Source organism: Ochrobactrum sp. RH2CCR150 (genome assembly GCA_014138095.1).
Classification (GTDB): Bacteria; Pseudomonadota; Alphaproteobacteria; order Rhizobiales; family Rhizobiaceae; genus Brucella; species Brucella gambitense.
In genome coordinates, this window is record JACGXE010000001.1 from 748214 (window position 1) to 803986 (window position 55773).

The following is a 55773-nucleotide window of genomic DNA, read 5'->3' on the forward strand; positions in this document are numbered from 1 at the left end:
TCAATCGCGGTGACGCCCGCAAGGCCATTGATGATGCGCCGCGCAAGGTGAAGGGCCGCATGATGGTTGGCGGTCAGGACCATTTCTATCTGGAAGGGCAGGCTTCGCTGGCTGTTCCCGGCGAGGATGAAGACGTCACCATCTATTGCTCCACGCAGGGGCCGAGCGAAACGCAGCATCTGGTCGCCCATGCGCTGGGTGTGCCGAGCCATTCGGTCACGGTTGAAGTGCGCCGTATGGGCGGCGGCTTCGGGGGCAAGGAAACGCAGGCCAATCAATGGGCCGCCATTGCGGCTATCGCCGCCAAGAAGCACAGGCGCGCGGTGAAAATCCGCCTTGACCGCGACGAGGACATGACCGCCACCGGCAAACGTCATGACTTCATGATTGATTACGAGGTCGGCTTCGACGACGAAGGCAATATTCTGGGCGTCGATTATATGTTCGCGCTCAATGCCGGTTTCTCGGCGGACCTTTCGGGGCCGGTCGGCGATCGTGCGCTGTTCCATTGCGACAATGCCTATTTCTTCCCGGCAGTGCATGCGCAATCCGCGCCGCTTTACACCAACACCGTGTCCAACACGGCGTTCCGCGGTTTTGGCGGCCCGCAGGGCATGGTCGGTGCGGAGCGCGTCATCGAGGAAGTGGCCTTTGCGGTCGGCAAAGACCCGCTCGATATCCGCAAGCTCAATTTTTACGACGCGATGGGGACCGAAGGCGCAACGCGCAATATCACGCCCTATCACCAGAAGGTGGAAGACTGCATCATCCAGCGCATCGTCGCGGAACTGGAAGAGAGCGCCGATTACGCCGCGCGGCGTGAAGCTATTCGCGCATTCAACGCCAAAAGCCGCACTGTGAAGCGCGGCATGGCGTTGACGCCGGTAAAATTCGGCATTTCCTTCACCAAGACCGAGTCCAATCAGGCTGGTGCGCTGGTGCATGTCTATAATGACGGCTCGGTGCATATGAACCACGGCGGTACTGAAATGGGGCAGGGGCTCCATCTCAAAGTGGCGCAGGTCGTGGCGGAAGAATTCCAGATCGACCTCGACCGGGTGAAGATCACCGCAACGACAACCGCCAAAGTGCCGAACACCGCGCCGACGGCTGCTTCGTCCGGTGCTGATCTCAACGGCATGGCGGCGCAGGATGCCGCGCGTCAGATCAAAAAGCGGCTGATCCGTTTTGCTGCCGAGCAGCATCAGGTGCCGGAAGATCAGGTTGTCTTCCTGCCCAACCGCATTCGCGTCGGCAATCAGGAAATCAGCTTCAACGAATTGGTGAAGCAGGCCTATATCGGACGCGTGCAGCTTTCCGCCGCCGGGCACTACAAGACGCCGAAAATCCACTGGGATCGCGCCAAGGGCAAAGGCCATGCCTTCTATTACTACGCTTATGGCGCTGCCTGTTCGGAAGTCTCGGTCGATACGCTGACCGGCGAATATGTGGTGGAACGCACGGATATCCTTCACGATACCGGACGGTCGCTCAACCGTGTCATCGATATCGGCCAGATCGAAGGCGGCTTCGTGCAGGGCATGGGCTGGCTCACAACAGAGGAACTTGTCTGGGACACCAAGGGGCGGCTGCGCACCCACGCGCCATCCACCTACAAGATCCCGCTGGCATCCGACCGGCCCAAGATTTTCAATGTGGCGCTGACCGACTGGTCGGAAGCCTATGAGCCGACCATCCATCGCTCGAAGGCGGTGGGTGAGCCGCCGCTGCCGCACGGCATGTCGGTGCTTTATGCACTGTCGGATGCGGTGGCGAGCGTTGCCGACCACAAGATCAGCCCGCGTCTCGATGCGCCAGCCACACCTGAGCGTGTGCTGATGGCTATCGAGCGGCTACGCGCGCAAAAGGGGTAGCACCATGAGCAGCGGCACGCTGGGCAGGCGGGACGATATCCGGGCTTTCCTGAACCGTCGCCACGACACGGTGCTGGTGGAGGTCGCGGATGTGAAGGGTTCTGCGCCTCGCGATGCCGGGGCGTGGATGCTCGTCGCCCGCGATATGATCTTCCGCACCATCGGCGGCGGACAGCTCGAATATATGGCTATCGACCACGCCCGGAAAATACTCGCTGGCGGTCGCGATTCCCCGATGGATGTGCCTCTGGGACCGGAGATCGGCCAATGCTGCGGCGGGCGCGTTGCCTTGAATTTCAAGCGCGTCAATCGCGGCCTTGCGGATGAACTGGTCATCAAGGTCGATGCGGAAATCGCCACCCGTCCGCATGTCTATGTCTTCGGTGCGGGCCACGTCGGTGATGCACTGGCCTATGCGCTTTCGCTCACGCCGGTGCGGGTGGTGCTGGTGGATACGCGCGAGGCGGAGCTGATGGCTGTCGACGCGCCGGGCGTTGAAACCTGCCTCGCGGCCATGCCCGAACAGGTGGTGCGCTCCGCACCGCCGGGCAGTGCGTTCATCATCCTGACGCATGATCACGCGCTTGATTTTCTGATCGCCGCCGAGGCGCTGCAACGCCGCGATGCGATCTATGTCGGCATGATCGGCTCGAAGACGAAGAAGGCGACTTTCAAAAATTGGTTGAAACGCGAGTTCGGCAGCGATGATCTGTTTGAAGATCTGATCTGCCCGGTCGGCGGCGCGGTCGTGAAGGATAAACGCCCCGAAGTCATCGCAGCCCTTGCGGCGGCCGAAGTGCTGACCGCCGTTTTGACCACAAGCAAGGTCTCGCAGCCCGCCTGATTTGGCAGGCCGCTTTTTTAAGCCAGCGCTTCCCGTATGAGCCGCTGGCAGCGCTCCGTCATGAAATCGATGATCAGACGCACCTTCGGGTCCTGAAAACGCTTGTGCGGATAGATCGCCGCAAGCTGGATCGGTGCCGGTGGTGTGCTTTCGAGCAGGGGTATCAGCCGACCGTCGCGGAGATATTCCTTCACCTCGAACAGCGGCTTGTTGATGATGCCGCGCCCGCCCAGCGCCCATTGCGTCAATACGTCGCCATCATCGGAATCATAAGGGCCGGTCACTTCGAATTTACGAAGACCTTCCGGTGTTTGAAGCGACCAGTAATATTCCTTCGACCCAGGAAAACGCAGCAGCAAACAGTCATGGGTGTTGCCCAGCAGCTCTTCCGGCGATTGCGGAACCCCATGTTTTTCAAGATATTGCGGCGCAGCGCAGATCACGCGCTCGCAATTCAGGATGCCGCGCATGCGCAAGTTGGAGTTTTCCAGAACCCCGAGTTTGAAGGCGACATCCACGCTTTCGCTCATAATGTCGATCTCGTGGTCAGATAGTCGCAGGCGCACTTCAATGTCCGGATATTTGTCGTGAAACTCCGGAATGCCCGATGCGATGAGCCTGCGGCCAAGCCCCAAAGGCGCGGTGATGCGAATCGATCCCTTGGGATTTTTCGCAAGTTCCGCGACGGCTGCTTCCGCCTCATCGACTGCTTCGAGGATTTTCAACGCGCCATCATAGAATATGCGGCCATGCTCGGTTGGCGTCAGCTTGCGCGTGGTACGGTTGAAGAGCCGGACGCCAAGATGCTTCTCCAACTCCTTGATTCGATTGCTCGCAACCGCCGGAGAGGCGCGCTGGTCGCGCCCGGCGGCAGAAAGATTTCCCAATTCGACAACGCGCACGAAAACGCGCAGATTATCAAGATAAGACATGCGTCCCCTCCACGATTGTCTAGTTTTTTTTGAAAGTGATGGTCGTGTTGTGACGTTCCCTCGGACGCAAAGCTTTGGCACATAATAGGATAACGAACAATGGGGCGAACAATGGGAGTGCCTGATGTATGATTTTGCCGTAGCCTGGGACTGGCTGGGCTTCGCAGCGCGGTGGCTGCATGTCATTACCGCGATTGCGTGGATCGGCTCGTCGTTCTACTTCATCGCGCTTGATCTTGGTCTGCGCCAGCGTCCCGGCTTGCCGGTCGGCGCGCATGGCGAGGAATGGCAGGTCCATGGCGGCGGTTTCTATCACATCCAGAAATATCTGGTTGCGCCCGCCGAAATGCCGGAACACCTCACCTGGTTCAAATGGGAATCCTACGCCACCTGGCTGTCGGGCTTCACGCTGCTTTGCATCGTTTATTACACGGGCGCTGATCTTTACCTGATCGATCCGAATGTGCTCGATGTGTCTGTTCCGGTTGCTATCGCGATTTCCATCGGCTCGCTGGCGTTTGGCTGGGTCGCCTATAACACCATCTGCAAGCTGATGCTGGGCAAGAGCGATACGCTTTTGATGGTCATGCTCTATGTCGTGCTGGTGTTCGTGGCCTGGGGCTATACGCATCTGTTCACGAGCCGCGCAGCCTTCCTGCATCTGGGCGCTTTCACGGCGACGATCATGTCGGCCAACGTGTTCATGATCATCATCCCGAACCAGAAAATCGTGGTGGCCGATCTCATCGCCGGTCGCAAGCCCGATCCGAAATACGGCAAGATCGCCAAGCAGCGCTCGACGCATAACAACTATCTGACGCTGCCGGTTCTGTTCCTGATGCTGTCGAACCACAATCCGCTGGCTTTCGGCACGCAGTATAACTGGATCATCGCATCGCTGGTGTTCCTGATGGGCGTGACCATCCGCCATTGGTTCAACACCCAGCATGCCCGTAAAGGCAAGCCGACCTGGACCTGGCTGGTGACGGTCATCCTGTTCATCGTCATCATGTGGCTTTCCACCGCGCCGAAGATTTTGACCGGCCAGCCGGAAGAACAGAAGGTTTCCGCTTTACAGCAAACTTTCATTTCGGACCCGCACTTTGGCAAAGTGCGGGATACCGTTTTAGGACGCTGCGCCATGTGTCACGCGGCGCAGCCGGGCTGGGAAGGCATGATCACGCCGCCAAAAGGCGTGACGCTTGAAACGGATCGGGAAATCGCCGCCCATGCGCGCGAAATCTATTTGCAGGCCGGTCGCTCCCATGCGATGCCGCCTGCCAACGTCACCGGGGTAACGGATCAGGAGCGCCAGCTTCTCGCCTCCTGGTATGAATCCGCTACTGCTGGAGCAAAGTAACAATGACCAGACTTCTCATCCGTGGCCGCGTGCTGACCTTTCGCGATGAGCCGCAAAGTCTCGATGACAGCGCTTCCTATCGCTATATCGAAGATGGCGCCATTTTGGTCGAAGACGGACGCATTGCGCGCCTTGGCGATTATGCTGAGCTGAGCGCGGAAGCGGGCAGCGATGTGAAACTGGCCGATCATCGTCCGCATCTGATCCTGCCGGGCTTCATCGATACGCATATCCATTATCCGCAGACCCAGGTGGTCGCGTCCTATGCCGCCAATCTTCTGGAATGGCTCAACACCTATACATTCGTGGCCGAACAGAAATTCGCCGATGAGCAGCACGCGGAATTCATCGCCGAGCGCTTTCTGGACGAGCTGATCCGCCATGGCACCACCACCGCTGTCGCCTATTGCTCGGTGCATCCGCAGAGCGTCGACGCCTATTTCCGCGCTTCGCAGCATCGCAACATGCGCATGCTGGGCGGCAAGGTGATGATGGACCGCAACGCGCCGCCCGCTTTGTGCGACACGGCACAATCCGGTTACGACGACAGCAAGGGACTGATCGCACGCTGGCATGGCAAGGACCGCCTCGACTATGTGATCACGCCACGCTTTGCCATTACCTCGACCCCGGAACAGCTCGAAGCCAGTCAGGCGCTTGCCCGTGAACATCCCGAATGTTTCATCCAGACGCACCTGTCGGAGAATCACGACGAAATCGCCTTCACCAAGTCGCTCTATCCGGATGCGCCAGACTATCTTGGCATTTACGAGCATTACGGCCTTTTGGGAAACAAGACGCTGCTTGGCCATTCCATACATCTGGAAGAGCGCGAAGTGGGCGTGATGGCGGAAACCGGCTCGGTGGCCGTGTTCTGCCCGACCTCGAACCTGTTTCTCGGTTCCGGCCTGTTCGACCGTGATCGTCTGAAGGCGTCGGGCGTGCGCATGGCTGTGGCGACCGATGTCGGCGGCGGCACAAGCTTCTCCATGCTGCGCACCATGGACGAGGGCTACAAGATTTTGCAGTTGCGCGAACAGCGTCTGAACCCGTTCCAGTCCTTCTACATGATGACGCTTGGCAATGCCCGGGCGCTGTCGATGGAAGACAAGATCGGCACGCTGGACGAAGGCACGGAAGCCGATATCGTGGTGTTGGATTCAGCCGCCACATCGCCGATGCGCTTGCGCATGGCGGCGGGGGCGACGCTGGAACAGGAGCTGTTTCTGCTGCAAACGGTCGGTGACGACCGCGCCATTGTTGAAACCTATGTGGCGGGCAAGCCGCTCAAGGCGGAACTTTAAAAATTGCGCCCGTCGATTTTTAGCTGATCTATCGCTTCGTTTCCCCCTCATCCTGAGGTGCGGAGCGAAGCGAAGCCTCGAAGGACGAGGGCGGGCGCTGATCGTTTTCCCTCAGCCCTTCGAGACGCTTTCCTTCGACAAGCTCAGGGAAGCTCCTCAGGGTGAGGGAAAAGAGCGGCATTCATGCTTTAACCGCGAAGTTTCGTACTCAGAGCTCTTCCGGCCGCTTGCCGCCAATGGCGCGGGTCAGTTGATCGGCGGTCGAGCGGATGAGCGGCCCCAGCTCTTCAAGCTTCTTTTTCGGCAGGCGCACAGCGGGGCCGGAAACGGAAATGCCCGCAATGCCCTCACCATATTCGTTGAAAATCGGAGCGGCGATGCAGCACATGCCGAGCGTGTGTTCCTCGTCATCGATGGACCAGCCGCGCATGCGCGTTGCCTGAATGTCTTTCAAAAGTGCGGGCAGGCCATCGAGCGTGCGTTGAGTGAAATGCTCCAGCATTTTTCCCGAAAGCGCGCGGGCGATTTCCCCATCCGACCACGTTGACAGAATTGCCTTGCCGATGCCCGATGCGTGGATCGGTCCACGCCGCCCGGGACGAAAGAAGGCGCGCATCGGCGCGTGACTTTCGATCTGCGAAATGAACACGACGTCACCGTCATCCTCGACGCCGATATTCGCGGTCTCGCCGCTGGTTTCCATGAGCTGCTTTAAATAGGGGCGCGCCAGCGTGCCCAGCTTGCGGAAACGGCGAAAGGCATTGCCAATCTCGAAAGCCTTGACGCCAATGGTCCAGTCGCCGGTTTCCGCATCGTGGGAAACCATGCCGTGATTGGCGAGCGAGGATAACAGACGGTGCACCGTGGAAGGGGCCATGCCGCTCGCGTCGGCAAGGTCCGTCAGGGTCGAGCCGTCATTATCGGCGATGAGTGCCAGAAGTTTGAGGCTGCGGTCCAGAACCTGCACGGATGAGGGCGCGGCATTCTCCGCCGCCTTGCGGCCCCGCTTTGCTTTGGCCTGTTCCATCACCCGTCTCCGAATCCCGCCTGAACTTCAGAGTTACCACTATCGCATCCATTGTCCGTCGGAAAGGCGCAGAGGGTATAGCCGATTATCTCCATTCCGTTGAAAATCTTTATTTCCATATAATGGTATGCATTTCCATTTTTAGATTATAGCTTTTGTAAATGGAGAATGTTTCCATAGGAGGATTGGCCATGGCCAGAATGCGTGCAGTCGATGCAGCCGTGCTTGTGCTGGAGAGGGAAGGGATCAATTGCGCTTTCGGCGTGCCGGGCGCGGCTATCAATCCATTTTATTCGGCGATGAAAGCGCGGGGTTCGATCCGCCATGTCCTGGCGCGTCACGTTGAGGGCGCTTCGCATATGGCCGAAGGCTATACGCGGGCAAAGCATGGCAATATCGGCCTGTGCATCGGCACCTCCGGCCCGGCGGGCACGGATATGATCACCGGCCTTTATTCGGCATCCGCCGATTCCATTCCGATCCTTTGCGTCACGGGGCAGGCGCCACGCGCGCGTCTCGACAAGGAAGATTTTCAGGCGGTGGATATCGCCAAGATTGCGGCGCCTGTCACCAAATGGGCGGTCACGGTCATGGAGCCGGCGCTGGTGCCTTTTGTTTTCCAGAAGGCGTTTCATATCATGAAGTCGGGCCGTCCCGGTCCGGTGCTGATCGATCTGCCGATTGATGTTCAGATGGCGGAAATAGAGTTCGACATCGACACCTATCAGCCGATGGAAGCCTATAAGCCAGCCGCCACGCGGGCGCAGGCCGAAAAGGCGATTGCCATGCTGAACGCAGCGGAACGTCCGTTGATTGTCGCAGGCGGCGGCATCATCAATGCCGATGCGTCGGATCTTCTGGTCGAATTCGCCGAGATCACCGGCATTCCGGTCATCCCGACCCTGATGGGCTGGGGTGTTATCCCGGACGATCACCGTCTGATGGCCGGTATGTGCGGTCTCCAGACCTCGCACCGTTATGGCAATGCCAATCTGCTGGCGTCCGATGCAGTCATCGGCATCGGCAATCGCTGGGCCAACCGGCATACCGGCAATGTCGATACCTATCGCAAGGATCGCACTTTCATCCATGTCGATATCGAACCGACGCAGATCGGGCGCGTCTTTGCGCCGGATTTCGGCATCGTGTCCGATGCGGGCAAGGCGTTGAAGCAGTTGCTCGACGTCGCAACCGAATGGAAGGCGGCGGGCAAGTTGCGCGACTGGTCCGGCTGGGCGAAGGAATGCGAGGGCCGCAAGCGCACCATGCTGCGCAAGACGCATTTCGACCAGACGCCGCTGAAACCCCAGCGGGTTTATGAGGAGATGAACAAGGCTTTCGGTCGTGACACCTGCTATGTCACCACCATCGGCCTCAGCCAGATTGCGGGTGCGCAGTTCCTGCATGTCTATCGCCCGCGCAACTGGATCAATTGCGGACAGGCTGGCCCGCTTGGCTGGACCCTGCCGGCGGCTCTGGGTGTCCGCGCCGCCGATCCGGATCGACCCATCGTGGCGCTGTCGGGTGACTATGACTTCCAGTTCATGATCGAGGAACTGGCGGTCGGCGCGCAGCACAAACTGCCTTACATCCATGTCGTCGTGAACAATTCCTATCTTGGCCTGATCCGTCAGGCGCAACGCGGCTTCAACATGGATTTCGAGGTTAGCCTTGCCTTCGACAACATCAATGCGTCCGGCGATGCGGAGAAGGGCTATGGCGTCGACCATGTGGCGGTTGCCGAAGGTCTCGGCTGCAAGGCGATCCGGGTGCGCAGCCCCAACCACTTTGTAGAAAGTTTCGAGCAGGCCAAGGCGTTGATGCAGGAGCATCAGGTGCCGGTCGTGATGGAATTCATTCTGGAACGCGTCACCAATATTTCCATGGGAACCGACATTGATCAGGTGGTCGAGTTCGAGGAACTGGCCGAGCGCGGCGAAGATGCGCCGACTGCGATAGCGGCATTGCTGGATTAGAATTGGAGAAGTTGAACATGCCAAGATTTGCAGCCAATCTCACCATGCTTTTCACCGAAGCGCCGTTCATGGATCGCTTCGCGCTGGCCGCCAAGGCGGGGTTCACCGGGGTGGAATATCTGTTCCCCTACGAGTTCAACCGGCATGAGCTGAAGGCCGCCCTTACCCGTCACAATCTGGCGCAGGTGCTGCACAATTTGCCTGCGGGCAATTGGGCGGGCGGTGAGCGCGGCATCGCAGTGCTGCCGGATCGTGTGGACGAATTCCGTCGTGGGGTGGCCGACGCCATCGATTATGCCACGACGCTCAACTGTTCGCAGGTCAACTGCCTTGCCGGTATCGCGCCGCAGGGCATCGACCCGGATGCGATGAGGGCGACCTTTGTCAGCAATCTGCGGCTGGCGGCGAAGGAACTGGGAAAGCACGGCATCCGCCTGCTGATTGAGCCGATCAATCATTACGACATTCCCGGCTTCTATCTGAACACGGTGGAGCAGGCGGTTTCGATTATCGACGAGGTGGGCAGCAACAACCTGTTCATCCAGTATGACCTTTATCACCAGCAGCGCACGCGCGGCGAACTCGTCGCCACCTACGAGCGCTACAAGCCGCTGATCGCGCATGTGCAGCTTGCCGACAATCCGGGGCGAAACGAGCCCGGCACCGGCGAGATCCATTATCCGAACGTCTTCGAAGCGCTGAAGAACGCCGGATATAAGGGCTGGATCGGCTGTGAATACAAGCCGAAGACCACCACCGAGGAAGGTCTGGGTTGGTTCAAACAGTACGAAGCTGAACGGCTGAGCGCGTAAATTGCATAGGGAGGTATAGAATGGCCAAGATCGGCTTTATCGGACTGGGTATCATGGGCAAGCCGATGGCGCAGCATTTGCAAAATGCAGGCCACCAGCTTTTCACCTCGAAACATAGCCAGCCGCCGCACAAAGACCTGGTTGATGCGGGTCTGACGGTTCTCGATACGCCCAAGGTGGTGGCCGCGGAATGTGAAACGACCATCCTCATGCTGCCGGATACGCCGCAGGTGGCCGAAGTCCTTTTCGGCGAAAACGGCGCGGTTGAAGGTCTGGGCAAGGGCAAGACGCTCATCGACATGAGTTCGATTTCGCCCATCGAAACGAAGAAATTTGCGAAAAAAGTCCGCGCTGCCGGGGCTGAATATATCGACGCGCCGGTATCCGGCGGTGAGGTCGGCGCGAAAAATGCCAGCCTCTCCATCATGGCGGGCGGCGCACAGGCAAGCTTTGATGCGGCGCTGCCGCTTCTCAAGCTGATGGGCAAGAATATCACGCTGGTCGGTGATTGTGGCGATGGCCAGACCACCAAGGTCGCCAATCAGATTATCGTGGCGCTCAACATCCAAGCGGTTGCCGAAGCGCTGGTTTTTGCCTCAAAGGCGGGTGCTGATCCGTCCAAGGTGCGTGAAGCGCTGATGGGCGGTTTTGCTTCATCGCGCATTCTCGAAGTGCATGGCGAGCGCATGATCAAGCGGACATTCGATCCGGGTTTCCGCATTTCCCTGCACCAGAAAGACCTCAATCTGGCGCTTCAGGGCGCGAAGGCTCTGGGTGTCTCGCTGCCCAACACGGCCACGGCGCAGGAACTGTTCAATTCCTGCGCGGCGCATGGTGAGGACGGGCTCGACCATTCCGGTCTGGTGCGCGCGCTGGAGCGTATGGCCAATCACGATGTTGCCTGAGTCGCAGGCCTGATCGGTTCTCTGGAGGGGAGAGCGTGGAGCTGGCTATCTGGAGGGAGATGGCCGGCTCCATTGATTTTATGTGCCGCGCGGGGAATAGTGCCGCCGTTGATTTGTGAAGCCGGGATTCTCATGACTGCCACAAGCGCCATCGCCGATCCGAAGAAATTCCTGACCAGCCTTTTCGATGCCGCCGTGGCGGCTGCCGATCCCGAACTGGTTATCCGCGCCAATCTGCCTGCCAAGCCAAAGGGGCGCACGATCGTCATCGGCGCTGGCAAAGGCTCTGCACAGATGGCGGCTGCTTTTGAAAGGGCGTGGGATGGCCCGATTGAGGGCCTCGTGGTGACACGCTATGGCTATGGCACGCCTTGCGAACGCATCGAGATTATCGAGGCGGCACATCCCGTTCCGGATGAAGCCGGGCTTGTGGCCTCCAGGCGTCTGTTCGATGCCGTGTCAGGCCTTACGGAAGACGATCTCGTGGTGGCGCTGATATCCGGCGGCGGCTCGGCGCTGCTGCCCTCGCCTCCGGAAGGGCTGACGCTGCAAGACGAAATTGCCGTCAACAAGGCCTTGCTGGCGTCGGGCGCGCCGATCTCGGCCATGAATGCCGTGCGCAAGCATCTCTCGACCATCAAGGGCGGACGCCTTGCCGCTGCCGCTCATCCGGCGCGGGTTTTCTCGCTGGTCGTCTCGGATATTCCGGGCGACAATCCGGCATTCGTGGCCTCCGGCCCGACGGTGCCGGACCAAACCAGCCGCGATGACGCGCTCAAGATCATCGAACGCTACCGGCTGGAATTGCCGGAGGCCGCACTTGCCCATATTCGCGGTGACGGAGCGCATGCGCCAAAGCCGGATGATGCGGTTTTCGCGCAAAACGAAGTGCGGGTGATAGCATCTGCCGCTGTATCGCTGGAAGCGGCAGCGAAAGAGGCTGCCCGGCATGGTGTTGAAGCGGTGATCCTGTCGGACGCCATGGAAGGGGAATCGCGCGAAGTGGCGCATGTCCATGCGGCAATCGCGCGGGAAGTGGTCGAACGCGACCGCCCGTTCAAAAAGCCGATTGTCATTCTGTCCGGCGGCGAAACCACAGTCACCATTCGCGGCAAGGGTGGCAAAGGCGGACGCAACAGCGAATTTCTGCTGTCTTTTGCGCTTGATATCGATGGCTATGCCAATATTCATGCGCTTGCCGCCGATACGGACGGGATCGACGGTTCGGAAGACAATGCCGGTGCCTTTGCCGATGGCGGCACGGTTTCGCGTCTGCAAAAGGCGGGCGAGGATGGTGCGGCGCGCCTCAACAACAACGATGCATGGACGGCCTTTGACGCCATCGGCGATCTGTTCATCCCGGGTCCGACCGGCACCAATGTCAACGATCTGCGCGCGATTTTGATAACGGCGTAGTGTCGTCGTCGAGCAGGATTCTGTTCGCTGCGCCATCTAGGTCTTCATACTGGCCGTTTTTCAGCGACCACAGGAAGGCTGCCAGCCCCACCGCGCCCATCAAAAGAGCGACGGGGATGAGAAAGAGAAGCCCGCTCATTTGTGCGCTTCCTTGACCACGGCGACCGGGGCGGCACGCTGCTGTTGCGCCTGCTGCTTCTGCTTCCCGGCTTTCAGCCGCAATGCATTGCTGACAACCACGATGGACGACAGCGACATGGAAAGTGCTGCCACCAGCGGCGTGACATAGCCGAAGATCGCAATCGGCACGGCGATGATATTATAGCCGATGGACAGCGCGAAATTCTGGCTGATCAGCCGACCTGCCTCCTTCGAGACGGCAAAGGCCAGTGGCACGGCGGCGAGGCTCTCGCGCAGAAACACGAAGTCGGCGGCATTGCGCCCGATATCGGCAGCGGTTGCCGGAGCCATGGAAACATGGGCTGCGACGAGGGCGGGCGCATCGTTGAGACCGTCGCCTACCATCAGCACCTTGCGGCCTTCGCCGGAAAGTTCCTGCACGAGCTGCGACTTATCGGCAGGCAGCACCGCGCCGCGATAATCATCGACACCCAGATAATCCGCGAGTTGTCTGACGGCGGGCAATCGGTCGCCGGAGATGATGCCAAGCTTTAGTCCATCTTTTTTCAGGGCAGCGATAGCGGCGGCTGCGTCTTCGCGCGGGCTGTCCTCGAAGTGGAAGGTTTCGACCAGCATGCCGTCGATGGAAAGACAGGTTACCGGTCCGTTTGCGGCGGTAGCATCGGCCATGCCGCCAGCCCATTCGGATTTGCCGAGGCGATAAAGTTTGCCGTCGATTTCCGCCTCGATACCCGATCCCGGAATTTCCTCAATCCGTGTGAAGGCGCTCATCGGGCCCTGACCGGAAAACTGCGCCAGCGCCCGCGACAGCGGATGGCGGGAATAGAGTGACAGTTCGGCGGCGATTTCGAGATAGTGCGCATTGACGCTTTCAAGGCCGATCAGGCGCGGCTGGCCGAGCGTCAGCGTGCCGGTCTTGTCGAAGATCGCGGTGTCGATCTCGGCCATGCGTTCCATGGCGGAGCCGTCCTTGATCATGATTCCGTTCTCGAACAGACGGCGCGCCGCAACCACCTGCACAATCGGCACGGCTAGCGCTAGCGCGCAAGGGCAGGTGATGATCAGCGTGCAAATGGCGATATAGATCGAGCGGTACCAGTCGCCGCCGGTGTAGACCATCCAGCCTGTGAAGGCGAGGAAGGCAATCGTGTGCACCATCGGCACATAGAGTTCGGAAGCGCGGTCGGCGAGGCGGCGATAATAGGCGCGGCCACCTTCAGCCACATCCATCAGGCGCACCATTTCGGCAAGGAAGGAATCCTTGGCTTCCGCCGTCGCCCGGATGACGAGCGGCGTGGAGAGGTTCAGCGTGCCGGCGCGAATATCCGAACCGGGGCCGACCGGCACCGCATCGCTTTCGCCGGATGCGATAGCGCAATCGAGTTCGGAGCGGCCTTCCTCAATTCTCGCATCCACCGGCACGCGCTCGCCAGCCGCGAGAATGATGCTCATACCGGGGCGGATTTCATTGACCGGCAGATAGTTCCGCTCGCCATTGTCGGCGATCACCACCGCGCCACGACTGCCAAGCTGTGCCAGTCCACGCACGGCGGAACGGGCGCGGGCGCGCATCATATAGTCCAGCGTGCGGCCGATCAGCAGGAAGAACAAAAGCGTCACCGAGGCATCGAAATAGGCATGATGACCATGGTTCATGGTCTCATAAATGCTCATCGCAAAGGCAAGCGAGATGGCGAGCGCAATCGGCACATCCATGTTCACACGCCTTGCGCGCAGCGCGTTCCATGCGGAAACATAGAAGATGCGACCTGAGAAGATCAGCGTCGGCAGGGCGATCAGGCCGGAAACCCAGTGAAACAGATCGCGGGTTGCCGCATCCGCACCCGACCAGACAGCGACGGAAAGCAACATGACATTGCTGGAGGCGAAAGCCGCAACGCCAAGGGCGATCAGCAGACGCGTGAAGGCGGGATCTTTCTCTTGCCCCATGTCGAAAATATGCGCTTCATAGCCGAGGCGACGCAGCGGATCGACGACATTGGGCGGCGTTTCGCCGTCCTTCCAGCGGATTGCAACGCGCCGCGCAGTCAGGTTGACGCGCACATAGGCAACGCCAGCGATCTGCGCCAGCGCTTCTTCAATCGTCTTGATGCACAATCCACAGTGAACGCCCGGCACCGACAGGTCGAGCTGGCGCAATCCGTCGCCAAGCGCACGGCTGGCGAGCTGCATTTCATCCGGGGAAACGGTCTGGATGACCGTCGCGATCTGTGCATTCTCGACGCAGCAGCTCATAACAGCTTCCCGTTCTTGATCAGAACGCGGACGATATGGCGATAGGGATCTTCCAGACCCGCATCGGCGTTGATTTCCATGACCCATGCGCCATCGGCGAGGTCGATGCTGGCGCCAAGCACGCCGGCTTCCCGGGTGGCAAGTGCTGCCCTGGTATCGTTCACATCGCCAACGGGACGCTTGAACTCCACTGTTCCGCCCGTCACGGTAACTGGCTTGCCATCGCGGTCGGTGAGCCGCCAGGTAAAGACACCCCCGGCATAGGCGGGCGTCGACTGCCAGTTGAGGGCTGCCTGTTCCTTGCCGGTCTGGGCCTTTTCGTTGAATTCCTGGCTCGCAACATAGGAATTGGCGACGACCAGCCCGCTCCAGCTGTGAATGGCGAAATAGGCCATCGTCACATTGACGGCGATGATCACCCCGAAGAACGTCACCATGATGCCCAGCATATGCCAGCCGGTGAATGTGCCTGCCGAATTCGCGGATGCAGTCTTGGTTTCTGCCGACATTATCGTCCCTCCGGAGCCATGAAGGTTGCCTTGTAGCGGGCGTGTTCAGCGCCGTCCGCGTCGCGCACTTCGATTTCGTAATCCTTGCGGTGGTCCGAGATGGCGCTATGCGGCAAGGTCACAAAAACACGCAATGTCTTCAGCCGGTCGGGTTCGACGGGCACGGCATAATTGCCGTCTGTGTCTGCCGTTTCGTCCTGCACGGTCAGGGTCGCGCCGGGCAATCCTTCGATGGACAAGCGGAAGGTGCGCGGCGTCGGGATCATGTTGAGAAGCTTGACCGTATAACCGTTGCGGATCGAGCCATCCGACAGAAGCACATATTGCGGGTTGCGGTCGTGCAGAACATTGATGCCAATGCGCTGGCGCATCGACAGCGAAATGACCAGCGTAAGGCCGATCAGCACCCAGACGATGAAGTAGAACAGGCTGCGCGGACGCAGCACCTTGCCCCATGACAGGTTCTGCACCTTGTCGGAAAGCACATTGGGCGCATCGTAAACCCGGGCAGGGGTGATGGGCATCGTCCCGTTGTTGGTGGCAAGCGCCATATTGGCGTCGTAGTCGGCCAGCGTCGCATAGGAGATGAGACCGCGCGCCTTGCCGATCTTGTCCATCACCGAATTGCAGGCATCGATGCACAGCGCACAGGTGATGCATTCCAGCTGCTGGCCGTCGCGAATGTCGATACCCATCGGGCAGGCGGCCACACAGGCATTGCAATCCACGCAATCGCCGACGGATTCGCCGGTGGCGATAGCCTTCTTGGCATGGCGCGAACGCGGTTCGCCGCGCCAGTCATTATAGGTCACGGTCAGCGAATTCTCGTCGAGCATCGCGGCCTGAATGCGCGGCCACGGGCACATATAGGTGCAGACCTGCTCGCGCATCAGCCCGCCCAGCGTATAGGTGGTGGCGGTGAGAATGGCGACGGTGAAATAGGCGACGGGCGCTGCCTGTCCGGTTAGGAAATCGAGCAGCAGGCTTGGCGCATCGGCGAAGTAGAAAATCCACGCGCCGCCGGTCAGAATGCCGATCAGGAGCCAGACCGAATGTTTCGTCACGCGCCTCCAGATCTTGTCGAAGGTCCATGGACCCTTGTCGAGTTTCATGCGGGCGTTGCGGTCGCCTTCGATGGCGCGTTCCACCACGAGATAGAGATCGACCCAGACCGTCTGCGGGCAGGTATAGCCGCACCATGCGCGGCCCGCGACGGAGGTGACCAGAAACAGGCCAAGGCCCGCCATGATGAGCAGGCCCGCGACGTAATAGAATTCCTGCGGCCAGATTTCGATGAAGAAGAAATAGAAGCGGCGGTTGGCGAGGTCGATCAGCACGGCCTGATCCGGCGCATAAGGCCCACGATCCCAGCGCAGCCACGGCGTCAGATAGTAGATGCCCAGCGTAATGAGCATGACGAGCCATTTGAAGCGCCGGAATTCACCCTGAACGCGCTTCGGAAAAATCTTGACCCGCGCCGCATAAAGCGACTGCCGTGTCTTGGGGGAATTCACTGCCTGAACGTCGATACGTTCGACTTGCTCTGACATTTTATGCTCCTAGGGAGGAGAAGGGAGTAGGGGAATAGGGGAGTAAGGGAGTATGAAAAAAGGGGGGCGACGTTGCGGGCCTTCACAACCAAAACATACTCCCCTATTCCCCTACTGCCTTACTCCCCGCTCTTCATTCTCCCCCGCCCAGCGAATGGACGAATATCGCCAACTGCTTGACGGTTGTGTCGCCGAGGCGCGGTTCCCACGCAGGCATCACGCCGTGCTTGGGATGCGACACCTGACGGATGATTGCGTCTTCGCCCGAACCGTAGAACCAGATCGCATCGGTCAGGTTCGGTGCGCCGAATTCGCGGCTGCCCTTGGCGTCTGCGCCATGGCAGACCGCGCAGTTTTCCGAGAAGACCTTCTGGCCTGCGGGAACCATCGACGGGTCATGTGGTGTGCCGGTCAGGCTGACCACATAGGCCGCCACATCGCGGATTTGCTGCGGTTCCAGAATATCGGCATAGGCGGGCATTTCGGACGTGCGGGTATCCGCGTCGTCCTTGGAACGAACGCCGTGACGGATGGTCGTCAGGATTTCGTCGATGGAACCGCCCCACAGCCAGTCATCGTCGTTGAGGTTCGGATAGCCGGGTGCGCCTTGCGCGCCGGAGCCGTGGCACTGCACGCAATTGACGCGGAAGGCGGCAGCGCCGCCCGCAATGGCGAACTGGCGCAGGTTTTCATCGGCTAGAATCTCATGCACATCCCTGGCCTTGATCTGGTCGAGAATGCCCTGCTTTTCCGCCGCCACCTGGCGCATGTCTTCCTGCAACGCGCCGCGGCTCGACCATTGGGTCAGCCCCGCAGTCGAGCTGGAAATCAGCGGCCATGCCGGATAGGCGATGGTGTAGCCGATGGCAAACAGGATGGTGGCGTAGAAGGTCCACAGCCACCAGCGCGGCATTGGATTATCGAGTTCGCGGATGCCGTCCCATTCATGGCCGGTGGTCGAAACACCGCTGACGTCGTCGATATGCTTATCAGTCATTTGCGTCATCCTTGAACGGAATGGCTTTCACCTCGTCGGCGATCTTCTTGCTGCCGGGACGGAAGACATAGAAGACGGTGATAACGAAGAAGACCGTCATGCCGAGCAGGCCCCAGCTGTCGGCGAAGTGGCGCATGGCGTTGTAATCCATGGGAAGCTCCTATCGCGCTTTGGGGGATTGATCGTAGGTCGAGAAGTCAACGAGCGTGCCGAGCATCTGAAGATAGGCGACAAGCGCATCCATCTCCGTTACCGCAGCCGGATTGCCGTCGAAATCGCCGAGCTTGGCCTTGGGGTAGCGCCCCTCGACGCCGGATGTGTCGGCCTCGGGATCGGCCTGCGCCTTCAGATCGGCCAGCGCGTTGTCGATCATGTCCTGCGTATAGGGCACGCCCACCGCGACATTGGCCTTGAGATCGGCAGCAATGTTGTTGGCGCCAAGCGGCGTATCCTTCAGGAAGCCGTAGCTCGGCATGACCGATTCCGGCACCACATCGCGCGGGCGGATCAGGTGCTGGACATGCCATTCGTTGGAATAACGGCCCCCGACGCGGGCGAGGTCCGGCCCCGTGCGCTTGGAGCCCCACTGGAACGAATGGTCATACATGGATTCCGCCGCAAGGCTGTAATGTCCGTAGCGTTCCACCTCGTCACGGAAGGGGCGGATCATCTGGCTGTGGCACAGATAGCAGCCCTCGCGCACATAGATATTGCGCCCCGCAAGCTCGAGCGGTGAATAGGGACGCATCCCTTCTACCTTCTCGATGGTGTTTTCGAGATAGAACAGCGGCGCGATTTCCACGATGCCGCCAATGAGCACCACGGTCAGCGATCCAACCAGCAGCAGCGTTGCGTTCTTTTCGATTACGGCGTGTTTTTTCAGAAAGGACATGTGTGTTCGATCCTTATTCCGCAGGCTGCATCGCTGATGCCGGCTTGACCGGGGTTGCGCCGGCAATCGGCGCCTCATCGCGCAGGTTTCCGCGAATGGTCTGATAGACGTTCCAGGCCATGACGAGACCGCCCGTGAGGTAGAGCAGGCCGCCAGTCACGCGGATGACGTAGTAAGGGAACATCGCGGCGACCGTTTCTGCGAAGGAATAGACGAGGAAACCCTGATCGTCGTATTCGCGCCACATCAGGCCCTGCTGGATACCCGCAACCCACATGGCGGCGGCGTAGAGCACGATGCCGAGAATGGCGAGCCAGAAGTGCCAGTTGACCATGCGCACCGAGTAGAGGCGTTCGCGGTTCCACAGTTTCGGAGCCAGATAATAGATAGCGCCGAAGGTGATCATGCCGTTCCAGCCAAGCGCGCCGGAATGAACGTGACCGATGGTCCAGTCGGTATAGTGCGACAGCGAGTTGACCGCCTTGATCGACATCAGCGGGCCTTCGAAGGTCGCCATACCGTAGAAGGCGATAGCAGCCACCATCATGCGGATGATCGGATCGGTGCGGATCTTGTCCCATGCGCCCGAAAGCGTCATCAGGCCGTTGATCATACCGCCCCAGGACGGCATCCACAGCATGATCGAGAACACCATGCCCAGCGTCTGCGCCCAATCGGGCAAGGCGGTATAGTGCAGGTGGTGCGGACCGGCCCAGATATAGAGGAAGATCAGCGACCAGAAGTGGATGATCGACAGGCGGTAGGAATAGACCGGACGGTTCGCCTGCTTCGGCACGAAATAATACATCATGCCGAGGAACGAGGTGGTGAGGAAGAAGCCGACGGCATTGTGGCCGTACCACCATTGCGTCAGTGCATCCTGAACACCCGAAAAGGCGGAATAGCTCTTGGTGCCAAGGAAGGAGACCGGCACGGCAAGGTTATTCACGATATGCAGCATGGCGATGGTGATGATGAAGCCGAGGAAGAACCAGTTGGCCACATAGATATGCGGCTCCTTGCGCTTCAGCACGGTGCCGAGGAACACCACCAGATAGGCGACCCAGACGATGGTCAGCCAGATGTCGACATACCATTCCGGTTCGGCATATTCGCGGCTCTGCGTGATGCCGAGCAGATAGCCGGTGGCGGCCATGACGATGAAAAGCTGGTAGCCCCAGAACACGAACCAGGCCAGATCGCCGCCGAACAGGCGGGCGCGACAGGTGCGCTGCACCACATAGAAGGACGTGGTGATGAGCGCGGTGCCGCAGAAGGCGAAAATGACGGCGGAAGTGTGCAGCGGGCGCACGCGGCCGAAGTTCAGCCATGGTTCCAGATTGAGATCCGGAAAAGCGAGCTGCGCGGCGATAACAACGCCGACGAGGAAGCCGACAACGCCCCAGAACACTGTGGCAATCAGGCCGTAGCGGATCGGACCATCCATATAGACGGACTGATCCGTCTTTTTCGGCGTCAGACCGTAATCGGCGTTGCGCAACAGAAGAATGGTGAAAATGGCGAGCACGACGAACAGAATCCACATATGGGTTCTGAACAGCTCGTCATGGGAAAATCCGGCCAGGAGAACGGCAAAAAGCGCTCCCAGACCGGATAGGACTGTTCCAGCGGCGTAGTTCATGAAATCCCCTCGCAGCGCGTAACGAAGACCGCCCGTCAGGGGCAGTTGTAGCGACAGGATTTCTATCGGCGCTCAGTGGCGTGCTGTCATTGATCCTAATCAACGACGATTTTCTAGGGAGGAAACCGGTCTCAGACGTCAGGCGACTGGCACAGTCAGCGTGGCGCGAAGACCGCCATCGGGACGGTTCACCAGATCGAATGTGCCTTCCATCCGCGTGACAGCCATTTGCACAATGGCAAGGCCGAGGCCGCTGCCATTGTCCTGCCGGTGCTTGCCGCGGAAAAAGCGCTCGGTGACATGCGGCATTTCGATATCGGGGATGCCGGGGCCGCTGTCTTCGACTGTGAGGGTGAGGCGGCTGTCCGCGACGGTAAAGCCGCAGCACACAAAACCATCCGGTGGGGAATGCAGCACTGCGTTTTCGATCAGGTTGCGCGCCGCCAGCGTGAAGAGATGCGGGAAGGGCATCTGCACGAGCGGCATGCCCTCCAGCAATTCGATGGCGACACCGCGTTGTGCGCCGAGCATGCGCATATCGGTGGCGATAGTGTGCAGCAGCTTGCAGGCCGGTTCCGGCGTCGGGGTTTCGGTTTCGTCGGACGTTTCAAGCGCTGCAAGATCGAGCAGCTGACCGACCAGCCTGCTGGTGCGGTCCACACCGGCTGCAATCTGGCGCACCGCATTGGCGCGCACGGCTTCGTCCTTTGCGCTCTCCGCGATCTGTGCCTGCGTCTTCAGACCGGCGAGCGGCGTCTTCAGCTCATGGGCGGCGAAAATCGCGAAGTTGCGCTCGCGCTCGCGTGCTTCCTCGACACGGTGGAACAGCCCATTCAACGCGGTGACTGCAGGCGCAATTTCCGTGGGCAGGTTGTCTTCCGGCAACGGGCGCAAATCCTGCGCCTGTCGCTTCGACAGAACGGAGGCAAGGCTGCTCAACGGGTTGAGCCCGCGCCGCACGCAAAGCCAGATCATGCCAGCAAGCAACGGCAGCACCAGAAGGGCAGGCACGACCAGCCCCGTCACCACATTGCGGACCAGCCTTTCGCGAACATAGAGACTGTCGCCGACCATGACGCGCAGACCAAGTTGCGTGTTTTCAACCGCAAATACGCGCCAGCGCTCGCCAGCGACAACCGTGTTGGAAAAGCCGTTTGCCACGCTGGTCAGCCGCGTTACTGGCGCGCTTTCCGAACGCCCGACCAGCTTGCCGTCCAGCGCCCAGATCTGGCAGAAAAGCTGCCGGTCATAGTCGGAAAATTCCGGCATGGGCTTGAGCGAGAGCTGGCCGCCATCGCCATCAGGGCCGACTTCAACGCGATGATCGCTCAAAAGCGAATTGACCATGCGCGCGGCTTCCATCAGGCGCGCATCCAGAACCTTTTCCAGCTGGGCCTGGGTGGTATAGTGAATCCAGACCACGGCAACCAGCCAGACAATGCAGGTTACACCAATCAGAATGCCGGTCAGACGGCCACGGATCGAACTCATGCGCAGGCCCCCGCCAGACGATAGCCAACACCGCGCACCGTCTCGATGAAATCGGAGCCAAGTTTGGAACGCAGGTGGTGGACATGCACCTCCACCGCATTGCTTTCCACTTCTTCCTGCCAGCCATAAAGCGCTTCTTCCAGCGATGATTTGGAAAGCGTCGCATTGGGGCGCTCCATCAGCGCGCGCAGGATCGAGAATTCACGCCGCGTCAGCCGCAGCGGTTCGCCCTTGAAGCGCGCCGACATTTCCGCCGGATCAAGCTCGACGCCGCGCCATTCCAGCATGGCATTGGCGCGACCAGTCCCGCGCCGCGCAATGGCGCGCACCCGGGCGGCCAGTTCATGCAGGTCGAACGGCTTGCCGACATAGTCGTCGGCGCCAGCGTCCAGCCCCGCGATGCGTTCCGGCACCTGATCACGAGCGGTCAGAAGCAGGACAGGGGTGTCGTCACGTCCGCGCCGCATGGTCTTCAAAATGTCGAGGCCGGACCCGTCGGGCAGCATGAGATCAAGCACAACGGCATTGTAATTCTGTGCAGCAAGGGCTGCTTCGGCATCGCCGCAGGTCGAGACCGCATCCACGGTGAAACCGGCAATGCCCAAACCAACGGATAGCCCGTCGAGCAGGATTGCGTCGTCTTCAACCACCAGAATGCGCATCGATCTTCCTGTTTTCGCCTTGTTGTCGTTTTAAATCGGCCCGGCTTGTCGCTGTCCCAGCTTAAGGCTGCCTTAAGGTGGCGGCGGCATTCGCCTTTTGCAACATAATCAATTTTCTACGAATCAGTTCGGAAAACCGGAATGCGTCTTTCTGCGAGCCTTGTGAGTTTCGCTCTCCTGATCTTCACGGCGTTCTCGTCAGCCTTTGCCGCTGGCCCTTTGCCGGTGAACGAAGCCTTTCGTCTAGGCGTGACGAAGGATGCCGATGGACGCCTTGTGCTCGGCTGGACCATTGCCGAAGGCTATTATCTCTATCGCGATCATATTGCCGCCAAGGACGACAAGGGCAATGCGCTCGATGTCGATACGCAGCCCGGTATTGCCAAGGACGACCCGAATTTCGGCAGGCTCGAAGTCTATTATCGCCATGCCAGTGCCAGCCTGAATGCGCAAACCGCGCCGGTGGAAATCACCTATCAGGGCTGTCAGGAAGACGGCATCTGCTATCGGCCTGAAACGCGGACAGTCGACCCGGTGACGCTGGTCGTTTCAAGCCAGATGGGCACTCTGGCCAAAGCCCAAACCCAGTCCTTCGCGCAAGGCACCGCTTTCACGACTGCTGCACCCCGTATGGCTGCAAGCACGGCCAACGAAAGCAAGGCTTTTGCGCTCGCGCCCGAAAAGGGCATGGTCGAAAACCTGCTCGCTGAGGGCGGCACGGGCTTTGTGATCGCGGCCTTTCTGGCGTTCGGGGTGCTGCTGGCCTTCACGCCTTGCGTTTTCCCGATCTATCCCATCGTCGCCGGAACGCTGGCGCGCGAAGGCGAAAAGCTGACGGCAAAACGCGGCTTCGTCCTCTCCTCCATCTATGTGGTCAGTTTGGCTTTGGGCTTTGCGCTGGTGGGGGCAATCGCTGGCTGGTCGGGGCAGAACCTGCAAATGGTCCTGCAATCGAAATGGACGGCTCTGGCTCTGGCTGCCCTGTTCACCTTGCTGGCTGTGTCGATGTTTGGCCTGTTCCAGATCCAGCTTCCAAGCCGGTGGGTCAGCGCGGTTTCCGCGCAGACCGGCCAGCGTACAGGCTCCAAGCGCTCTGCCGCCGTGCTCGGCTTCTCGTCGGTGCTGATTGTCGGCCCTTGCGTGACCGCACCGCTGGCGGGCGCGCTTCTCTATATTGCACAGACGGCCAATGTCGCGCTGGGTGCGGGGGCACTCTTCGCGCTTGGTATCGGCAAGGGCTTGCCGCTGATCGCTTTCGCAACCCTTGGCGCGGGCACGCTGCCGCGCGCAGGCGCATGGATGGAAACCGTGAAGCAGATTTTCGGCTTCGGTTTTCTGGCAACCGCGATCTTCATGGCTGCACCGCTTTTGCCTTCGGGCGTGGATATGGCGCTCTGGGCCATTCTACTGTTCGGCGTGGCAAGTTTTGCGTTCCTCAAAGTGCCGGGGCATAGCGTTGTCGCCCGCACGATTGGCGCGGCAGCCTTCGTATATGCAACCATTCTGATGCTGGGCCTAGCGTCTGGCGGCAGAGATCCGTTGCAACCGCTGGCCGTATTCGCTAACCGTGGCGACAACCAGAGTATGGCCGAGCTGCGATTCGCGCCGGTCGATACGGTTTCTTCCCTTCAGGAGAAGCTTGCGACAGTGGAAGGCTCGCGCCCGACGCTGATCTATTTCACGGCGGATTGGTGCGTGAGTTGCTCCACCGTGGAAAAGCGTGTGTTGCCGGATGCCGATGTGAAGAAAAGCCTGAACGGCTATCAGCTCATCAAGGCCGATATTTCCGATCTCACCAATGGCAATGCGGACCTGATGGCGAAGCTGAAAGTGGCTGGCCCGCCGACGATGATCTTCTTCGACAAGGCAAGCCGCGAGCGGGAGGGGACGAGACTGGTGGGCGATGTCACGTCTGCCACCATTGCCCGGTCGGCCGGTCTCACCACTGATGGCCGGATGTAATTGCAGAAACAAGGATTGAAGACGATGCCGGGGGCTTGGACAATTATGAAACGCGGGGACGACAGATACCGCATTGCGGCGCGACTGTTGCGCATTGCCACCATCGCTATGCTGCCGCTGGCGGCAGCGGCCTGCACGACGACTTCCGCCGAGCAGCCGGTTGCAGTCGTGATGCCGGCGCCCATGGTTCAGCCGGTTGTGGCAGAACCGCAGCCGGTGCAAGTCGCAGCCGTGGCAGAACCGGAAGTGCAGACGGCGCGCAGCGAATATGAAGTGATGTATGGCGCTGTCACCGACGGCAAGAACTTCATTCCCGCGCTCGATGTGAACAAGATTGCCGAGCGCAACCTGCGCAAGCAGGTCGATTATGCGACGGATCACCCGGTGGGTACGATCATTGTCGATCCCTATGCGCGCTATCTTTATCTCGTGCAGCCGGGCGGCAAGGCCATGCGCTATTCAGTCGGTGTCGGTCGCGCCGGACTGACCTTCAAGGGCGAAGCCAAGGTTGCCTATAAGTCGCAATGGCCGCGCTGGACCCCGACCGCCAACATGATCAAGCGCAATCCCGACCATTATGCGAAATATGCCAATGGTCTGGAGGGCGGTATCCGCAATCCGCTTGGCGCCCGCGCGCTCTATCTCTATCGCGACGGCAAGGACACGCTTTATCGCATCCATGGCACCAATGAGCCGTGGTCGGTCGGCAAGGCGGCGTCTTCGGGCTGTATCCGTCTTTTCAATCAGGACATTCTCGATCTCTACAAGCGCGCCCCGACGGGTGCCCGCGTTGTGGTGCTCGACAAGTCCCAATCTGGCATGGGAGCTAGTTCATGATAAACCGCCGTCAGATGCTGGCTGTTTCAGCCGGGACCATTGCGACACTCGGGTTTTCGGGTGCGCAGGGTCTGGCACAGGCCGTTCCGACCGTGGCCGAGGTTCTCTACGACAAGGAAATCCCGGTTCTCGGTAATCCGCATGGCAATGTCACCATCGTCGAATATTTCGACTATCAATGCCCCTATTGCAAAAAGGGCCATGGTGAACTGATGCGCGTCGTCAAGGATGACGGCAATGTGCGACTGGTTCTGAAGGACTGGATCATTTTCGGCGATATGTCGGCCTATGCGGCGCGGCTTGTTCTGGCGGCGGAAAAGTCCGGCAATTACGTCAAGGCCATGGAAGCGCTGATGGCCACGCCTGGCCGTCTGACCAAGGAACAGGTCGATGCAGCGATGAAGAAGGGCGGTCTCGACGCCGCCAAGCTAGAAGCAGCCTACAAGGCCGATTCCAAGCGGATCAATGGCATTCTCGAGCGCAACATGAATCAGGGTGAAGCATTCAATTTCAGCGGCACTCCGTCTTTCGTCATCGGCACCAAGCTCTATGGCGGCGTGATGAAACAGCAGGAACTGATCGCGGCCATCGCGGATGCGCGTAAATCCTGATCGCGTCTGCCGGACGAATATTTCGATGAAGGCGGGTCTGCAAAGGCCCGCTTTTTTCATTTTGAATTTGAAAGCAAGCAGCGGAGTGTGACCGCCCTTGTAAGGTCGTATGTCTGGTTCATATAAAGAAGGAACACGGACATGAACCTTATGACCCTCAAAACGCATGATCCCGATGAAAGCCGCTGGCAGAAGGTGCTCGGACGCGACAAGGCGTCGGACGGTGCCTTCGTTTATGCCGTGCGCACCACCGGCGTTTATTGCCGCCCATCCTGCCCGTCGCGGCGCGGAAAGCGCGAAAACGTGCAGTTTTTCGATCGTTGCGAAGATGCGGAGCGGGCAGGTTTTCGACCCTGCATGCGCTGCAAGCCGCATCTGACCGAAACGCTCGCAACGCAGAACAATGCGCGCCATGCCGAAATCGTGGCGGCTGCCTGCCGCTATATCGAGGCAGCGGAGGAAGTGCCGTCTCTGGAAGAAATCGCGGATGCGGTGAAGACCAGTCCGGCGCATTTCCATCGTATTTTCAAAGCCTTCACCGGACTGACGCCCAAGGCCTATGCGGACGCACATCGCGCCCGGAAAATGCGGGTGGCGCTCGACGCGCCGGAGATCCGGGTGACCGATGCGATCTATGATGCCGGTTACAATTCCAGCAGCCGCTTCTATGAAGCATCAGACCGGATTCTTGGAATGACACCAAAGGCTTACCGACAGGGCGGCAAGGATGCCGACATTCGTTTCGCCATTGGGCAATCGGCGCTTGGCGCAGTTCTTGTGGCGGCGAGCGAGAAGGGCGTCTGCGCCATCTTGATGGGCGACGATCCGGAAGCACTGATCCGCGATCTGGAAAAGCGCTTTCCGAAAGCCAATCTCATCGGGGCTGATCGCGACTTTGAAGACATGATCGCTCAGGTGGTCGGCTTTGTCGAAGCGCCGGGCATCGGTCTCAACCTCCCGCTCGATCTGCGGGGCACAGCGTTCCAGCAGCGCGTCTGGCAGGCCTTGCGGGAAATTCCGGCGGGAAAAACAGCGAGCTATACGGATATAGCCGAGCGGATCGGTGCGCCGAAAGCCGTTCGCGCCGTTGCGCAGGCCTGCGCCGCCAACAAGATCGCCGTCGCGGTGCCATGCCACCGCGTGGTGCGCAATGATGGCGGACTGTCCGGCTATCGCTGGGGTGTTGAGCGCAAGCGCGATCTCCTGAAGCGGGAGCGTGAAGCATGAGCGGCGATCACGAAATGGCGGCGGCAAAAGTCGCCGCCTATGACTGGGAGAAGATCGGCGCCGAACTCGACACATTCGGCACGGCCATTCTCCCGAAACTTCTCTCCGAAAATGATTGCCACAATTTTGCCACGAAATGGCATGATTCCGCCGCATTTCGCACCACCATTTCCATGGCGCGGCACGGTTTTGGACGCGGCGAATACAAATATTACGCCAATCCGCTGCCTGCCTTAATTGGGAGCCTGCGCACCAGCCTCTATCCGCAGCTCGCCCCCATCGCCAATGCGTGGAGCCGGAGAATGGGCAGCGACACCCGCTATCCGCCAACCCATGACGCCTTTCTGGAACGCTGCCATGCAGCCGGGCAGTCGCGCCCGACACCGCTTCTCCTGCAATATGTGGAGGGGGATTATAATTGTCTGCATCAGGACCTTTATGGTGACGTTGCTTTCCCTTTGCAGGTGGCCATTCTCCTGTCGAAACCGGGCGAGGATTTTATGGGCGGTGAATTCGTGCTCACCGAGCAACGCCCGCGTATGCAGAGCAGGGCGGAGGTGGTGCCGCTTCAACAGGGAGATGCGGTGATCTTCGCCGTCAACGACCGCCCGGTGCAGGGCACGCGCGGCGACTACCGGGTCAAGATGCGGCACGGCGTCAGCCGGATCCGCTCCGGCATGCGACATACGCTGGGCATAATCTTTCACGATGCGCGATAGATCTGACATAAAGGGTTGAACCGAAATGCGTATTGGCCTTTGATCGCGCAAAGCATTGAAGGAGTCGACCATGAGCGTGACCATCTACGGTATCAAAAACTGCGACACCATGAAGAAGGCGCGCACATGGCTTGAGGACCATGGCATCGACTATGGTTTTCACGACTACAAGAAGGAAGGGCTCGATGCGGCAACGCTCGACCGATTCCTGAAAACCGTCGCCTGGGAACAGCTTTTGAACCGCGCTGGCACGACTTTTCGCAAATTGCCGGAAGAGGTGCGCCAGAATGTCGATGCCGCCAAGGCGCGTGCGCTGATGCTGGAACAGCCCTCCATGGTCAAGCGTCCGGTGCTCGACAAGGACGGCGTGCTGACGGTCGGGTTCAAGCCGGATCAGTATGAGGCCTTCTTCAAGTCTTGAGCTACCGGGCTTCTGCCATAGATATCTGCGGATAGGTCTGCCGAAGCGGAGAAAGCCATGCATCAGCGCTTGAACAAGATCGTTCAGCAATGGTCGGTGAGCTGGCGCGATGCGCTGGTTGCGTCCATTGCGGGCGCTGTGGCGTGGCTGATCTGTCAATGGCTTCTCGGCCAGCCACGGCCGGTCTTTGCCATGGTCACGGCGGTGATTTGTCTCGCGCCCAACCTGCCAAACCACGGCAAACAGGCCATCGGCGTGATGGTCGGCGTGACGACTGGCGTGGTGATCGGAGAATTGTCGCTTCTGCTGCCGGAAACCATTCCCGTCATGCATATGGCCGTGGTGACCTTCATTGCCATGGTGCTGGCTACATCGTTCGGCATGGCGCCGGCGATTGCCATCCAATCCGGTGTTTCGGCCATTCTGGTGCTGGCCATGGGGCCGCAGGTGGCGGGCGTGACCCGCCTGATCGACGTTCTGGTGGGGGCAGGTGTCGGGCTTTTGTTCAGCCAGATCTTGCTAACGCCTGACCCGGTGCGGCTGATCGACAGGGCGGCGCGGGGCCTGCTGGACCGGCTGGCAAACGGGCTGAAACAGGCGGCTTTGGCGCTCGATAAACAGGACCCGGTGCGCGCGCAAAATGCGATCAACCAGTTCACCTCCGCCCATCGGGCCGTCATCGCGCTGGGGGACGGCATTGCGCTTGCCCGCAGCAATGCGCGCTGGTCGTTGCGCGGGCGGCTCGCGGCCCGCGAAGTGACGGAAATGGCCGGGCGTTATGATCGTCGCGGCATTCGTCTTTATGCCTCGGCGCTACTGTTTGGCGAAGCGCTTGGCAATGCGCTGCGCAAGAAAGAGGCTCCCCCGCCGCCATGGGTCAGCGAGGCGCTGCAGATCATCATCGCCAATTGTTCGCTGGATGAAGGCGTGGTGCCGCAGCGCATTCCGCCCGTGCCGAAGGAAATACCCTTCGGCTGGCGCGATTGCGTACACCGGCTGGAATCGGTGCAGGATACGCTGTTGCACTTCCTGCATTCGGGAATTCCCGACAGTGTGCCGGTCCAGACAAGGAAGACGGTACACTCTTGAGCAATTCAACCGAAGTTGCTTTCCGATTGGGATGTTAATCTACTCCCATGGATGCGACCGCACCGGATTTGCCAAAACATTGGATCTCACCGAACCCTGGTCGGCTGATATTTGCCGTTCCCTTTGAATGGCATCGGTTTCAATGGCGGAAACGTGACTGTTCTTTCGGTAGGGAGACGACGCGTCGTATCCCGCCTGTCCAGCGCAGCCTGCAAGAACGATCATAGATAAAACAATACAGGAATTGAAATTCATTATGTCCACTTATTAATAGGGTTCAATATATTGGGTTTTAAAATTATTAAAACATATCAACTGGTTAAGGCGATATGAGGATATCATGATGGGAGATAGTACACGCATGTCCGGGTCGCAAGACCCGGGCCATGCAAATACTGTCGCTTCTTTCATTTTGTGTGGTGGCCTTTATGAAACCGGGTCGTCACGCTTTTCCAGAATGTGATCGACCAGCCCCCAGTTGAGACCTTCCTGCGCGGTCATGAAATTATCGCGGTCCAGTGCGCGTTCAACCTCTTCTTCGTTGCGTCCGCAATGTTCTGCGTAAAGCCGTATCATGCGGCGTTTGGTACGCTGCACCTCCTCGGCATGGATGAAAATATCCGATGCCTGGCCCTGAAACCCGCCCGATGGCTGGTGCACCAGCAGGCTGGCATTGGGCAGTGCTGCGCGGTGGCCGGGTTCGCCCGCCATCAGCAGGAAGGACCCCATCGAGCGGGCGGTGCCCATGCAAAGCGTGTGAACAGGTGCACGGATATAGCGCATCGTATCGTAGATCGCGAAACCGCTCGTCACCACACCGCCGGGCGAATTGATATAGAGATTGATCGGCAGCCTGGCATTTTCGGCTTCGAGAAACAGCAACTGGGCGCAGACCAGTTCCGAAACCGTGTCGTTCACCTCACCGTTCAGAAACACGATCCTCTCGCGCAGCAGACGGGAGTAAATGTCGAATGACCGCTCGCCGCGGCTCGATTGTTCAACGACCATAGGGACGAGTTGCATCGTTTCGCGCATGGCGAACTCCTTTCCAGATTGTCGGATGAAGGCGTGGTCGGGTTAGGCCGCGCGCATCAGCAGCGATCCATTGGCATTGGCTGCAACCGGGGCAGGGCGCTTCAGCCTTATGTCGCTCAGCACATGGCTGATCTGTAAGCGCGTGCCGCCCTCACCATTGGGAGCAATGCTGAAAGTGACGGTGCTTTCGAGAAAAGGCGGTTCCTTCTCGCGCATCCGATAGGTGATTTCCTCACCGGGTTTGCACGATGCGGCACTCTGTTCGGCAAGATCGGCTGCAGGAAGCCAGTGCTCCCGGAATTCGGGCGTGCTGATTGCCCGCCAGACCTTCTGCGGCGCAGCATCCAGCTCATAGGTCTGTGCGATATCGGGCCTCGGCGTTTGGCTCTGCTGCTCGGTCATTGGTCCATATCCTTCAGCAAGTCTTTCAGGGCATCGATGCGCGCTGGCCAGTAGGCGCGATATTTCATCAGCCACTGGGCCATCAGCGCCAGACCGTCGGGGTCGACTTCGTAATTCACGAACCGCCCGCGCTTTTCTTCCCGTACCAGACTGGCGCCGCGTAAAACCGCCAGATGCTGGGACATGGCGGGCTGGCTGATCTCCATGCCTTCGCGCAGTGCGCTGGCATTCAGACTGCCAGTCGCCAGTTTTTCATAGATTGCGCGTCGGGTCGGATCGGCCAGCGCCTTAAAAATATCGTTCTCGCTCATGACTAATACATAAGCATACACTTATGTGATTCGCAAGCCGTGTTTGGGCCTTGCCGAGCGTTCGCGCCTATTTGTCGGGCGAGGTGAACTGCATCGTATAGACACCCCCGCCGATGCCTTGCGCGAGCGAGGGAGCCAGTTGCACCGGCGTGCATTTCTGCACGGCCTGTATGGCGGTATCGACAAAAGCTTTCCTGGCTTTGTCGTCGCCCTGCACATCGATCGCCGTGGCACGGGGAGCGCCGATCAGGCTGCCGTCGCGCTTGAAGCTGAAGCTCAGCGTGACGGATGAGTTCTTCGTATCGGCAGGCGGCGACCAGCAGGCCTGCAACGCCGCACCAACCTCTTCCATGGACTTCAGTTCCGCCGCCTGAACCGCGCCAGCAGTCAGAAAGACGGATGCAAACAGACCAGTCATAGAAATGAGTTTTTGAACCGCGATCAATTTGGCCTCCCCAAGCGCGATGTTTCCACATTGAAGTAGGGCAGTAGGGGAATAGGGGAATAAGGCAGTATGTTTTGGTTGCGGACGGCCGAGGCGTTGTTAATCCTATTCCCCTATTCCCCTATTCCCCTATTCCCCTATTCCCCTATTCCCCTATTCCCCTATTCCCCTATTCCCCTATTCCCCTTGATCGCTGCCATCAGAAAAATTCAATTGTACGCCAACGCTTGAAGGGTATTTTGCGGCGCACGACCCAGTTCTCTCCCAAGTCGAACTTTCTCAAGTCAGCTTTTTCCCGTTCGGATATTTCAATGTCATCCTCCCCCAATACCGCTCAACACCAGACGGCTATCCGTTATGCGCTGGGCGGTTTTCTCGCCATGGCCTCCGCAATGGGGATCGGGCGTTTCATCTACACGCCGATCCTGCCGGGCATGATGGCCGATCTTGGCTTCAACGCTGCTGATGCCGGCTTCATCGCTTCCGCCAATTATATCGGCTATCTGCTTGGTGCTGTCGCGGCGGGTTATGGCTGGTCGGCAGGCATTGAACGGGCCAGCGTGATCACCGGCCTGATCATCAGTGCGGTGCTTTGCGCGGCCATGGCGCTGTTCGACGGCGTCTGGATGTTTGCAGCCATCCGCTTTGCTGCGGGTTTCATCAGCGCGGTGACCATGATCCTTTGCACCGCCATCGTGCTCAGCCATGTGACCGCCGCAGAGCGCAGCGGGCTTGGTGCGGTGCATTTCGGCGGGGTGGGCAGCGGTATTGCCATCTCGGCAGTGCTGGTCGCCGCCATCCGCTTTTCCGGCCTTGGCTGGCGTGCGGATTGGGTCGGTGCGGCACTGCTCACGCTGGTCATGCTGGCGGGGGTGGTCTTTCTGGTGCGCGAAGGACCGCGCGGCAATGGCGGCAACACCCGTGAGCCGGCTTTGCCGAAAAGCTTTGCCTTCAACGCATTGGCGCTTGCCTATGGTATTTTCGGCTTCGGCTATGTCATCACCGCGACGTTTCTGATCGCCATCGTGCGCGCCAACGAGGGCGGACCGCTGATGGAAGCAGCCGTGTGGATTGTCACCGGCCTGACCGCTGCGCCGTCCATCTGGTTGTGGTCCCCGGCGGCGAAAAAGTTCGGCCTGTTCAACGCCTTCGCGCTGACGGCGATATTGGAAGCCATCGGCGTTGCGGCCAGCGTCGTCATCGCGCCGCCTGTTGGCCCACTGGTTGGGGGTGCGCTTCTGGGCATGACCTTCATGGCGCTGACGGCTTTCGGTCTTCAGATCGCGCGGTTTCTGGCGCCTGCCTCGCCAAAGCGGGCGCTGGCGCGTATGACTGTGTGCTTCAGCATCGGGCAGATTGTCGGGCCGCTGGTCGCAGGTTTTATGGCGCAGCGTTCCGGCTCGTTCACCTCGGCCAGTCTCGCCGCCGCGCTGTCGCTGGTGGCGGTTGCTGTGATTGGCGTGCTGGCGGGTCAAAAGGCCAAGTAGAACGACGAGAGTGGAAATCTGAAAAAGTTTTCCAACAAAATCTTACAAACATTTAACTGGCAAAGGCGCGGCAAGAAGCATTCTATGGGGCGATAACCCCATAGAATCGGGACCCTTTTCGTGTTCGTATCTTTCTTTCCTCGCCCAAAACTGTTTTTCCCATCTGTCGTGCTCTGGAGCCTGCTGGCTGTCCTTAGCTGGTACATGGGGGGAGAAAATCTCGGGCGCATATTCGGAATGCCGCCAGCCGCCGCGGATGCTGCGCCGATCATCGGCGCCAGCATTTTCTGGTCCACGCCGTTCCTCTGGTTCTACATCTATTTTGCGGTAGCAACCTTTGCGTTTTATGCTTTCTGGGCAGTGTTTTCACCGCATCCATGGCAGCGCTGGTCGATCCTCGGTTCGGCGCTGATCCTGTTCACGACCTATTTCTCCGTGCAGGCCAGCGTGGCGGTGAATGCCTGGTATGGTCCGTTCTACGATATGGTGCAGAAGGCGCTGTCGACGCCGGGTTCGGTCACGGCCAGCGATTTCTATTGGGGCACTGTCGACTTCCTTGGCATCGCCTTCATCGCGGTCACGGTCGGTGTGCTGAGCCTGTTCTTCGTCAGCCATTACATCTTCCGCTGGCGCACGGCGATGAATGATTATTACATGAGCCACTGGCCGCAACTGCGCCACATAGAAGGTGCGGCGCAGCGCGTGCAGGAAGACACGATGCGATTTTCCTCAACGCTGGAACAGTTGGGCGTCAGTCTGGTGAAGGCCGTCATGACGCTGATCGCCTTCTTGCCGGTCTTGTTCAGTTTTTCCGAGAAGATCAATGAACTGCCAATCATCGGCGTCATCCCGCATGCACTTGTGTGGGCGGCGGTTTTCTGGGCCGTCTTCGGTACAGGCCTGCTGGCGCTGGTCGGCATCAAGCTGCCGGGGCTGGAGTTTAACAATCAGCGCGTGGAAGCGGCCTATCGTAAGGAACTGGTTTATGGCGAGGATCATGATGACCGCGCGGGGCCGGTTACAATGCGCGAATTGTTCCGCAATGTCCGACACAATTACTTCCGGCTCTATTTCCACTATGTCTATTTCAACGTGGCCCGCATTCTCTACCTGCAGGCGGACAATGTCTTTCCGACGATCATCCTCATTCCGTCCATCGTGGCAGGCAAGCTGACACTTGGCCTGATGAACCAGATCAGCAACGTGTTCTCTCAGGTGCAGGGTTCGTTCCAGTATCTCGTCAATTCATGGACGACGATCATCGAGCTTTTGTCGATCTACAAACGTCTGCGGGCTTTCGAGGCGACCATCCATGGCGAACCGCTGCCGTCGCTGGATCGCGAAAATCTGGAAACACCGCAGGGCGTTTAGAGCATTTCCAGCAAAAGTGCGTAGCGGCTACGCGGGGAAATCAGTTCACTGGACTGATTTCTGATCCCGCTTCGATGCGTAGGATAATGCGTAAAATAAATACTAGAGCGGTTACCCAGCACCCTCGTGCTTCGAGGCGGCGCTTACGCGCGTCCTCAGCATGAGGGTTTGGAAAACGCCGGTTACGACCTGTTTTGCGCAGCGTGGCCGGTGTTTTTGTCGAGGCTGTTCAGATAGTCGCCATAGGTCGTGCATTTAACATCGGGCTTGGTGCAGACTTCAGAAACAAGTCGCTCCATGGCGCGCCAATAAGCACCGTCATTCATCAGCACGAAATGGAAGCCAAGCTGCAAGGGAATGCGCTCACCGTCATATTGCTTGTCGAAGGCGGTGCGAAACGCCTTATAGGCGCGGTCCTCGAAGGCTGCCGATTGTTCCCGCACTTCCTTGCCCTTCGAATGGCGAACATAGAGATTGTAATCCATGCCGACGATCGGGCGCTGCGACGGGCCTTCCGGGATCAGCGGCAATCCAAAGGATGCGAACTGGCCTGTGAACTGAGGCAATTCCGGCCCGCGTGTGACGGATGAGGCCTGATAGCGGAAACCATTGGCCTTCAGCGCGTCCTGCACCGGTTTCGAAGCGGCGAGATAGGGCGCGCGAAAGCCGTTGATGCCGTGCAGCGCGAGGTCGCGCCAGCCGTCCGGCTCGCCGTCGATACCGTTGTTCTTGTAGGCGTCGGCGACGATGCGGCGAAACTCGCCGACTTCCTTGTTCCAGTCGGCGGTGGACCAGCTTGTGCCGTCGAAATGGCCGCAGCCATGGCTGGCAATCTCGTTGCCCTCCAGATGCGCCTGCCAGATATTACCAAGCCGGGTCACGACTTCATCATGGGTCTGGGCAAAGCCGACATTGGACGCACCCGCCTTTTTGTGCGGCGGCTGATAGCTGGCGCGGTCCTTTCGGGTCATAAGAAAGACGCAGGACAGGAAATAGGTGAAACGGGCGTTGTTCTTCTTCGCGAGTTCGCGCGAGCGCGTCCAGAGCGCATTGTCATGTGCGCCGTCGAAGGAAATCAGCACATATTGCGTTTTGACGGCAGCAGTTTCAGTTCCGGCATTCATGTCCGGTGATGTCGCCCCGGCAGGCGCACAAAAAGCCGTCGAAAGGGAAAGAGCGAGAAGAGTTTTGGGGGAGAAAACGCGCATTGCCATCAGATACCGGGAAAATCGAAGGCCGGGAAGGGGGATATGACCTCGCTATCCCTTGAATATGGCGAAGGTCGGACCGAAATTCACTTTTACGCGGGGCTTGATCTGCTTATTTCGCAGACGGGTCTTACATATGGCGACAATTCCGACTAAAAGCGCCAGAACATCTATTTCGTAAACCAGATTCAAGAACAATGGCAGGTCCATGGCAGACGACAGTTTCATTCGCGAGGTAAACGAAGAACTCCGTTCGGAACGGGCGAAGCAGGTCTGGAAGAATTTCGGCCCGATCGTGATCGGTGCTGCCGTTGCTATCGTTCTGGGCACTGCTGGCTGGGTCGGCTATCAGCATTGGACCGACAGCAAGGCATCTGCATCCGGCGACAAGTTCCTCGCGGCGCTTGACCTCGCATCGGCAGGCAAGAACGATGAGGCGCTTGCCGCGCTCGACGATCTGGAAAAGACCGGCTACGGTTCCTATCCGGTTCTGGCGCGCCTGCGTGCGGCTTCGGTTCTTGCTGGCAAGGGCGATGCGGCTGGCGCCGTGAAGGCGTTCGACGATATCGCTGCCGACAATGCCGTGCCAGGCCCTCTGCGTGATGTGGCGCGCCTGCGTGCGGGCTATCTGCTGGTCGATAGCGGTTCTTATGACGATGTCGCCAAGCGCGTCGAAACCCTGTCCGCCGATGGCAACTCGATGCGCTCCAGCGCGCGCGAAGCCCTTGGCCTTGCTGCCTGGAAGGCCGAGCGTTACGACGATGCGGCCAAATTGTTCAAGCAGATCGCCGATGACGGTTTGGCCCAGGCCAATATCCGCCAGCGCGCTAACACCATGCTGGATCTGATGCGCAGCGCAGGCGTTGCGGCACAAAGTTAAACAAAGGCTACCTTCGGGGCTGGTCTTGAACCGGCCCTGTTTCTTTCTGGAGTAATTTTCGTTCATGGGTTTCACTCTCGCTATCGTCGGGCGTCCCAATGTCGGCAAGTCCACGCTGTTCAATCGTCTCGTCGGCCGCAAGCTGGCGCTGGTGGACGACCTGCCGGGCGTCACGCGCGACAGGCGCATCCATGACGCCAAGCTCTACGACCTCAAGTTTCAGGTGATCGACACGGCTGGTCTTGAAGAGGCCGCCAACGACTCGCTGGAAGCGCGCATGCGCGCCCAGACCGAGGCCGCCATCAGCGAAGCCGATGCGGTTCTGTTCGTGGTCGATGCCAAGAACGGCCTGACGCCTGCCGACAACACCTTTGCCGAACTGGTGCGCCGCTCCGGCAAGCCGGTGGTGCTGGTGGCCAACAAAGCCGAAGCGCGCGGTGCGCAGTCGGGCCTTTACGACGCCTTCCAGCTCGGTCTTGGCGAACCGTGCCCGATTTCGGCTGAACATGGTCAGGGCATGCCCGACCTGCGCGACGCCATTGTCGAGCTTCTGGGCGAAGAACGTGTCTTTGCCGACGAGAAGGAAGCGGAAACCGCAGACGAAGTCTTCACGCCGAAGGCTGTCGGCGAGCTGATCGGTGACGACATCGAAGACCCGGATGAAGAAATCATCCCGGCCTATGATGCGACCAAGCCGCTGCGCATTGCCATTGTCGGACGCCCGAATGCGGGCAAGTCCACGATGATCAATACGATGCTCGGCGAAGATCGCCTACTGACCGGCCCGGAAGCGGGCATTACCCGTGACTCGATTTCGGTCGACTGGGAGTGGCACGGCCGCAAGATCAAGCTGTTCGACACCGCCGGTCTGCGCCGCAAGTCGCGCGTGCAGGAAAAGCTGGAAAAGCTGTCGGTCGCCGACGGCCTTCGCGCCATCCGCTTTGCGGAAGTGGTGATCATCGTGCTCGACGCGACGATCCCTTTCGAAAAGCAGGATTTGCAGATCGCCGATCTGATCATCCGTGAAGGTCGTGCACCGGTCATCGCCTTCAACAAGTGGGACCTGATCGAAGACCGCCAGATGGTTCTGGCCGATCTTTACGAAAAGACCGCCCGCCTTCTGCCGCAGGTGCGCGGACTTCGCGCCGTGCCGATTTCGGGCGAACGCGGACAGGGTCTCGACAAGCTCATGGAAAATGTCGTGAAGACCCATGAGATCTGGAACCGCCGTATTTCTACCGGCCGCCTCAATCGCTGGCTGGAAGGCGTGATCGCCCATCAGCCGCCGCCGGCCGTTTCCGGTCGCCGCCTGAAGGTGAAATATATGACGCAGGTGAAGACCCGCCCGCCGGGCTTCGTCGTGTCCTGCTCGCGCCCTGATGCGATGCCGCAATCCTATGTGCGCTATCTGATCAACGGCCTGCGCGAGACCTTTGACATGCCGGGCGTGCCGATCCGCCTTGCGCTGCGCACCTCGGACAATCCGTTCGCCGGTCGCGCCAAGAAGAAGCGATAAGCATGATGCAAAAAAGCCCGGAGCGATCCGGGCTTTTTCTTTTTGGCGCTGCTGTGCAGGCGGCATCATGCCTTTGGCAGCACGAATTCGACACGCCGGTTCTGGGCGCGACCGTCGGGATTGTCCTTGCCCTCTATGTCGTTGGGCGCGACAGGTTCGCTTTCGCCACGCCCTTCCGGTTTCAGGCGTGCTGACGGCACGCCATTGCCGACGAGAAACTCGACGACCGCCCCGGCACGCGCTTTGGAAAGCTTGAGGTTGTAGCTGTCGGAGCCCTTGGAATCCGTATGGCCGACAACCTGCACGGTGGAATCCGGTGTGCTGTCCAATATCTTGACCACATCACCCAGTGTGGACTTGGCCTTAGCCGTCAGCTTGGCGCTGTCGAAGCCGAACAGAATATCGCTTGTGACAGACAGGACGATGCTGTTGTCCGTCTCGCGCATGGTGATGTTGCCGCTCTTTTCGACAATCTGTTGCGCTGCGCCCGAAAGGCCGCGCGCGTTGCCATCTGTGCCGCCGGAAGCCGAAACCAGATCGCGGATTTCCGGCACAAGATCACGAATATAGGCGCTCTTATCCGTAGTCAGCCCTGCATCCTGCGCTGTTCCGACCGATGGCAGGCACAGCGCAGCAAAGCCGATGAGACCAAAACGGGTCAATCGATGGATCGTAGCCATTGGCTGTTCCCCCTATTCAGCGGGAACGGCGAACGGCCCAAGCGGCTCGACCCCCTTGATATAGAGCGTCACCTTCTGGTCTTTCGGCGGGGCCGGAAAGACGCCATGCCAAACGCCGACCACAGGCCCCTTGCCGAACAGCGAAACGGAGGTGGGCGTGAGCGGCTTGCCCTCGGAGTCCTTCAACAGCAGATACTTCTTGTCGCCGGCGAGAAGGTAATAATCGTTCTCGTACTCCTTGTCCGACATGGAGCTGTAAAGTGTCGAGGAAACGTTGTCGCCTTCTGTGGCATTCTTGAAGCGAACCTTGACGGTCAGCTTGTCGCCGTCGCGTATGGCGCCGCTAACCTCGGCGGTAACCTGGCCGCTGCTGTGATAGCCGGTGGCGAGCGGCTGGCCCGCTGCATCTTCAGCCTGCGCCGCAAAGGGCAGGGCGCTTGCAGTCAGCAAGACGGTGGCCAGAAGTGTACGTGAGAGAAACGCCATGAGTATCGCTTTCATTTGTTGGACAGCCGGGAGCATTATGCAGTCGGATGAAATCACCCGGCGTCGCATTCATGCGGTGAGAACAAATAAGGGAGCAGTTCAGGCGGTATCATGAGAACAGATTTGGTCGGATTATGCTCTGAAAGGTGAACCACTCCGGATGCGGGGCTGGAACCTAACAGTCTGAAAACAAAAATTCTATAAAGTTTCAAAAAACCTGCAATCTTTTACTTCAAACTTCTTTTCCGTTCGTTACATGACGGATTGGGCCGGCGTTTCAGGTATTTATTTTCGCGCCGATCTCATCCATTGGCATCAAAACGCACATTAACGGGTTGAGCTTGGCCGTCGCGGCTGCTAATCCGCCCGCTCCCCGATTTTCTCCCAAAAGGTGCAGTGATGACGAAGGCTGTTGAGAGCCTATTTGATGGCGTGACATTAGGCATCGATTTCGGCACCACCAATACGGTTTTGTCGGTTGCCAGCCCCGATGGCTCGGCGGCGGTGCTGAGCGTCGTCAAGGACGGCGCCGATGTGACCGGCTATCGCTCGATCCTCTGTTTCTGGCAGGATCGCGAAACCGGCGAACGCACGGTGGAAAGCGGCCCATGGGCGATGGATGCTTTTGTCAACGCACCGCATTCGACGCGCATGCTGCAATCCTTCAAGACCTTTGCGGCGTCCAAATCCTTCACCGATACGCCGGTCTTCGGCAAGCGCTTCAAGTTCGAGGATATTCTGACGACTTTCCTCGAAACGGTTGCGGCGCGCCTCGGCGACCGGCTGCCGCCTAAGGGCAATCGCGTGGTGATTGGGCGTCCGGTTATTTTCGCGGGCGGTTCGCCGGACGAGGAACTGGCGATGCAGCGCTACGAAAAGGCGTTTCGCGCCTTTGGCTTCACCGACATTCACTATGTCTACGAACCGGTGGCGGCAGCCTATTTCTACGCGCAGGAATTGAAGGCGGATTCAACCGTTCTGGTGGCCGACTTTGGCGGCGGCACGAGCGATTTTTCCATCGTGCGTTTTGAAGTGGGCAAGGGCGGTCTTTCCTTCACGCCGATGAGCCAGACGGGTCTTGGCATTGCGGGCGATACATTCGACTACCGCATCATCGACAATGCGGTTTCGCCATTGCTCGGCAAGGGCACGGAATATAAATCCTTCGGCAAGCGCCTGACCATGCCGAACCATTATTACGCAAATTTCGCGCGCTGGAACACGCTGTTCCTGATGAACTCCCCAGCAACGATCCGCGACCTGACCGAACTTGCCAAGCAGGCGGTCGAGCCGGAAGCGCTGGAGCATTTCATCAATCTGATCGAGAACGATTACGGCTACGAAATCTACCGTGCCGTTTCGAACCTCAAGGTCCGGTTGTCATCTGAGCGCATGGCGGAACTGCATTTCAAGGCGGATGATTTTGAAATCCGCTCGGATATCACCCGCAACGATTTCGAAAACTGGATCGCCGAGGATGTGCGCCAGATCGAACAGTCGGTGGAAGAGGCCGTCGACAAGGCAGGAATTCAATCCGGCAATATCGACCGTGTTTTTCTCACGGGCGGCACGTCTTTCGTGCCGGTCATCCGCACCGTGTTCGAGAATCGTTTCCCCGATGCGGCGGTGACCAGCTCCAACCAGTTCGATTCGATCGCCACTGGTCTGGCGCTGATCGGGCAGGATGCGGATATTGACCGCTGGTCCGTGAAGTAAGAGCGCGCATCTTTTCCGAAGATCGTTTCAAACTTTTCGGGATGCGCTCTAAGGCAGGATCTCGATCGGCGTGCCATTCGGCACTCTTGCCCAAATGTCGCGCATTTCCGCATCGGTGACGGCAATGCATCCGTCGGTCCAGTCCCACAAATGATGCGCGGCTGCCAGCCAGCCCCAGCCATTCGGCAGGCCATGGATCATGATGTTGCCGCCCGGCGCATAACCGCCCGCCGCGGCTGCCCGTTGATCATCTTCGTTCGGATAGGAAATATGCAGGCTCAGATGCGCCATTGAGCGCGGATTGCGCCAGTCGATGACATATTGTCCTTCGGGTGTCTTCTCGTCACCCTCGCGCTGCTTGTGGCCGCCATCGCCATTGCTGCCAAGCGATATGCGATAGGTGCCAATCGTCTGGCCCTGGCGCAGCAAGGTCATCTGGCGGCTGGCCTTTTCAACACGGATCGCATCGGCCTGCTGTTCTGCCTGAGCGGCGACGGGAGGCTCGACCAGGCTGACCCGCGCCATGACCTTGGTATAGCCAAACAACGCGACAGCAATGAGCACGATGGCAGCGAGAGTTTTCTTGATCATGTTGTCCGATCTGATCCGAATATGCGCAAACGAAGAGATGAAGTGCTTTTCACAGATGATTGGGGCTTTCACAAGTTCATTGTGAACGATGGTCGACGCCGATAAGGTTCGGCTCGCAATCAATGCACGCGATATGGAGCAACGTCTTGTCTATGCTGAAGAATGACGAAGCTGTGTCCGCACGATTTACTGATCGTTTGCGACAGAGCACGGAGCCCTACTGGACACAGGCCGTGACGCATCGTCTGGTCCGGGAAATCTACACCGGAACGGCATCGAAAGACGTGATGACGCGCTATCTGGTTCAGGATCACCGTTTCATCGATTGTTTCCTGTCCTTGCTCGGCGGTGCGCTCGTCAATTGCGACAGGATGGACGCGAAGCTGACCTTGGGGCGCTTCATCGGCATGATCAGCAATGACGAGAACTCCTATTTCGAGCGCGCTTTCGAAACGCTGAAGGTTGACGATGCGACGCGCTTCGATACACCCGATGCGATGGCGACGACCGGGTTCAAGGCGCTGATGCTGGAAGCGGCTAAGTCCGGTTCCTATGCTGCTTGCCTGTCCGTGCTGACCGTAGCCGAATGGCTTTATCTCGACTGGGCAGAGAAGGCGCCGAAGCCGCTGCCGGAGAATTTTGTTTTCGCCGAATGGATCATCCTGCACGACAATCCGTATTTCGTGGAATTCGTCGGCTTTCTGCGTTCGGAACTCGACCGTGTCGGACCGGCTGCCGCATCAAAATGCGAGGATTTCTTCCGACGGGCCGTGGAACTGGAGAAAGCCTTTTTCGACGCTGCCTACGAAGCTGGTAGCTAATCGGCTACCGCAACTTTCAGGCACTCTTCGATTGTCGTCTTACAGACCGGCGTTTGGGCCTGTTCCTGCTTGTTGGCGAGCCAATGCTTGTAGACGATGCGAAACTCGACATCCTTATACGCATAGGTTCTGGCGCGGGATGTGATGCGGCTTTTCTCAAGCGCTTCACCGGTTATCACCATATGCTGTGACAGCCGCTTGAAGACCCACGGCTTCGCGCCCTTCGGATGTTCGAAAACCTCGACATGATAAAAGTGGTCACCAACCGTTTCATCCGGCGTGACGTGTACTGCCGCCCAGCGCGTGACTTTCGGCGTATCGGCGAAAATGACCACGCCATTGCGTTGAAGATCCGCCATGGCCGTCGCTGGTAATAGCGTGAGCATGCAGAGGAGGGCGGCAAATATCTGTCCGGGTTTCCAGTTTCTCATCGCGGCTCCTTATCGGTAATCTGCGTGTAGATTTTTGACGAAATAACTTTCGTCCCGTTAGGTCATTTCTGTCCCTTGTCGCCCGCTCGCGCCAAAAACGCAATGAAAACAAAAGCTGGGCTGACAGCGTTAATTCTAAATTAATCAATCTTTTCAAATAGTAAACGGAAGCCCGTTAACGATACATCAAGGTTAATACTCCATTATCGGCGTTGTTAAGCATATCCCGAAATGCGTGAAAACGCGCCTCGGACACGATGTGCGCGAGAACAACAGAAGTCTGTGTGAGTGGAGTGTGCGGTGCGTCTTGTGTCGATACGAGCGCTGTTTGGTCGTCGGAAGACCGTCGCTGAGCCGGTATGGCATTATCCTGTCACGGGCTATTGCCCGGAAGAGGGGCGCTATTATGCCGTGCGTGCGAAGCCGCGTCACATCGCCCGCAAGCCGCAGCGCCTGATCCCGCTGGTGCTCACAGCTTTCGCCTATCTCTTCAATTCCAATGCGATTGCCTTTCAGGATATGGCGAGCCTCGTGCCTTCCGCCGATCTTGGCACGCATCGCTGGACGGCTTTCGTCGCCAAGGCGCCCGTCGGTTCCGTGCATCAGGCGGAAATGCCTTTTGTCGATGCAACGACGGTCACCGGCAGCATCGCAACCAACGGCATCGAAGTGCCGGGGATTGGCCGGGTTGCGCTTTCGGGTGGCAAGAAAACCGCCAAGCTCGGCCCGGATGATCCCAATCCGGATGAAAACCGCATCAACCGTACCGATAAGACGGGCCGCCTTGTCTCGGTCAAGCCAAAGGCACCAGCCAAGGCGTTCACGGCGGGCAGCATGTTCGACAAGATCAGCATGATCACCCGCCCGCCGGAAAAGACCGACGCGAAGATGGCTTTTTCCAGCAAGCTTGAGGGCAAGGAAATCGGCATCACCATGGCCTTCCATGCCGTGAAGCCGCCAAAGCCAAGAGCGGAAATGCCGGTGCAGCTGGCCAAGCTGATCACCAATGACCAGCCGGATGTGCTGGCACTGGGTTATGCGCCTTCCACACCCGATTATGGAAAAACCTCTCCCTTCGAGAGCATCCTGAAACCCGATCCAAGCGCGGGGCGGTTCGTTCCGCCGATTGGTGATGAAGATCATGGATGGGCGGCAACTCCGTTGCCGCCTTCGGCATTTAGTGCAAGCGAACAGAAATGCCTTGCCGAAGCGGTTTATTTCGAAGCGCGCGGCGAGACAGTCAAGGGACAGGTGGCTGTGGCCCAGGTGGTGCTCAACCGCGTGCGCAACCCGGCCTATCCGAACACGATCTGCGGGGCGGTCTATCAGAATCGCGACTGGCTCAATGCCTGCCAGTTTTCCTTTGCCTGCGATGGCCAGAAGCACCGTGTGACCGAGATGCCGCAATGGCGCATGGCGCAGCAGGTGGCAAAGACGGTTTCGTCCGGTCAGATCTGGCTGCCGGAAGTGGGCTCCGCCACACATTATCATGCGACCTATGTGAAGCCCTTCTGGGCACCGACCATGAAGAAGCTGACCAAGATCGGCCTTCATGTCTTCTACCGCACCTATGGCGGCGGCTGGAGCTGATAAAGCAACTCCCGAAAAAGCACGAAGCGCTTCTGTGGGGCGATTAGCCCACTGGGCTGCCCGCTGATCCTGTTGTGATCAAATCCGGATCACAACGGCAAATGCCCGCTTTAGCAAAATTGCTGCGACTTCGTTTTCATAAAATCTGGGGAAATAATGTCTGGCGTGTCGAGCTGGCCCGCTTGCGCGTTACTATTTTGATTTCATAAATTATGTAAATAATAATATATAGATAAATAAGTAATTAATACTTGGCTTAATTAGGGCATTTGAATGAATGTTTTGCAATATAGACATGTTACTTTAAAGTAAATATAAGATTGGAATCATCGGGACATAACTAATTATTTTTTGATTTGTGAGGGAAAATGAAAGTTTTAAATAAGCATTTGGCATATTTGCTTATTGGTACATCTTCTTTATTAGGTGACGCACATATTGCGACAGCGCAACAGCTGGAGCTGGACACATCATATGGAATGGATGAATTGGGACATGGCTCTTATGCCTACGGCGTCTCTGCTGACGGCAAGGTGGTTGTCGGGTCTCTCACCGGTCTGGGAACTCTCACTGCTCCTCAGAAGTGGGATAGCGAAACCGCAAGCCGGACCACTCTGACACCTTTGAACGTTCAGCTTTCCGCTCATGCTACGGCTGTGTCCACTAATGGCAGCGTCATTCTGGGGACTTTCTTTGATGGCGCTGTTACCCGCTCTATGGCATGGCTAAATGGCTCGACGATCGCGACGGAGCTTAAAGTCATCGACCCTACCGTTGATGTCACCGCCCCGGCCGTGTCCGCTGACGGGTCCACAATTGTTGGATACTACCACGACGGTACCCCGCAGCACGTCGCTCATGCAGTTAAGTGGTCGCTGGACAGCGGTTCGCCGCAGCTAAGTGAACTCAATGGTTTGGGCGCAGGAGGCTCCTCAGCAGAGGCTGTTTCCCAAGACGGGTCAGTGATCGTTGGTTCTTCAAATATAGGTGCTGCTGGTACAAACACTCATGCAGTGATGTGGCGTAACCACGCGTCTAATGCGACCAGTCTTAACACTTTGGGTGGTGATAACTCTGCCGCGATGGGCGTGTCTGCTGCAGGATCGGTGATCGTTGGTTACTCAGAATTGACCTCCGGTAATACCGCACTTCGCCATGCGACCGTATGGCGTGACGGAGCCACGACGCCAACGGATCTTGGTACGTTGACCGGTAATACCTTCTCTATGGCCCATGCTGTGTCCGCTGACGGCAGTGTCATCATCGGACTTTCGAGGAATACATCAACGGATCAGCACGCAGTCGCGTGGTATGGTGGAGGGTCGGATATTACCGATCTTGGCACTTTGGGCGGTGCGACTTCCGACACAGTTGCTGTTTCAGCAAATGGCTCTGTTATCGTTGGCAATGCGGACAATGTGAGTACAAGTCACGCTGTCGCTTGGGTTGGTGCGAACGGGTCGCTGATTGATCTTGGAACTTTGGGCGGCATAAAGTCCAACACTACCGGTGTTTCCGCTGATGGAACGGTTATTGTCGGTAATTTCCAGGATACGAATAATAAATACCACGCCGCACTCTGGAAACTCGTGAAGGTAACGCCGCCCGATCCTGAGCCGAACCCCAATCCGCCCCCTGATCCAGACCCGAACGCGAATGGGAAGCCGACGCCGACGCCCACACCTGTTGGCATTGATGTGACCAATACGGTTGATACGGTTGCAGCACTTGCGCACGACACCTTCGCCGTCATGGGATCGCAAGGCGCGATTGTCGGTCGTCTGATGGGCGGCAGCAGCAGCGGTCAGGGCTTCAACGATTTCTCCGGTGCTGGCCTTGGAATGGCTAAGGCAGGTGAAAGCTGGTACGGCATCTATTCCGATGTCGGTCGCGCAGGTGATAGCAAGGATGTTCTCGGCTGGATGACACTTGGTCATGCCTTCACCGATAATTTCTCGGCAGGCGCAACCATTGCGCACACGTTCTGGCAGGACATGCCGGACAATTACGACCACACCAACAACAATATTGGTGGCGGCATCTATGCCCAGTGGAAAGACAGCACCCAGAGCGGAACCTGGTATATACGCGGTTCTGCGGCGATCAATCGTTATGATACTGAGCGCACACGCCAGGTTCTGGGCTATACCGAACCCGGCAGCGGCGACAGCACCATCAATGGCTGGGGCGTGCAGCTGGAAGCAGGGCAGTCGTTTGATCTCGGCAACAAGTCGTCGTTCGGCTATTACGGCGGCTTGAACTATACCGACCTGAAGATGGACGGCTATACCGAAACCGGCGTCTATTTCCCATTCACCTATTCGGATGTGAAGTCGCAACGCACGACCGCCTATTTCGGCCTCAACTATGGTATGGCGCTGACCGACAAGGTCAATTGGTCCGTCAATGCGGAGATCGAGCAGGATCTTTCGCACAAGGATCCGAGCGTGATCGCCAGTGCTGACTATATCGGCGCATTCGAGTTCGGTTCTGATAACGCCCATACACGCGGCAGCCTGTCGACCACGGTTTCCTATGCGTTCAGCGATGCGGTCAGCATCGGTGTGACGCCTTATGTGAACCGCACGCTGGACAAGGATACAGCATTCGGCGCGATCATCGGCCTTTCCGGCAAGTTCTAGGGCTTGCCACGATAGGCGCACGGTTCCGCATGAATGGAAAAGCCGGAGCCGATGACAGTTCGGCGGCGGCGTTCCGTTTGACGGAAGCTGATCTAATAAGCACAGACAGGCGGGAGAGAGTGACCTCTTCCGCCTGTGTCATTTCAAGGCGTGCTGTTTCCATCGCCGCAATTGGATGCTTTCGATTGCCCGCATTGGTCAATCTTGCAGGACGACTCTTCTGGTTAAAGTGCAAAGCGGGCTTGTCCGGTGCGAAATGTGCTCATTCGCGCTGTGCCCACCGTGATCGGCTGGGGATAGCGGCAACGAAAAAGTGAAGGATTCGCGCCACATTCTTCGTCTTTGGGCGGAAAATGAGTCGCACCATTGGCTATCCAATTGTTTTTTATGAATAAAAAACCTTCTGGAGCAGTGGCTTCACCGCCTTGACTACCGGGCGGCGTGTCAATATGTTGCGCGCAACTTGGAAATGGGTTTTTGAACCTGCCTTTCTTGAAAAAAAGGAGCTGCCAATGGCACGGGGAATTGAGCCCGAAACGCCATCCGGTGCTGTCAAGGATGGGCAAGGGCAACCTGCTTCCGGGGAGCTGGATCAGCGTTTGAACCGTCTTGAGGCCGAATTGGTCAAAAAAGGCATGTTCAAAAAGCCAGCTTCCGAGGAGGAGCGGTCGGAAACGGCAAGTTCGGTCGCACAGGCCATGAAACTTTCCAGCGAGTTTATCGCGGGAATCGTGGTGGGTGCGGTACTTGGCTGGTTTATCGATCGTGTCGCCGGTACGTCGCCTTGGGGATTGATCGTATTTCTCCTACTGGGCTTCGCAGCGGGTGTCCTCAATGTGCTTCGTTCCGTAGGTTATGTCGCCGATCAAGGCGGCATTAAGACTAACGCGGAAAAGAGTGACAGGAAATAAGCCTTGTCGGACTTTACGGTAAAGTTCGTTCAAGTGTAAGTGATAGGCGGGCCGGATGCATGTCGGGCCCCGAGACTGAAACGCCTTCGGGTAGACCAAGTCGCCTTCGGGCAGACCAAATCGCCTTAGGGCAGGCCAAATCGCCTTCGGGCAGGGAAGACAGACGAGGTTAAGGTGGCGAACGATCCGATCCATCAGTTCCAGATTTCTCGGTGGATTCCCATCGATGTAGGCGGCGTTGACCTGTCGTTCACGAATGTTTCGGCTTTCATGGTCGCAACTGTCGTGGTCGCTTCGGGCTTCCTTTATCTGACGTCTTCGGGCCGCGGTCTTATCCCGACCCGTCTGCAGTCGGTTTCGGAAATGGCCTATGAATTTGTGGCGACAAGCCTCAGGGATTCGGCCGGATCGAAGGGCATGAAGTTCTTCCCCTTCGTCTTCTCGCTGTTCATGTTCGTGCTGGTCGCGAATTTCATCGGTCTCTTCCCGTATTTCTACACTGTAACCAGCCAGATCATCGTGACGTTCGCTCTCGCGTGTCTGGTCATCGGTACGGTCATCATCTACGGTTTCTTCAAGCACGGTTTCGGCTTCCTCAAGCTGTTCGTACCGAGCGGCGTTCCCGGCATTATCGTGCCGCTGGTTGTCGCCATTGAAATCATCTCGTTCCTGTCGCGTCCGATCAGCCTCTCAGTTCGTCTTTTCGCGAACATGCTCGCAGGCCACATCACGCTCAAGGTTTTTGCCGGCTTCGTTGTTTCGCTGGCAGCCCTTGGTCCGATCGGCGTCGGCGGCGCGGTCCTGCCGCTCATCATGACGGTTGCGATCACCGCACTCGAATTCCTCGTAGCCTTCCTCCAGGCCTACGTGTTTACCGTTCTCACCTGCATGTACATCAACGACGCAGTACATCCGGGACACTGAGTTCAAACCGGCGGGCGACCGCCAGAACTGAAATCCGCGCTTATATTTCAATCCAGAAGGAGCTTAACATGGAAGCGGAAGCAGCAAAGTACATCGGCGCCGGTCTCGCCTGTTTCGGTATGGCCGGTACGGCTCTCGGCCTCGGCAACATCTTCGGCCAATACCTCTCCGGCGCTCTGCGCAACCCGTCCGCTGCTGACAGCCAGTTCGGCCGTCTGGTGTTCGGTTTCGCCGTTACGGAAGCTCTGGGCATCTTCTCGCTGCTCATCGCGCTTCTGCTCCTCTTCGCCGTCTAATAAACGGTTTAAGAGTCTGGCCTGCCGCGATCTGTATCTCGTAATGCAGCGCGGCTGGCCTTTGCATATGACGTCTGAGTAGGCATGATCCCGGAAGACGGGAACCGGTTTTCGGATCAGATCATGCTGGATTTAAGGGGAAATCTGGATGTTCGTGTCCACGGCGTTTGCCCAAACCGCCACCGAATCGCAACCGGCACCAGCTGCTGGCGAGCACGGCGCAGCCGATGCTGTGCACACCGAAACCGGGGTCGCGCACGATGCCGGACACGGCAGCGGCGTATTCCCTCCGTTCGATTCCACCCATTACGCCTCACAGGTTCTGTGGCTGGCGATCACGTTCGGTCTTTTCTATCTGTTCATGTCCCGCGTGGTTCTGCCGCGTATCGGCGGCGTGATCGAAACCCGTCGTGACCGTATTGCTCAGGATCTCGAGCAGGCTGCCCGTCTCAAGCAGGATGCCGACAACGCCATCGTTGCTTATGAGCAGGAATTGGCCCAGGCCCGCACCAAGGCTGCTTCGATTGCCGAAGCTGCTCGCGAAAAGGGCAAGGGCGAAGCAGACGCCGAGCGCGCTGCTGCTGAAGCCACTCTGGAAAGCAAGCTCAAGGAAGCCGAAGACCGCATCGCTGCGATCAAGGCCAAGGCCATGAGCGACGTCGGCACCATCGCCGAGGAAACCACGGCTGAAATCGTCGAACAGCTTCTGGGCACCAAAGCCGACAAGGCTTCGGTAACCGCCGCTGTCAAGGCCGCGAACGCCTGAGGAGAGGTCAATGGACGCTACATTTTGGGCACTTGTTGGCCTCATCATCTTCCTGGCGATCCTCGCCTATTTGAAAGTTCCGGCTATGGTTGGCCGTTCGCTCGATGAGCGTGCAGACCACATCAAGAAGGAACTGGAAGAGGCCCGTACGCTGCGTGAAGAAGCTCAGCAGCTTTTGGCCGAATACCATCGCAAGCGTAAGGAAGCCGAAAAGGAAGCAGGCGATATCGTCGCCGCTGCCGAACGCGAAGCCAAGGCTCTTCTCGAAGATGCCAAGCGTGCGACTGAAGAATATGTGGCCCGCCGTAACAAGTTGGCTGAACAGAAGATCGCAACCGCTGAAGTCGACGCTATCAATGCCGTCCGTGCTTCGGCTGTGGATCTCGCTGTTGCCGCCGCTGGTAAGCTTGTCGCAGACAAGGTTGACACGAAGGTCTCCGGCGGTCTGTTCAAGGACGCACTGGTTCAGGTCAAGTCGAACATGAACTAAGGTTTTCGCGACCGTTAGAGTTTTGAAATGCCGCCTGAAAGGGCGGCATTTTTGTTTTGAACAGAGCTTTGAGCACGTCTCAAAGAGCGCGAAGTGCCTTTGCTGGGCCAGATAATACGTGCGTAAAAACATAGTTGGAGCGTCACGACGTTCACCCTTCATTGAAGCCGCTCCGAGGCTTTGCGTACCGACACCGCACGCCAAGTGGTGGGTCGGAGCAGGCAGGCTGTGCGCAGATGCTCTGGAGCACACCCGAAAAGTTTCCGCCTGATCCATGGACATCCGACCTGCTTCAGCTCGATTAGATGTGCATTCAATGATCAGGGCATGTCGAACAATGCCAACGGATGCGGCGGCTGGCGCAGTCGTATCTAAGAACCTGTTCCAAAAGTCGCCTTGTGTGGCAGCAAATGGCAATTTGAGATTTGCTTTCGCATAATCTGAACCGAAAAGTCTGCAACTTTTCGGAATTATGCGAGGCTTCCGGTGCTTACGTACCTTTAGTACGCCCCGCTCCGGTACGCGAAAATTACCATTTTCGCACACACATGCCGCTTTTTGATTCAGGCTCTGATACCGCTCAGCGGTGAGGTTCAAACCGTCCCTTGATCGGCGCGAAAGTGTAACGGTGAAGGCCGGGTACGGGGCCGTTACTTTCGATCGCCGTGCGGTGTCTGGCCGTTCCATAGCCCGCATGAACTTCCATGCCGTAGATGGCGTGGACGCTGCCTACGCGTTCCATCATGCGATCCCGTGTCACCTTCGCGATAATAGAGGCTGCCGCAATCGACACCGAACGCTGATCACCCTTCACCAGGGCGGAGCCGGGGCAGGGAAGGCCGGTTGGTACATCACGACCGTCAACCAATGCATGGCAAGGCTGCAAGACGAGACCGTGCACAGCGCGGCGCATCGCTTCCAGCGCGGCTTTGCGAATATCTGTTGCGTCGATACTGCGCGCGCTGAGGCTCGCGACGGAAACACTCACGGCCTTGGTCAGAATGGTCTCATAGAGAGCATTGCGCTTGGCGGTATTTAGACGCTTGGAATCGTCCAGCCCGTCGGGAACATCGCTTGCGTCCAGCAGCACGGCGGCAGCTACGACCGGCCCGGCCAGAGGCCCACGCCCCGCTTCATCGATGCCGACAATGTGGCGAAGCCCACGCGCAAGAAGCTTCGCTTCTTCTGAGAAGTCTGGAGCCAGCGGAATATCGAAGAGAAGGGGAGAATCAGAAGCCGTGCGTTTCATAAGGTGGCGATGTTCGCATTGCCCCCGATTCTCCGCAAGGTCCTGCCAAGAGGAATGGTGGCGGGAAGCAGGACCTTATCCGCCTGAGGGGACAGGCGGAAGCTGATTTGGACTTCGATCGCATCTTGATCTGATTGGATCAGACCAGCGCTCTAAGTCGCCTTACAGAGAGAATAATCTTGCTGATCTTCGTGCCTCACTCTGGTTCAATTGCGCTCTGGATTGCACTTTGTGTGGTGTCAAAACAATGACAGCTGCTTGCCGCCTTTCTGGACGGGTTCGAACAGATCGGTGCGCAGGTGTTTGCGTTGTGTATTGATGCCGAGCTTACGGGCGGCCATTTCGAACCTGCGGCCGATCTGCCAGGCATAAGGGCCGGTGCCGCGCATCCGCTTGCTCCATTCGGCGTCGTAATCCTTGCCGTCGCGCATGGAGCGCACCAGCGACATCACATGCCGGTAGCGGTCCGGATAATTGCGCAGCAGCCAGTCCTTGAACAAGGGCGCCACTTCCAGCGGCAGGCGCAGCAGCACGTAACCAGCCTCGCGCGCACCCTGCGCATAAGCCGCGTCAAGAATACGTTCGATCTCGTGATCGTTGATGCCCGGAATGACGGGTCCCATCAACACTGAAGCTGGAATGCCCGCGTCGGTCAGCTTGCGGATTGCCTGAAGGCGCAGGCTTGGCGTGGACGCGCGCGGCTCCATCGTGCGCGCCAGATGTGCGTCCAGCGTCGTCACCGAAAGCGCAACCTTGGCGAGGCCCTTTTCGGCCATGCGGCTCAATATGTCGATGTCACGCACAACAAGGGCGGATTTCGTCACGATACCGACCGGGTGATTGGCCGCTTCCAGCACTTCGAGAATTTCACGCATGATGCGCCATTTCTTCTCGATTGGCTGATACGGATCGGTATTGGTGCCGATGGCGATCGTCTTCGGCTGATAGCCTGCCTTGGCCAGTTCGCGCTCAAGCAGGCGCGGCGCATCCGGCTTGGCGAACAGGCGCGCCTCGAAATCGAGACCTGCCGACAGACCCATATAGCTATGCGTCGGGCGGGCGAAACAATAGATGCAGCCATGCTCGCAACCACGATAGGGATTGATCGAACGGTCGAAGCTGATGTCGGGTGAATCGTTGCGGGTGATGATCGTGCGCGGCTTCTCCACCTGAACATCGGTGTTGAAGGCAGGCAATTCCTCCAGCGTCGTCCAGCCGTCGTCGAAATCCTGGCGGGTGGTCGGCTCGAAGCGTCCCGTCGGATTGATGCCCGCACCACGCCCGCGCCGCCGGCTGTGATCAATGCGCAGACCCGCTTCGCTGACAAGCGCATTGGCATGCTCCGCACGGCCTGTGCCGAATGCGGCTATATCGGCCTGCTTGATGATATCTGCGTGCTGGATCGCTGCCATCTTCATCTCCCTGCGGAGCTTCAAAGCATGTCCGGATTAGCCTTTGATGGCTTGCAAGCGGCAATGCTTCTGGTAATTGTCCGACTCTGTCTGATGAATCTATTCCTATCCGATGAATTGGAACAAAGCAAGAACATACTGCGTTCTGCTTCCAGTTCACGCGGTGTTGATATATGAAGCGTCCATGTTGTCCGTGATCATTGAAACACTGAATTCCGAAAAGCCTTTGGCGCACACACTGTCGGCGCTCGTGCCCGCCGTAGTGGAGGGGCTGGTGCGGCGTGTTCTGGTAATCGATGAAGGCTCTTCAGACGAAACCGCACTGGTTGCCATTGGCGCTGGATGCTCATTCAACGATGGTACGGATATGGAAGCAGCTCTCGGTGAGATCCGCACGCCATGGGTTCTGATTTTGGCTCCGGGAGCCGTACCGCAGGACGGCTGGGAACAAGTGGTTCGTCGCCATATCGATGGCGCAAGCGGGCCTGCGCGGTTCGCGCCTGCCAGAGAGGGCAGGTTGGGCGGTCTGAAGACTGCATTGTTCGGCGGTGGGGCAGCGCTCGATGCCGGGCTTCTGGTTCGGCTGGAGGCGATCAAGCCGCTGCTGATCGACGGGATGGCTTTCGCGCAATTGCCGCGCCAGTTGAAGCCGGTGCGCCTCAAACATGGCATCTATCCGCCAGAGCAGGATTAAAATCCAAAACAGAAAAAGGCGAAGCCGGAGCTTCGCCTTTTTGCAAGATAACAGCTTTCGCTCTATCTTGATTAGTTCTGGTAGCTCGAAGGCGAAGCGTCGCCAAAACGATGAGCCGAACCATCCTGATAGGTCGAACCCGTATTGATCGTAGCGGTTGCGGTATGATCAACGGTCTGCGAAGTAACCGGCGTGCGGTCGTTTGCATAAAGATCGGCAGGTTCGCCAACATGTGGGTTTTCAGCGAAAGCAGCGCCGGCGCTAAGAGCAACGGCAACGGCAGCGAGAGCAAACTTATTCATTTTCATATTCCTTTAAAGATCGCCCTTCGGATGGTGCCCGAACCAATCGGGAAGCAAGTAAGGGCACCCGGGTGGCTAAGGCACCATCCTTCGGGGAGATAACTGTTGGAGCCGTGTTTGTTATCGAGGCCCGGCCTTGGGCGTCAGCGTTTGTGCGCGACGCCCGTTATGCGATTAGGCTGGATTAGTTCCGGTAGCTCGAAGGCGAAGCATCGCCAAAACGGTTTGCAGAACCATCCTGGGAAACCGAACCCGATTGGATCGTGGCGGTTGCGGTACGATCAACGGTCTGCGAAGCAACCGGGGTGCGGTCGTTTGCATAGAGGTTTTCAGGTTCGCCAACATGTGGGTTTTCAGCGAAAGCAGCACCAGCGGTCAGAGCGAGGGCAGCAGCAGCAAGAACAAGCTTCTTCATTTTCGTATTCCTTTATAAAATTGCCGCGCGAATGACACCCATTCACTGGGGCCTGTTCGGGGCGCCCGGTTGGCTAAAATGCCATCCATCGGGGAGGGGGATTGAACAGAAGGCCGGGATTGCTTGGGAGGGTTCCGGCCTGTGGGCGTCAGCGGCATTTTGCGCGACGCCCATAATGCGGTCAGGCTATCTTAGTTCTCAAAGCTCGAAGGCGAAGCATCGCCAAAGCGGTTTGCAGAACCATCCTGTGAAACCATACCCCTGTGGGTAGCGTTGATCGTTGCGGTTGCAGTGTGATCAACGGTCTGTGCAGCAACCGGAGTACGGTCGTTTGCATAAAGGTTTTCAGGTTCGCCAACATATGGGTTTTCAGCGAAAGCAGCGCCGGCGCTTAGAGCGAGGGCGGCAGCAGCAAGAACAATCTTTTTCATTTCCTATCTCCTTGGAAATTGGAGCGGCGTTTCTTTTTCGTCGCTCCGATGCACCTGAAATGGGTGACAGTGGAGAAAAGTTCCAGTCACGAAAATGTTTTATTAATCACACATTCGTGCTCGTTAATATTCGGAAACATTCAGAGATTAGAAAAATATGTTATTTAAAACAATATGTTGATTGATATACCAGCATTCACGTGTCTGTTATATGACGGTTTTTGTTCATAAATCGCGAACAGAGTGTACGTGTTTATTGTCCAATCAGAGTGAACAATAGCTAGCTTCTGAATAGGATGGTATCGACTGTGGCCGGAATGAGGTTTTCTTCGGGCGGCCCGAAGGTTGCCGCGTCGTTGCGATTCACAGTGAATCAGCATGGGCTCGATAAGGTTGCCAGCTTTAAGAGGCGGCTGTGCCGGTGGCGATGACAAACCAGCCCGGCTTTTCGGCGCGGATTTGGGCTGCTGCTGCCTGCAAGGCATGATCATCGGCGAAGATTGCGAAGCAGGTCGCGCCGGAACCCGACATCTGGGCGTAAAGCGCATCGCTGGCGCGCAGCAAGGCGAGCTTGTCGCCGATCTGCGGGGCGAGGCCAAGTGCTGGCGACAGAAGATCGTTGCGGGTGGCGCCAAGATAATGGCAGAGCGCACCGAGTTCGCTTTGCCCGGGCGGCAGCAAGGCGGGATTGTCCCGCTTGTCGAGGGCGCGGAATACGTCGGGTGTGGCAAGCGCCGTACCGTCATTGACGAGCAGCAGCGGCAGGGCCGGAAGTCCGGTAACGGGGGCGAGGTCTTCGCCGATGCCGCGCGCCG

General features: G+C 58.4%; 56 protein-coding genes (2 of these 56 only partly in view). 29 read left to right on the plus strand and 27 right to left on the minus strand.

What is annotated here, in order from left to right:
* A protein-coding gene (gene xdhB, locus FHW03_RS03370; protein WP_182519341.1) for a xanthine dehydrogenase molybdopterin binding subunit crosses the window boundary here: on the plus strand, positions 1-1874 show its 3' portion. It extends 484 nt beyond the left edge of the window; only the last 1874 of its 2358 coding nucleotides appear in the window; the start codon falls outside the window, past its left edge; the stop codon is at positions 1872-1874.
* A gap of 4 nt (positions 1875-1878) precedes the next feature.
* Positions 1879-2718, plus strand: coding sequence for a xanthine dehydrogenase accessory protein XdhC (gene xdhC, locus FHW03_RS03375; protein WP_182519342.1), 840 nt, complete (start codon positions 1879-1881; stop codon positions 2716-2718).
* 17 nt (positions 2719-2735) lie between these two features.
* On the opposite strand, the gene FHW03_RS03380 is transcribed toward xdhC, so the two are convergent.
* Complete coding sequence (locus tag FHW03_RS03380) at positions 2736-3650, minus strand: LysR family transcriptional regulator (protein ID WP_182519343.1); 915 nt, start codon at positions 3648-3650, stop codon at positions 2736-2738.
* Between the two features lie 124 nt (positions 3651-3774).
* Here FHW03_RS03380 and FHW03_RS03385 point away from each other — a divergent pair, with 124 nt between their 5' ends.
* Positions 3775-5010 carry a urate hydroxylase PuuD gene (locus FHW03_RS03385; RefSeq protein WP_151588759.1) on the plus strand — a complete coding sequence of 412 codons (1236 nt, stop codon included), beginning with the start codon at positions 3775-3777 and terminating at the stop codon, positions 5008-5010.
* Between the two features lie 2 nt (positions 5011-5012).
* Positions 5013-6314 carry a guanine deaminase gene (gene guaD, locus FHW03_RS03390; RefSeq protein WP_182519344.1) on the plus strand — a complete coding sequence of 434 codons (1302 nt, stop codon included), beginning with the start codon at positions 5013-5015 and terminating at the stop codon, positions 6312-6314.
* Between the two features lie 208 nt (positions 6315-6522).
* Here the strand turns inward: guaD and FHW03_RS03395 are convergent, their stop codons facing one another.
* Positions 6523-7341 (minus strand): IclR family transcriptional regulator, encoded by an 819-nt coding sequence (locus FHW03_RS03395; protein WP_182519345.1) that lies wholly within the window; start codon positions 7339-7341, stop codon positions 6523-6525.
* 191 nt (positions 7342-7532) lie between these two features.
* Here FHW03_RS03395 and gcl point away from each other — a divergent pair, with 191 nt between their 5' ends.
* From gcl to FHW03_RS03415, 4 genes are all read left to right on the plus strand, one after another.
* Positions 7533-9317 (plus strand): glyoxylate carboligase, encoded by a 1785-nt coding sequence (gene gcl, locus FHW03_RS03400; protein ID WP_182519346.1) that lies wholly within the window; start codon positions 7533-7535, stop codon positions 9315-9317.
* Positions 9318-9334: 17 nt separating this feature from the next.
* Positions 9335-10129: a hydroxypyruvate isomerase gene (gene hyi, locus FHW03_RS03405; RefSeq protein WP_182519347.1), complete on the plus strand. Its 795-nt coding sequence runs from the start codon at positions 9335-9337 to the stop codon at positions 10127-10129.
* 20 nt (positions 10130-10149) lie between these two features.
* Positions 10150-11034: a 2-hydroxy-3-oxopropionate reductase gene (locus FHW03_RS03410; RefSeq protein ID WP_182519348.1), complete on the plus strand. Its 885-nt coding sequence runs from the start codon at positions 10150-10152 to the stop codon at positions 11032-11034.
* A 132-nt stretch (positions 11035-11166) separates the two neighbouring features.
* Entirely contained in the window at positions 11167-12450 is a 1284-nt protein-coding gene (locus tag FHW03_RS03415; protein ID WP_182519349.1) for a glycerate kinase, read from the plus strand.
* Here the strand turns inward: FHW03_RS03415 and ccoS are convergent.
* From ccoS to FHW03_RS03465, 10 genes are all read right to left on the minus strand, one after another.
* A complete protein-coding gene (ccoS, locus tag FHW03_RS03420) occupies positions 12416-12589 on the minus strand; it encodes a cbb3-type cytochrome oxidase assembly protein CcoS (protein ID WP_182519350.1) in 174 nt (57 codons plus the stop codon). The two genes, FHW03_RS03415 and ccoS, sit on opposite strands and share 35 nt — an antisense overlap.
* On the minus strand, positions 12586-14847 hold the full coding sequence (locus FHW03_RS03425; RefSeq protein ID WP_182519351.1) for a cation-translocating P-type ATPase: 2262 nt from the start codon (positions 14845-14847) through the stop codon (positions 12586-12588). The genes ccoS and FHW03_RS03425 overlap by 4 nt, the downstream gene beginning before the upstream one ends.
* Positions 14844-15356, minus strand: coding sequence for a FixH family protein (locus FHW03_RS03430; protein WP_182519352.1), 513 nt, complete (start codon positions 15354-15356; stop codon positions 14844-14846). Before FHW03_RS03430 ends, FHW03_RS03425 begins: the two co-directional genes overlap by 4 nt.
* Positions 15356-16906 carry a cytochrome c oxidase accessory protein CcoG gene (gene ccoG, locus FHW03_RS03435; RefSeq protein ID WP_182519353.1) on the minus strand — a complete coding sequence of 517 codons (1551 nt, stop codon included), beginning with the start codon at positions 16904-16906 and terminating at the stop codon, positions 15356-15358. The genes FHW03_RS03430 and ccoG overlap by 1 nt, the downstream gene beginning before the upstream one ends.
* 133 nt (positions 16907-17039) lie before the next feature.
* Positions 17040-17903 (minus strand): cytochrome-c oxidase, cbb3-type subunit III, encoded by an 864-nt coding sequence (gene ccoP / locus FHW03_RS03440; protein WP_182519354.1) that lies wholly within the window; start codon positions 17901-17903, stop codon positions 17040-17042.
* Positions 17896-18054 carry a cbb3-type cytochrome c oxidase subunit 3 gene (locus FHW03_RS03445; protein WP_078337972.1) on the minus strand — a complete coding sequence of 53 codons (159 nt, stop codon included), beginning with the start codon at positions 18052-18054 and terminating at the stop codon, positions 17896-17898. Before FHW03_RS03445 ends, ccoP begins: the two co-directional genes overlap by 8 nt.
* A 9-nt stretch (positions 18055-18063) precedes the next feature.
* Positions 18064-18795: a cytochrome-c oxidase, cbb3-type subunit II gene (gene ccoO / locus FHW03_RS03450; RefSeq protein ID WP_182519355.1), complete on the minus strand. Its 732-nt coding sequence runs from the start codon at positions 18793-18795 to the stop codon at positions 18064-18066.
* Between the two features lie 13 nt (positions 18796-18808).
* Positions 18809-20437: a cytochrome-c oxidase, cbb3-type subunit I gene (ccoN, locus tag FHW03_RS03455; RefSeq protein WP_182519356.1), complete on the minus strand. Its 1629-nt coding sequence runs from the start codon at positions 20435-20437 to the stop codon at positions 18809-18811.
* 138 nt (positions 20438-20575) lie between these two features.
* Entirely contained in the window at positions 20576-21928 is a 1353-nt protein-coding gene (locus FHW03_RS03460; protein WP_182519357.1) for an ATP-binding protein, read from the minus strand.
* Complete coding sequence (locus FHW03_RS03465; protein ID WP_182519358.1) at positions 21925-22590, minus strand: response regulator transcription factor; 666 nt, start codon at positions 22588-22590, stop codon at positions 21925-21927. Before FHW03_RS03465 ends, FHW03_RS03460 begins: the two co-directional genes overlap by 4 nt.
* Positions 22591-22731: 141 nt before the next feature.
* Between FHW03_RS03465 and dsbD the strand changes: the two genes are divergently transcribed.
* The 7 genes from dsbD (at position 22732) to FHW03_RS03500 (ending at position 29456) form a co-directional block, all read left to right on the plus strand.
* Positions 22732-24552, plus strand: a complete 1821-nt coding sequence (gene dsbD / locus FHW03_RS03470) for a protein-disulfide reductase DsbD (RefSeq protein WP_182519359.1) — start codon at positions 22732-22734, stop codon at positions 24550-24552.
* Positions 24553-24597: 45 nt separating this feature from the next.
* Positions 24598-25389 carry a L,D-transpeptidase gene (locus FHW03_RS03475; RefSeq protein WP_182519360.1) on the plus strand — a complete coding sequence of 264 codons (792 nt, stop codon included), beginning with the start codon at positions 24598-24600 and terminating at the stop codon, positions 25387-25389.
* A complete protein-coding gene (locus tag FHW03_RS03480) occupies positions 25386-26000 on the plus strand; it encodes a DsbA family protein (protein WP_182519361.1) in 615 nt (204 codons plus the stop codon). The genes FHW03_RS03475 and FHW03_RS03480 overlap by 4 nt, the downstream gene beginning before the upstream one ends.
* 141 nt (positions 26001-26141) lie before the next feature.
* Complete coding sequence (gene ada / locus FHW03_RS03485) at positions 26142-27227, plus strand: bifunctional DNA-binding transcriptional regulator/O6-methylguanine-DNA methyltransferase Ada (RefSeq protein ID WP_182519362.1); 1086 nt, start codon at positions 26142-26144, stop codon at positions 27225-27227.
* The gene (locus FHW03_RS03490) at positions 27224-27946 is read left to right on the plus strand and encodes a 2OG-Fe(II) oxygenase (RefSeq protein WP_182519363.1); all 723 of its coding nucleotides are present in this window, start codon (positions 27224-27226) and stop codon (positions 27944-27946) included. Before ada ends, FHW03_RS03490 begins: the two co-directional genes overlap by 4 nt.
* 70 nt (positions 27947-28016) lie before the next feature.
* Positions 28017-28367, plus strand: coding sequence for an ArsC family reductase (locus FHW03_RS03495; RefSeq protein ID WP_078337982.1), 351 nt, complete (start codon positions 28017-28019; stop codon positions 28365-28367).
* A 57-nt stretch (positions 28368-28424) separates the two neighbouring features.
* Positions 28425-29456 (plus strand): FUSC family protein, encoded by a 1032-nt coding sequence (locus tag FHW03_RS03500; RefSeq protein ID WP_182519364.1) that lies wholly within the window; start codon positions 28425-28427, stop codon positions 29454-29456.
* Between the two features lie 426 nt (positions 29457-29882).
* On the opposite strand, the gene FHW03_RS03505 is transcribed toward FHW03_RS03500, so the two are convergent.
* The 4 genes from FHW03_RS03505 to FHW03_RS03520 form a co-directional block, all read right to left on the minus strand.
* Positions 29883-30491 carry an ATP-dependent Clp protease proteolytic subunit gene (locus tag FHW03_RS03505; protein ID WP_182519365.1) on the minus strand — a complete coding sequence of 203 codons (609 nt, stop codon included), beginning with the start codon at positions 30489-30491 and terminating at the stop codon, positions 29883-29885.
* A 42-nt stretch (positions 30492-30533) separates the two neighbouring features.
* A complete protein-coding gene (locus FHW03_RS03510; protein ID WP_182519366.1) occupies positions 30534-30893 on the minus strand; it encodes an SRPBCC domain-containing protein in 360 nt (119 codons plus the stop codon).
* On the minus strand, positions 30890-31204 hold the full coding sequence (locus FHW03_RS03515; protein ID WP_182519367.1) for a metalloregulator ArsR/SmtB family transcription factor: 315 nt from the start codon (positions 31202-31204) through the stop codon (positions 30890-30892). Before FHW03_RS03515 ends, FHW03_RS03510 begins: the two co-directional genes overlap by 4 nt.
* Before the next feature lie 67 nt (positions 31205-31271).
* Positions 31272-31622 carry a hypothetical protein gene (locus FHW03_RS03520; RefSeq protein WP_182519431.1) on the minus strand — a complete coding sequence of 117 codons (351 nt, stop codon included), beginning with the start codon at positions 31620-31622 and terminating at the stop codon, positions 31272-31274.
* Between the two features lie 338 nt (positions 31623-31960).
* Between FHW03_RS03520 and FHW03_RS03525 the strand changes: the two genes are divergently transcribed.
* Together FHW03_RS03525 and sbmA are read left to right on the plus strand one after the other, a co-directional pair.
* Entirely contained in the window at positions 31961-33136 is a 1176-nt protein-coding gene (locus FHW03_RS03525; RefSeq protein ID WP_182519368.1) for a YbfB/YjiJ family MFS transporter, read from the plus strand.
* Positions 33137-33256: 120 nt separating this feature from the next.
* The gene (sbmA, locus tag FHW03_RS03530) at positions 33257-34507 is read left to right on the plus strand and encodes a peptide antibiotic transporter SbmA (protein WP_182519369.1); all 1251 of its coding nucleotides are present in this window, start codon (positions 33257-33259) and stop codon (positions 34505-34507) included.
* A gap of 182 nt (positions 34508-34689) precedes the next feature.
* Here the strand turns inward: sbmA and FHW03_RS03535 are convergent, their stop codons facing one another.
* Positions 34690-35715 carry a polysaccharide deacetylase gene (locus FHW03_RS03535; RefSeq protein WP_182519432.1) on the minus strand — a complete coding sequence of 342 codons (1026 nt, stop codon included), beginning with the start codon at positions 35713-35715 and terminating at the stop codon, positions 34690-34692.
* 208 nt (positions 35716-35923) lie between these two features.
* Here FHW03_RS03535 and FHW03_RS03540 point away from each other — a divergent pair, with 208 nt between their 5' ends.
* Together FHW03_RS03540 and der are read left to right on the plus strand one after the other, a co-directional pair.
* Positions 35924-36595 carry a tetratricopeptide repeat protein gene (locus tag FHW03_RS03540; protein WP_182519370.1) on the plus strand — a complete coding sequence of 224 codons (672 nt, stop codon included), beginning with the start codon at positions 35924-35926 and terminating at the stop codon, positions 36593-36595.
* A 64-nt stretch (positions 36596-36659) separates the two neighbouring features.
* Complete coding sequence (der, locus tag FHW03_RS03545) at positions 36660-38111, plus strand: ribosome biogenesis GTPase Der (RefSeq protein WP_151590288.1); 1452 nt, start codon at positions 36660-36662, stop codon at positions 38109-38111.
* 65 nt (positions 38112-38176) lie between these two features.
* Here the strand turns inward: der and FHW03_RS03550 are convergent, their stop codons facing one another.
* Both FHW03_RS03550 and FHW03_RS03555 read right to left on the minus strand, forming a co-directional pair.
* Positions 38177-38791 (minus strand): OmpA family protein, encoded by a 615-nt coding sequence (locus tag FHW03_RS03550; RefSeq protein WP_182519371.1) that lies wholly within the window; start codon positions 38789-38791, stop codon positions 38177-38179.
* A 12-nt stretch (positions 38792-38803) separates the two neighbouring features.
* Positions 38804-39292, minus strand: a complete 489-nt coding sequence (locus tag FHW03_RS03555; RefSeq protein ID WP_182519372.1) for a hypothetical protein — start codon at positions 39290-39292, stop codon at positions 38804-38806.
* A 384-nt stretch (positions 39293-39676) separates the two neighbouring features.
* Here FHW03_RS03555 and FHW03_RS03560 point away from each other — a divergent pair, with 384 nt between their 5' ends.
* Positions 39677-40993 carry an Hsp70 family protein gene (locus FHW03_RS03560; RefSeq protein WP_182519373.1) on the plus strand — a complete coding sequence of 439 codons (1317 nt, stop codon included), beginning with the start codon at positions 39677-39679 and terminating at the stop codon, positions 40991-40993.
* A gap of 48 nt (positions 40994-41041) precedes the next feature.
* Here the strand turns inward: FHW03_RS03560 and FHW03_RS03565 are convergent, their stop codons facing one another.
* Positions 41042-41584: a L,D-transpeptidase family protein gene (locus FHW03_RS03565; protein WP_182519374.1), complete on the minus strand. Its 543-nt coding sequence runs from the start codon at positions 41582-41584 to the stop codon at positions 41042-41044.
* 152 nt (positions 41585-41736) lie between these two features.
* Between FHW03_RS03565 and FHW03_RS03570 the strand changes: the two genes are divergently transcribed.
* Positions 41737-42405, plus strand: coding sequence for a TenA family protein (locus FHW03_RS03570; RefSeq protein ID WP_182519433.1), 669 nt, complete (start codon positions 41737-41739; stop codon positions 42403-42405).
* Here FHW03_RS03570 and FHW03_RS03575 read toward each other — a convergent pair.
* Positions 42402-42836, minus strand: a complete 435-nt coding sequence (locus FHW03_RS03575; protein ID WP_377514012.1) for a DUF5086 family protein — start codon at positions 42834-42836, stop codon at positions 42402-42404. The genes FHW03_RS03570 and FHW03_RS03575 overlap by 4 nt on opposite strands.
* A gap of 300 nt (positions 42837-43136) precedes the next feature.
* On the opposite strand from FHW03_RS03575, the gene FHW03_RS03580 reads away from it, so the two are divergent.
* The 7 genes from FHW03_RS03580 (at position 43137) to FHW03_RS03610 (ending at position 50455) form a co-directional block, all read left to right on the plus strand.
* Positions 43137-44426, plus strand: coding sequence for a cell wall hydrolase (locus FHW03_RS03580; protein ID WP_182519375.1), 1290 nt, complete (start codon positions 43137-43139; stop codon positions 44424-44426).
* A gap of 479 nt (positions 44427-44905) precedes the next feature.
* Positions 44906-47068: an autotransporter domain-containing protein gene (locus FHW03_RS03585; protein ID WP_182519376.1), complete on the plus strand. Its 2163-nt coding sequence runs from the start codon at positions 44906-44908 to the stop codon at positions 47066-47068.
* A 512-nt stretch (positions 47069-47580) separates the two neighbouring features.
* A complete protein-coding gene (locus tag FHW03_RS03590) occupies positions 47581-47979 on the plus strand; it encodes an AtpZ/AtpI family protein (protein ID WP_182519435.1) in 399 nt (132 codons plus the stop codon).
* 174 nt (positions 47980-48153) lie between these two features.
* Positions 48154-48903 carry a F0F1 ATP synthase subunit A gene (locus FHW03_RS03595; RefSeq protein WP_078337997.1) on the plus strand — a complete coding sequence of 250 codons (750 nt, stop codon included), beginning with the start codon at positions 48154-48156 and terminating at the stop codon, positions 48901-48903.
* Positions 48904-48971: 68 nt separating this feature from the next.
* On the plus strand, positions 48972-49199 hold the full coding sequence (locus tag FHW03_RS03600) for a F0F1 ATP synthase subunit C (protein ID WP_002963544.1): 228 nt from the start codon (positions 48972-48974) through the stop codon (positions 49197-49199).
* A 148-nt stretch (positions 49200-49347) separates the two neighbouring features.
* Positions 49348-49965 (plus strand): F0F1 ATP synthase subunit B, encoded by a 618-nt coding sequence (locus FHW03_RS03605; protein ID WP_182519377.1) that lies wholly within the window; start codon positions 49348-49350, stop codon positions 49963-49965.
* A gap of 10 nt (positions 49966-49975) precedes the next feature.
* Positions 49976-50455, plus strand: coding sequence for a F0F1 ATP synthase subunit B (locus tag FHW03_RS03610; RefSeq protein ID WP_109368424.1), 480 nt, complete (start codon positions 49976-49978; stop codon positions 50453-50455).
* 580 nt (positions 50456-51035) lie between these two features.
* On the opposite strand, the gene FHW03_RS03615 is transcribed toward FHW03_RS03610, so the two are convergent.
* Entirely contained in the window at positions 51036-51704 is a 669-nt protein-coding gene (locus tag FHW03_RS03615; RefSeq protein WP_182519378.1) for a ribonuclease HII, read from the minus strand.
* 239 nt (positions 51705-51943) lie between these two features.
* On the minus strand, positions 51944-53116 hold the full coding sequence (locus FHW03_RS03620; protein WP_182519379.1) for a PA0069 family radical SAM protein: 1173 nt from the start codon (positions 53114-53116) through the stop codon (positions 51944-51946).
* A 184-nt stretch (positions 53117-53300) separates the two neighbouring features.
* Here FHW03_RS03620 and FHW03_RS03625 point away from each other — a divergent pair, with 184 nt between their 5' ends.
* Positions 53301-53810: a glycosyl transferase gene (locus FHW03_RS03625; protein WP_182519380.1), complete on the plus strand. Its 510-nt coding sequence runs from the start codon at positions 53301-53303 to the stop codon at positions 53808-53810.
* Between the two features lie 71 nt (positions 53811-53881).
* Here the strand turns inward: FHW03_RS03625 and FHW03_RS03630 are convergent, their stop codons facing one another.
* The 4 genes from FHW03_RS03630 to FHW03_RS03645 all read right to left on the minus strand — a co-directional run.
* Positions 53882-54112: a hypothetical protein gene (locus FHW03_RS03630; protein WP_182519381.1), complete on the minus strand. Its 231-nt coding sequence runs from the start codon at positions 54110-54112 to the stop codon at positions 53882-53884.
* Between the two features lie 184 nt (positions 54113-54296).
* Complete coding sequence (locus FHW03_RS03635; RefSeq protein ID WP_182519382.1) at positions 54297-54527, minus strand: hypothetical protein; 231 nt, start codon at positions 54525-54527, stop codon at positions 54297-54299.
* 191 nt (positions 54528-54718) lie between these two features.
* Positions 54719-54958 carry a hypothetical protein gene (locus tag FHW03_RS03640; protein WP_182519383.1) on the minus strand — a complete coding sequence of 80 codons (240 nt, stop codon included), beginning with the start codon at positions 54956-54958 and terminating at the stop codon, positions 54719-54721.
* 402 nt (positions 54959-55360) lie between these two features.
* A protein-coding gene (locus FHW03_RS03645) for a 4-(cytidine 5'-diphospho)-2-C-methyl-D-erythritol kinase (protein WP_182519384.1) crosses the window boundary here: on the minus strand, positions 55361-55773 show its final stretch. Its footprint extends 496 nt past the window's final position; the window shows 413 of its 909 coding nt (coding positions 497-909); the start codon falls outside the window, past its right edge; it ends in the stop codon at positions 55361-55363.

What these genes read in the sequence shown, in the direction of transcription:
- xdhC (WP_182519342.1), top strand. Translation starts at nt 1,879, where the DNA reads ATGAGCAGCGGCACGCTGGGCAGGCGGGACGATATCCGGGCTTTCCTG.
- FHW03_RS03380 (WP_182519343.1), bottom strand. Translation starts at nt 3,650, where the DNA reads ATGTCTTATCTTGATAATCTGCGCGTTTTCGTGCGCGTTGTCGAATTG.
- FHW03_RS03385 (WP_151588759.1), top strand. Translation starts at nt 3,775, where the DNA reads ATGTATGATTTTGCCGTAGCCTGGGACTGGCTGGGCTTCGCAGCGCGG.
- guaD (WP_182519344.1), top strand. Translation starts at nt 5,013, where the DNA reads ATGACCAGACTTCTCATCCGTGGCCGCGTGCTGACCTTTCGCGATGAG.
- FHW03_RS03395 (WP_182519345.1), bottom strand. Translation starts at nt 7,341, where the DNA reads ATGGAACAGGCCAAAGCAAAGCGGGGCCGCAAGGCGGCGGAGAATGCC.
- gcl (WP_182519346.1), top strand. Translation starts at nt 7,533, where the DNA reads ATGGCCAGAATGCGTGCAGTCGATGCAGCCGTGCTTGTGCTGGAGAGG.
- hyi (WP_182519347.1), top strand. Translation starts at nt 9,335, where the DNA reads ATGCCAAGATTTGCAGCCAATCTCACCATGCTTTTCACCGAAGCGCCG.
- FHW03_RS03410 (WP_182519348.1), top strand. Translation starts at nt 10,150, where the DNA reads ATGGCCAAGATCGGCTTTATCGGACTGGGTATCATGGGCAAGCCGATG.
- FHW03_RS03415 (WP_182519349.1), top strand. Translation starts at nt 11,167, where the DNA reads ATGACTGCCACAAGCGCCATCGCCGATCCGAAGAAATTCCTGACCAGC.
- ccoS (WP_182519350.1), bottom strand. Translation starts at nt 12,589, where the DNA reads ATGAGCGGGCTTCTCTTTCTCATCCCCGTCGCTCTTTTGATGGGCGCG.
- FHW03_RS03425 (WP_182519351.1), bottom strand. Translation starts at nt 14,847, where the DNA reads ATGAGCTGCTGCGTCGAGAATGCACAGATCGCGACGGTCATCCAGACC.
- FHW03_RS03430 (WP_182519352.1), bottom strand. Translation starts at nt 15,356, where the DNA reads ATGTCGGCAGAAACCAAGACTGCATCCGCGAATTCGGCAGGCACATTC.
- ccoG (WP_182519353.1), bottom strand. Translation starts at nt 16,906, where the DNA reads ATGTCAGAGCAAGTCGAACGTATCGACGTTCAGGCAGTGAATTCCCCC.
- ccoP (WP_182519354.1), bottom strand. Translation starts at nt 17,903, where the DNA reads ATGACTGATAAGCATATCGACGACGTCAGCGGTGTTTCGACCACCGGC.
- FHW03_RS03445 (WP_078337972.1), bottom strand. Translation starts at nt 18,054, where the DNA reads ATGGATTACAACGCCATGCGCCACTTCGCCGACAGCTGGGGCCTGCTC.
- ccoO (WP_182519355.1), bottom strand. Translation starts at nt 18,795, where the DNA reads ATGTCCTTTCTGAAAAAACACGCCGTAATCGAAAAGAACGCAACGCTG.
- ccoN (WP_182519356.1), bottom strand. Translation starts at nt 20,437, where the DNA reads ATGAACTACGCCGCTGGAACAGTCCTATCCGGTCTGGGAGCGCTTTTT.
- FHW03_RS03460 (WP_182519357.1), bottom strand. Translation starts at nt 21,928, where the DNA reads ATGAGTTCGATCCGTGGCCGTCTGACCGGCATTCTGATTGGTGTAACC.
- FHW03_RS03465 (WP_182519358.1), bottom strand. Translation starts at nt 22,590, where the DNA reads ATGCGCATTCTGGTGGTTGAAGACGACGCAATCCTGCTCGACGGGCTA.
- dsbD (WP_182519359.1), top strand. Translation starts at nt 22,732, where the DNA reads ATGCGTCTTTCTGCGAGCCTTGTGAGTTTCGCTCTCCTGATCTTCACG.
- FHW03_RS03475 (WP_182519360.1), top strand. Translation starts at nt 24,598, where the DNA reads ATGAAACGCGGGGACGACAGATACCGCATTGCGGCGCGACTGTTGCGC.
- FHW03_RS03480 (WP_182519361.1), top strand. Translation starts at nt 25,386, where the DNA reads ATGATAAACCGCCGTCAGATGCTGGCTGTTTCAGCCGGGACCATTGCG.
- ada (WP_182519362.1), top strand. Translation starts at nt 26,142, where the DNA reads ATGAACCTTATGACCCTCAAAACGCATGATCCCGATGAAAGCCGCTGG.
- FHW03_RS03490 (WP_182519363.1), top strand. Translation starts at nt 27,224, where the DNA reads ATGAGCGGCGATCACGAAATGGCGGCGGCAAAAGTCGCCGCCTATGAC.
- FHW03_RS03495 (WP_078337982.1), top strand. Translation starts at nt 28,017, where the DNA reads ATGAGCGTGACCATCTACGGTATCAAAAACTGCGACACCATGAAGAAG.
- FHW03_RS03500 (WP_182519364.1), top strand. Translation starts at nt 28,425, where the DNA reads ATGCATCAGCGCTTGAACAAGATCGTTCAGCAATGGTCGGTGAGCTGG.
- FHW03_RS03505 (WP_182519365.1), bottom strand. Translation starts at nt 30,491, where the DNA reads ATGCGCGAAACGATGCAACTCGTCCCTATGGTCGTTGAACAATCGAGC.
- FHW03_RS03510 (WP_182519366.1), bottom strand. Translation starts at nt 30,893, where the DNA reads ATGACCGAGCAGCAGAGCCAAACGCCGAGGCCCGATATCGCACAGACC.
- FHW03_RS03515 (WP_182519367.1), bottom strand. Translation starts at nt 31,204, where the DNA reads ATGAGCGAGAACGATATTTTTAAGGCGCTGGCCGATCCGACCCGACGC.
- FHW03_RS03520 (WP_182519431.1), bottom strand. Translation starts at nt 31,622, where the DNA reads ATGACTGGTCTGTTTGCATCCGTCTTTCTGACTGCTGGCGCGGTTCAG.
- FHW03_RS03525 (WP_182519368.1), top strand. Translation starts at nt 31,961, where the DNA reads ATGTCATCCTCCCCCAATACCGCTCAACACCAGACGGCTATCCGTTAT.
- FHW03_RS03535 (WP_182519432.1), bottom strand. Translation starts at nt 35,715, where the DNA reads ATGCGCGTTTTCTCCCCCAAAACTCTTCTCGCTCTTTCCCTTTCGACG.
- FHW03_RS03540 (WP_182519370.1), top strand. Translation starts at nt 35,924, where the DNA reads ATGGCAGACGACAGTTTCATTCGCGAGGTAAACGAAGAACTCCGTTCG.
- der (WP_151590288.1), top strand. Translation starts at nt 36,660, where the DNA reads ATGGGTTTCACTCTCGCTATCGTCGGGCGTCCCAATGTCGGCAAGTCC.
- FHW03_RS03550 (WP_182519371.1), bottom strand. Translation starts at nt 38,791, where the DNA reads ATGGCTACGATCCATCGATTGACCCGTTTTGGTCTCATCGGCTTTGCT.
- FHW03_RS03555 (WP_182519372.1), bottom strand. Translation starts at nt 39,292, where the DNA reads ATGAAAGCGATACTCATGGCGTTTCTCTCACGTACACTTCTGGCCACC.
- FHW03_RS03560 (WP_182519373.1), top strand. Translation starts at nt 39,677, where the DNA reads ATGACGAAGGCTGTTGAGAGCCTATTTGATGGCGTGACATTAGGCATC.
- FHW03_RS03565 (WP_182519374.1), bottom strand. Translation starts at nt 41,584, where the DNA reads ATGATCAAGAAAACTCTCGCTGCCATCGTGCTCATTGCTGTCGCGTTG.
- FHW03_RS03570 (WP_182519433.1), top strand. Translation starts at nt 41,737, where the DNA reads ATGCTGAAGAATGACGAAGCTGTGTCCGCACGATTTACTGATCGTTTG.
- FHW03_RS03575 (WP_377514012.1), bottom strand. Translation starts at nt 42,836, where the DNA reads ATGAGAAACTGGAAACCCGGACAGATATTTGCCGCCCTCCTCTGCATG.
- FHW03_RS03585 (WP_182519376.1), top strand. Translation starts at nt 44,906, where the DNA reads ATGGATGAATTGGGACATGGCTCTTATGCCTACGGCGTCTCTGCTGAC.
- FHW03_RS03590 (WP_182519435.1), top strand. Translation starts at nt 47,581, where the DNA reads ATGGCACGGGGAATTGAGCCCGAAACGCCATCCGGTGCTGTCAAGGAT.
- FHW03_RS03600 (WP_002963544.1), top strand. Translation starts at nt 48,972, where the DNA reads ATGGAAGCGGAAGCAGCAAAGTACATCGGCGCCGGTCTCGCCTGTTTC.
- FHW03_RS03605 (WP_182519377.1), top strand. Translation starts at nt 49,348, where the DNA reads ATGTTCGTGTCCACGGCGTTTGCCCAAACCGCCACCGAATCGCAACCG.
- FHW03_RS03610 (WP_109368424.1), top strand. Translation starts at nt 49,976, where the DNA reads ATGGACGCTACATTTTGGGCACTTGTTGGCCTCATCATCTTCCTGGCG.
- FHW03_RS03615 (WP_182519378.1), bottom strand. Translation starts at nt 51,704, where the DNA reads ATGAAACGCACGGCTTCTGATTCTCCCCTTCTCTTCGATATTCCGCTG.
- FHW03_RS03620 (WP_182519379.1), bottom strand. Translation starts at nt 53,116, where the DNA reads ATGGCAGCGATCCAGCACGCAGATATCATCAAGCAGGCCGATATAGCC.
- FHW03_RS03625 (WP_182519380.1), top strand. Translation starts at nt 53,301, where the DNA reads ATGTTGTCCGTGATCATTGAAACACTGAATTCCGAAAAGCCTTTGGCG.
- FHW03_RS03630 (WP_182519381.1), bottom strand. Translation starts at nt 54,112, where the DNA reads ATGAATAAGTTTGCTCTCGCTGCCGTTGCCGTTGCTCTTAGCGCCGGC.
- FHW03_RS03635 (WP_182519382.1), bottom strand. Translation starts at nt 54,527, where the DNA reads ATGAAGAAGCTTGTTCTTGCTGCTGCTGCCCTCGCTCTGACCGCTGGT.
- FHW03_RS03640 (WP_182519383.1), bottom strand. Translation starts at nt 54,958, where the DNA reads ATGAAAAAGATTGTTCTTGCTGCTGCCGCCCTCGCTCTAAGCGCCGGC.